Consider the following 56514-nt stretch of genomic DNA (forward strand, 5'->3'; position numbering starts at 1 on the left):
GCTTATCTAGCACCCTGTTGAGTTCTCAAAGAACAACCACACACCACCAAACTTACCGCCTCACTCGGCGGCCCGTCCGCGGGGCACTCGTTCAACTTTACCCGCTTCGTTTCCCTGTTGCAAATCCGGTCTCAACCAGATCCACACCAACAATTCGAAGCAAGTTCCCCACGACTCAGTACCGGATCCGGAAACCGCACGCGGTCGAACCCGATGCTTTAAATCTTGGGGTTTGGCAGGCCGTCCGCTTCCGCGTCCGTTTCCCTGCCGGCTCGGAGAACACTACCCGGTTGGCCTCGCAGCTCCAAATCCGCCCCGTAGAGCGAAGAAGCGCACCACCCGATCCGGCGATCCAGCTGATTGATCAACTGGCTGCCGGGCTCTCCTGCCCTCGGTGCGGATCTTGCGATCCGCGCTCCAGGCAGGGAGAAAGTTACGGCGAAGCGGCCCGGCACGTCAAATCCGTGTGACAGGACGTGGGTCACATCCGGGGAAATCGGGTCTGAACTGGGAGTGAATGTCAGGTTCGGCAGATGGGCTGAGGTAGGGGCCGGCCCGCCCGAAGGGGGCACCAAAGAGACAGCGGAGATGGGGCGGGGCCGGTATCCCGGGGGTGGGTCAGAGGCGTTCGATGCCGGCGAAGGTTCGCTTGCCCTTGCGGAGGACCAGGAAGCGGCCCTGGAGCAGCGCCGTGTCCGGGATCGGGGACTCGGGATCGGTGATGCGTTCGTTGTTGAGGTAGGCGCCGCCCTCGTTGATGGTGCGGCGGGCGTCTCCCCCACTCTTCACGAGACCTGATTGCAGCAGGAGAGCTGCCGCGGACGGGAGCTCACCTCGTACCTGCGTCATTCCTGCCTCGGCCAGGGCGGCGCGCAACGTTTCCGCGGAGAGGTCTTCCAGGGAGCCTCGGCCGAACAGTGCCTGGCTTGCTGTCACGGCCTGGGTCGCCTCGTGTTCGCCGTGCACGAGCGCCGTGATCTCGAAGGCGAGTTCTTTCTGGGCGAGGCGGGCCTGGGGGCGTTCCTCGGTGGCTTTTTCGAGTTCTTCGATCTGCTCGCGGGTCTTGAAGCTGAAGTAGCGCAGGTACTTGGCCACGTCGCGGTCATCGGCGTTGACCCAGAACTGGTAGAACGCGTACGGGCTGGTCATGGCCGGGTCGAGCCAGACCGCGCCGCCCTCGCTCTTGCCGAATTTGGTGCCGTCGGCCTTGAGGACGAGCGGGGTGGTGAAGGCCTGGACCGGGCCGGCTCCGCGACGGCGGACGAAGTCGACGCCGGCGGTGATGTTGCCCCATTGGTCGGAGCCGCCGAACTGCAGGCTGCAGCCGTGCCGGGCGTGCAGTTCGTAGAAGTCGTTGGCCTGCAGGAGCTGGTAGCTGAATTCGGTGAAGCTGATGCCGGTCTCGAGGCGATTCTTGACCACGTCGCGGGCGAGCATCTTGTTGACCGGGAAATGCTTGCCGACGTCGCGGAGGAAGTCGATGACCGTGGCCGCGCCGGTCCAGTCGAGGTTGTTGACCAGGGTGGCCGCGTTCTCGCCCTCGTAGGTGACGAAGGGGGACAGCTGGTGACGGATCCGGTCGACGTAGCCGGCGGTGATGTCGGCGGTATTGAGGACGCGTTCGCTGGAGCGGCCGCTGGGGTCGCCGATCTGGCCGGTGGCTCCGCCGACGAGCAGCAGGGGCCGGTGGCCGGCGAGTTGCAGGCGGCGGGCGGTCAGCACCTGCATGAGGTGGCCGACGTGCAGGGAGGCGGCGGTGGGGTCGAAGCCCACGTAGTAGGTGATCGAGCCGCCGTCGAGGTGCTTGCGCAGTTCGTCGGGGTCGGTCGAGTCCTGGATCAGGCCGCGCCATTGCATGTCGTCAACGAGAGTCACATACCGATTGTCCTGCACACCGGCGTCGCCGACCAAGCGGGATACTGCTGGGATGAGTCGTCTGGGTTCCGCCGCTCCCCCTGTCGAGCTGTCGAAGAAGAAGGCCGTGGCCCGGCTGGAGGAGGCGCAGCAGCGGTTGCTCCGGCTGCGGTTGACGCTGGGTGGCCAGATCGGTGAGCAGAAGATCGGGCCGCCGTTGTGTGTGGTTTTCGAGGGGTGGGACGCCTCCGGCAAGGGTGGTGCAATCAAGCGGCTGGTGGCACCGCTGGATCCGCGCCATGTGCGGGTGTCGCAGTTCGCCGCGCCGACCTATGACGAGAAGCGGCACCATTTCCTGTGGCGTTTCTGGCCGAAGCTGCCGGGGTGGGGCGGGATGGCGGTGTTCGACCGGTCCTGGTACGGCCGGGTGCTGGTCGAGCGGGTCGAGGGTTTCGCCTCGCCGGAGCAGTGGGGCCGGGCTTACGAGGAGATCGTGGAGTTCGAGCGGACGCTGACCGACGAGGGCACGATCATGGTCAAGTTCTGGATGCACGTGTCGCCGGAGGAACAGCTGCGCCGGTTCGAGGACCGGGCCGGTGACCCCTTGCGGACGTGGAAGCTGACCGACGAGGACTGGCGCAACCGGGAGAAGCGCCCGGCCTACGAGGACGCGATCAAGGAGATGCTGAAGCGTACGGACCACGAGAAGGCACCGTGGCATGTCATCCCGGGTGACGACAAGCACTACTCCCGGCTGGCGGTCGTGGAGAAGGTCTGCGAGGCGATCGAGGCGAGGAGCTGAACGTCAGGGCTGCCCTCCGGCGCGGTCCACGCCACGATCATCGGCCCGGGGGTGACGCCGGGCAGCCGGTAGGCGTCCCAGTCGAGGTTGAGTTCGCCGGCGACCGGGTGCAGCAGCCGCATCCGCCCCCGGGTGGTCTCCTCGATGTCGTGCCGGCCCCACAACGTCCGGAATTCGACGCTGTGCACGGCGAGCGCGCCGACGAGTTCGACCGCGCGGGGATGTCCGGGGTCGGCCGCGACGGCGGTGCGCAGCATCGCGGTCATCTCACCGACGGTGGCGGCCCGGTCGGGGCAGGTCAGGTCCGCGCCGGGGGCCAGCAGCATCGCGAGCATGTTGCGCTGCGGGCGGGGCAGGGCGGTGAGGTCGCCGAACAGCGCGGCGCAGGGTTCGTTCCAGGCGATCAGGTCCAGGTACGCGCTGATCACCGCGGCCGGGCCGCTGATCGAGTGGAGCAGGCGCATGGTGGTGGGTGGCACCGTCCCGGGGCCGCGCTGCGGGGCGCGGCGGGTGGGTTTGCGGGCCGCGGCGGCGAGCGTGTGCAGGTGGCGGGTCTCCTCGGCGGAGAAGCGCAGGGCCCGGGCGAGCGCGTCGAGGACCTGCTCGGAGGGCCGGACGTCGCGGCCCTGTTCCATCCGCTGGTAGTAGTCGGAGCTCACGCCGGCGAGCAGGGCGAGTTCTTCGCGGCGCAGGCCGGCCACCCGGCGGCGGGGCCCGGGTTCGAGGCCGACGTCGGCCGGGCTCAGGCGGGTGCGCCGGGCTTTGAGGAATTCCGCGAGGTCGCGCCGGGGGTCGTCGGCCATGGCGGCCATTATGCGCCGGGGCCGCGGCCCGAGGGTGGGTCCGGTTGTCCCAGGAAAACCGGGCCGACCATGATCTCCACCGGGAGCGCCAGGATCAGCCGCCATGAAGGCCACACAGATTTTTTCGTACGGTGCCCCGGACGTTCTGCGGATCAGCGAGGTCGACGTCTCGGTACCCGGTCCGGGTGAGGTCCTGGTGCGGGTCGGGGCGTCGAGTGTGAACGGGCATGACGCGCTGGTCCGGGCCGGAGCCGTGAAGATCGTCTCGGGGCGGAAGTTCCCAATCGGTGTCGGTCTGGACTTCGCGGGCGTGGTGGCCGGCACGGACGAGCCGGTCTGGGGTCTGGTCCACCCGCGGGAGAAGCACGTGCTGGCCGGCTGCGCGGAGTACGTGGTCGTGCCCGCGGACCGGATCGGTGCCATGCCGCCGGGGGTCTCCGCGGCGCAGGCGGCGGCGCTCGTCGTGCCCGGCGTCACCGCGGTGCAGGCTCTGCGCGACGCCACCGGCCTGGCCGCCGGGGAGAGTGTCCTGGTCCGGGGCGCGGCCGGTGGGGTGGGGGCCGCGGTGGTCCAGCTGGCGCACGCGTTCGGGGCCCGGGTGACCGCGCTTGCCCGCACCGGGCAGCAGGAGGCGCTGACGGAGCTGGGCGCTGAGCGGGTCCTCGACTACCGCACGACCACCGCCGGGCAGCTCGGGCACTTCGATGTCGTGGTCGACACCGTCGGCACCGACCTGGCCCGGTACCGGCGCCTGCTGGGCTCGGGCGGCCGGATGGTCACCGTGGGGCTGTCCGGTGGGGCCATCGCCGCGATCGCCGCGTCCACCGTGCACGGGTCACGCCGGATCCGTACGTTCAGCGCGAACCCGGGCACGCAGCGCCTGGACGAGGTCGCCGCACTGGTGGGTGCGGGCTCGCTGCGCCCGGTGATCGCCGAGGTCCATCCGCTGGACGACGTCGCCCAGGCGCACCGCGCGTTCGAGAAGGGCGGCGTGCTGGGCCGTCAGGTCGTCACGATGTAGGCAGGTGCAGGGCCTTGCGGATCTCCTTCTGGACCTCGTCGGCGGAGGCACGCGCGTCGATGTCGTACACGACTTCCTTACGGCGGAACAGCTCGAGGACCGGCCGGGTCTTCTCGTGGTAGTCGCGCAGCCGGGCGGCGAGGGCCTCGGGGGTGTCGTCCTCGCGGACGACGAGCTGGGTGCCGCAGATGTCGCAGCGGCCCTCCTGCTCGGGCCGGTCGGCGATGAGGTTGTAGTCCATGCCGCAGCCGGGGCAGAGCCGGCGGCTGAGCACGCGGCGGCGGACCTCGGCGTCGGGGAGCTCGAGGTGCACGACACCGTCGATGTCGTAGCTCTCCATGAAGAACTCCGCCTGGCGGCCGTTGCGGGGGAAGCCGTCGATGATGAAGCCGAAATTCCAGTCGTGCTGGTCGAGGCGCTGCCGCACGACGGATTCGACGAGGTCGTCGCCGACGAGTTCACCGGCCTTCATGGTGCGGCGCACCTGGGCACCGAGTTTGGTGTGGTTCTGCACGTGCCAGCGGAAGATGTCACCGACGCTGATGTGCACGAGGCCGAGGTCGGCGCAGAGCAGTTCGCTCTGGGTGCCCTTGCCGCTGCCCTGCACACCCATGATCACGTATTTGCGCACGGCGCCGGCCTAACCCGCGGCACCGATGCGCAGCGGGCCCGGCGCCGGGTGCCCGTCGAGCCGGGTCGGGTCGAGGCTCCACGCGTCGGCGACCTGGAGCACGTCGTGCTCCGAGACCAGCACGCTCACCTCGTCGTCGTCCTCGGACTCGGAGGCGAGCAGTTCGGCCAGCTCGGCGTCGAACGCGTCGATGGACTCGGCCGGCTCCTGCTCCTCGGGGCGGGTGATGCCGGCCGGGAGGCCGACCGCGCGTTCGGCCACGTCCGGGTCACCGAACCAGGACGTGACGTCACCGGTCTGACCCACGTACCCGAATGCTCTGATCAGGGTGCCGTCCGCGGCGCGCTGCCAGCGGTGCAGCTCGGTGACCCGGTGGGTCTCGAAGAGCTGGACCTCGGTGCGCAGCTGCTTGGACAGCGCGGTGACGTCGACGACGACGTCGGGGCGTTGCAGGAACCGGCCGGCCGCGAGCACCCAGGTCTCACCGCGGGCGCCGGCCAGCGGCGGGGTGATGGCGACCCGGTCGTCGCTGAGGTGGGCCATGTCGATGCCCTCGCGCCAGGGTGTCTCCCCGAGGTCGCGCAGGCCCAGGGCCTCGAGCACCTCGGCGGGGTTCCCGTCGCGGATCGCCAGCCAGGCCTGCTTGCCGCCGAAACCGACCATTCTGTCCATATCCATGCCTGCCACGGTAGTGGTCAACCGTTCCCCGGCCGCGCTTATGCCCGGCCGGGGACGGCGGACGGGAGCTCAGTTCCAGCCGTAGTCGCGCCGCAGGACGCCGGCGACCTCGGTGAAACGGTTCTGGTCGAGGATCGCGCCCTCGCGGCGGATGCCGTCCTCGTCGATCTCGAGGACCCGGTCGAGGCGCACCCAGCTGGGGCGCTTCTCGCGGTCCCAGGCGCCGGGGCCGAGGCCGAACCAGTTGTGCTGGCCGTCGCGGTCGCTCTGGCTGGAGAGCATCAGGCCGAGCAGGGTACGGCCGTCGCGGCCGACCACCAGCACGGGACGGTCCTTGCCCTGGTTCGGGTCGTCCTCGTACTGCACGTAGGTCCACACGATCTCGCCCGGGTCGGCGTCGCCGTCGAGGTTCGGCGAGTACTCGACGTGCCGGCCGCGGCTCTGGGTGGGGACGTGGCCCGGGGCCTTGCGGGCCGGGGGCGCGGGGTTCGAGACGCCCAGCGGGCCCGGGGCAGGGCGGCGGCCGGTGACGGCCCGCGCGATGCTCTGGAGGAGTTTTCTCACGCCGCGCACTGTACTGCCGATGGATCACGCCGTGATGATCCGTCTTGGGCTGGTGCTGCTCGTGCTGCTGGGCTACGCCACACCCGCGCAGGCGGCGGCGGGCTGGTGGCGGCCGAAGGCGTCGGCGGCGACCCGCTGGCAGATCCAGTTCACCGGCCCGATCGACCTGACGGTCCCGGTCACGGTCTTCGACCTGGACGGCGACGGTACGACCGCGGCCCAGGTGGCTCGGCTGCACCAGCGCGGCGTCAAGGCGATCTGTTACGTCAGCGCCGGATCGTACGAGGACTGGAGGGCCGACGCGAAGAGGTTCCCGGCGGCGGTCCTCGGTGCCGATCTGGACGGCTGGCCCGGCGAGAAGTGGCTCGACGTGCGCCGCTGGGACGTGCTCGGCCCGATCATGCGGGCCCGGTTCCAGAGCTGCCGGGCGAAGGGCTTCGACGCGGTCGACCCGGACAACATGGACGGGTACGCAAACAAGAACGGGGTCGGGCTCACCGCCGCCGACCAGCTCACGTACAACCGGCGGATCGCCGCTCTCGCCCACGGCCTCGGTCTCGCCGTGGGGCTCAAGAACGACCTGGACCAGATCCCGGCGCTCGTCGGCGCGTTCGATTTCGCGGTCAACGAGCAGTGCGCGTACTTCCACGAGTGCGACCTGCTCAAGCCGTTCGTGACCCGGGGCAAGCCGGTGTTCCAGATCGAGTACGAGGTCGCGCCGGCCACGTTCTGCCCCGCGTCGAGGAAGCTCGGCTTCGCCGCCGTCCTCAAGAAGCAGGACCTGGGCGCGTACCGGCGCGCCTGCTAGTCGGCGGGCCGGTAGGCGACCTCGGGGCTCAGCAACGCGGTCCAGTCCGGCCGCCACTGGGGGCCGCGGGCGTCGATCTCGGCCCGGAGGTTGCCGCGCCACGGGCCCATCCCGCCGGTCGCCGCCCACCACGGGGGCCAGGAGTCGTAGCGACGCTCGATCGTGAACCCGCCGGAGGTCGTCTCCACGTGCAGGAACAGCCATCGCCCGTACGTGTCGTCGGCCTCCGCCGCGCGCAGGCGCCGGACCAGGTCGCTGAGCTCGCGGAAGATGCCGAAGCTGCCCTCGCCCGGCTTCTCCCGGGGCGGGTGGTCGCCGTGGTGCGCGGCGAGGCTGTTCTCGTCCGCGTAGACCAGCAGGGAGCAGCGCCCGTCGGCGCCCGGGGCCCGCGAGCGCAGCCAGGTCACCAGCGCGCCGAGCTCCCCGGTGGTGACCGGGGCCGGGCGGGCGCGCTCGTCGGCCCGCCGCATCGCCGCCCAGACGAGCTGGTCGTGCTCGGTGTCGCTGAGTTTGCGGACCGTGCGCCGGCCCGGGCGGGTGCCGGCGTTCAGCACCGGGACCGGGTCACCGGTCAGGCCGCCCCGGGCCGCGACGGCCAGGCCCCGGCGCGGGTCCACGACGGGTCCGGTGAGCCGCCCGAACAGGTCGCGGAGCTCGTCCGGACCGGTCCCGGCCAGCAACCGGGCCGCCGCCGAGGCCACCTGCTCACGCTCGTGCGGGGTGTCGACGTCGTGCTCACCCCACTCGAAGACGAAACTCGCGAGCTCGGCGAGCGTGGCCCGCGCGTCGAGGACCGGTCCGGCGGTCGGCTGCAGACCGTCGTCCAGGCCGTCCGGGTACGCGACCCGGTGCCAGCGCCCGTCCTCGTGCCACAGCACGTAGCCGAGCTGGTCGTCGCCGGCGTGGTCCAGCAGCACGGTCCAGGGCAGCCACGGGGGCGCCCCGGCGAGCAGGTCCAGCGGCGGGGTGGCGTGGGCGGTCGCGCTGTACTCGTGGTCGTAGCCGTAGAGCACGGCGCGCCCGCCCTCGACGAGGTCGAGATGGGCCCAGTTGCCGCCACCGTCGTCGTGGTGCGCACCACCGCCGTCCGGCAGCGACCAGGTGTCGTCGAACCCGATCGTGGTGAGCGCGGCGGCAATGGTCACCCACCGGTGCCACAGCTCGGCGGGATCGGGCAGCTCGACGGTGACGGTCACCCCGTGACTATTGCTCCTTCAGCGTCTCGATGAAGGAGCGCCACGCCTCACGGGGGAAGACGAGCGCGGGTCCCTCCGGGTTCTTGCTGTCGCGCATGGCGACCACTCCCGGGAGATTCGCCGCGACCTCGACACAGTCGCCGCCGTTGCTGCCACTGCGGGTGCTCTTGTGCCACCGGGCACCGGTCAGGTCAGCCATCGCTCTCCTTGATGATCGCGCCGATCAGGTCTTCCGACGCACGCTGGTCGAGTGCCACGTTACCCAGCTCGCGCCAAACCTCACTGTAAGTCTCCACTTCGTGGCGCTTGTCCAGGTAGAGGGCTCCTGTCAGATTTTCGGAGTAGATCGTGGTCGGTTCCGGTGCGGCGGCCCCCACGGTGGGGAAGTCGAGGATGGTGAACGAACCGGCGCTCGACGCGGTGTGCGGGCCGGCCGCGAACGGGATGACCCGGACCCCGACGCCGGGGCGCTGCGAGATGTTGACCAGGTGGGCGAGTTGTTTCTGCATGCCGAGCGTGTCGGCGATGGTGCGGCGCAGCACGCCCTCGTCGACGATCACCTCGAGGACCGGCGGGAGCGGGCTGTGCCGGCGCAGCAGTTCCTGGCGCTCCAGGCGCACGGCGACCGCGTTCTGCACCCCGGCCTCGTCGAGGCCGGCGCGTTTACGGAAGACCCACTCGGCGTACTCGCGGTTCTGCAGCAGGCCCGGAATGACGCTCGGCGCGTACAGTCTGAGCCGCTCAGCGGCGGTTTCCATGCCGACGTACAACTCGAACCAGCCGGGCACGGCGTCGCCGTAGGCGTGCCACCAGCCCTTGGCCTTGGACTCGCGGGCCAGGCCGACGAGCACCTCGGTGATCTGATCGTTGGCGCCGTAGAAAGCGCACATCGCGAGGACGTCGTGCTTGCGCAGCGACACCTCCCCGTTCTCGATCCGGTACATCCGGGCCCGGGAGAATTCCAGCTCCTCGGCGGCGGCCATGAGGGAGATGCCGGCGCGTTCCCGGAGCTGTTTCATCAGCCGGCCGGCCTGTCGCCTCGGCACCGTGGAGCCGGTTTCGGTGCTCACGAGGACCTCCAATGTCGGAAAGTTTGCAGTTGTTACGAACGAGACGACCGGATCGTCTCGAGCGAGACAGCGAGAATCTGATCTCGGGAATCTCGCTGTCATCCATTGAAGCCTGAGACTAGGTCAAGCACCCTCCTCTGTGTAGTCCCCACATTGCCGAACGTGATCATGGGGGACGGGGAAGGGATGGCGATGACTCAGGGACATGTGCCGGTCCGGCGGGCGCTACGGCGTACCCGCTGCTTCTGCGGTCTGAGCTGGCCCTGCCCGGACCGCGACCGGCACGGGCAACCCCTGCCCGACGGTGACGCCGTGCCGCACGCCGGGAGCCGCTGATGCTGCTGCCGCGGACCGAGCACCTCGCGGCCCGCCCGTCCTGGGACTGCCTGGTCTGCGAATGCCCCTGGCCCTGCGTGAACGCCAAGGAGGAGCTGATGAAGCAGTACGACCGCTACCCGGCGAACCTGGCGATCTACATGGCCTCGACGATGTACGACGCGGTGGAGGACCTCACCGCGACCGGCGCCCCCACCCCCGCCGACCTGTACGAACGCTTCCTGTCCTGGGTGCCCTGAAGCGTGAGCGCCAGGCCGGCTGCCCTCCTTAGCCCCGGATCCTGCTGATCGCGGTGCCGGAGGGCAACCGGTCTTATGTCTTCGTGAGTCGATCCTTAAGGGCTCCTGAGGTGGGCCCCGGGCGGCGCGACCAGCCCGCATAGTCGGTGGGCGCCGTGCCGAGCGACGCCGTGCCCTCGTCCGGGTGCGTCCCGCGTCACATCCGAGGTGAACCGCTCCGTGTCCATGACCGCCGCCCGCCAATTCCGGTACACGCTCGCGGCCGGCGCCACCGCCGTCGTGATCGGGGTGGGATTCACGGTCGTGGGATTCAACCGCAGCGGATCCGACGCGGCCGACCGGGCCTCGGCCAACGCGCCGCTGGAGGCGCAGCCGACCATCGACCTCGACACCGGGACCGGCCCCGACCTGCTGCTGGACGACACCGCGGCGTCAGCGGCGCCGTCCGCACCGGCCTCGTCGCCGGCGTCGGTCTCCCCGTCGACGCCGGCGACGACGAAACCCACACCGAAGGCCACGAAGTCGCCCAGTAAGAAGGCGACCCCCAAGCCGACACCCTCGAAGACGTCGAGGACACCGACGGCCGCCGCCGCCGAGGTCCCCGACACCAGCGGCTCGGTCCTCGACCGGGTACTCGCGCACATCAACGCGGCCCGCGCCGACGAGGGGCTCGCCGCGTACACGCTCGACGAGGACCTCTCCAAGGCCGCCGCGCTGCACAACCAGCTGATGATCGACGGCTGCGGGCTCTCCCACCAGTGCTCCGGCGAGGGCGGCATCGGCGACCGGTTCAGCGCCCAGGGCGTCACCTGGAGCTCGGCCGGCGAGAACATCGGCTTCGGCTCGGCAGGCTCCAGCGACGCGGAACACGTCAAGGCCGCCGACGGGCTCACCGACAGCATGCTGGCCGAGGTCCCGCCGGAGGACGGCCACCGCAAGAACCTGCTCAGCAAAGCCTTCAAGCGCATCGGCCTCAGCGTCGTCCGCGACGACAAGGGCATCGTCTGGATGACCCAGGACTTCGTCGGATGATGCGCCCGGGTGGTTCCCGCCGGCACCGGCCCCGCCTGCTGGAGTTCGGGCCGACCCGCCCGTCCGGTCCCACCCGGCCCGGCGGCTGCTGCGGCCCGGTCAAACGACGCCTGCCCCGCGGACCCCGCCGCCCCGCGAACTGACGCCGGATTGAGCCGCCGGTCGAGGGGTACTCGATCGGCGTGCCGCCATCGGAGCTCGACAACCTGCCCCTTCCCGGCCACGGCGCCACCGCCGAACGGTTCCGCCGGCTCGCCGCGATCGCCCGCCGCGACCTCGTCGACGCCCGGCTCGCCGAGGGCCACGCCGACGCCGTCGCCATCCGCGCCGAACTCGGCGACCGGACCCAGGACCAGCCGGGCGCACGCTGGGGCGTCTGGGCGGCGGCGCCCTCCTCGGTACGCGCCGGGCACAGCGCTCACGGCTGGACGCTGACCGGCGACCGCCCCTGGAGCTCCGGTGCCGCCTGGTGCACCGACGCCCTGGTCACCGCCGACACCGGGGACGGCATCCGGCTCTTCGCCGTCCGCAACGAGGCACCGCACGCCACCGCACTCGACGGGACCTGGCCGGCGATCGGGATGGCCGGCAGCGACAGCCGCACCGTACGCTTCGCCGCCGCCCCCGCCCGGCCCGTCGGCGGACCCGGCGCCTACGTCGACCGGCCCGGGTTCTGGCACGGCGGCATCGGCGTCGCCGCCTGCTGGTACGGCGGCGCCCTCGGCGTCGCCGACACCCTGCGCACCGCCGGCCCGACGCTCGGCCCGCACGGCCTCGCCCACCTCGGCGCCGTCGACGTGGCCCTCGGCGCCGCCGGCGCCGTCCTCGCGGAGGCCGCCGCACGGATCGACGCCGACCCGCGCGCCGACGCCGAGCACCTGGCCGTGCGGGTCCGCGCCACCGTCGAACGCACCGCCACCGAGGTCGTCGACCGGGTCGGCCGGGCGCTCGGCGCCGGCCCGCTGTGCCGCGACGGCGAGCATGCCCGGCGCGTCGCCGACCTCACCGTGTACCTGCGCCAGAGCCACGCCGAGTCCGACCTGGAACACCTCGGGCGCCTGCTCGTGAAGGAGGAGACCCCATGGTGATGGCGATCGACGGCCGGGGCACCACGGAAGCCGACTGGACCGGCTGGGGTGCGATGGCGCACTGGCCCGGCCTGCCGCTCGACCCGCCCGGCCCGCCGCTGGTGGTGGCCCCGCACCCGGACGACGAGATCCTCGGCGTCGCCGGGCTCATGGCCACCCTCGGCGCCGCCGACCTGGTCGCGGTCACCGATGGCGAGGCCTCGCACCCCGGCTCGACCGTGCACACCCGCGCCGAGCTGGCCCGGATCCGCCGGGCCGAGACCACCGACGCGCTGTCCCGCCTCGGCCTCGGCTCGTCGGCGGTGCACCGGCTCGCCCAGCCCGACGGCGGCATCGACGAGGACGCGGTCACCGAGGCGCTCACCGGCCTGCTGACCCCCGGCCGCTGGTGCCTGGCGACCTGGCGCGAGGACGGGCACCCCGACCACGAGACGGTCGGCCGGGCCGCCGCGCGGGCCTGCGCGGCCACCGGGGCACGGCTGCTCGAATACCCGATCTGGACCTGGCACTGGGCCGCCCCGGCCGACCCGCTCGTGCCCTGGCACCGCGCCCACCGCATCGACCTGTCACCGGCGGCCCGGGCGGCCAAGGCGGCCGCCATCGCCGCGTTCCCCAGCCAGATCGCCGCCCTCGGCCCGGCCGAGGCGGACGCCGCCATCCTCCCGCCGCACGTCCTCGCCCGTTTCGCCCGACCCTTCGAGGTGGTTTTCGCATGACGACACCGATCACCTACTTCGAGCGCATGTACGCCGACAGCGCCGACCCGTGGAACTTCGAGTCCCGTTGGTACGACGCCCGCAAACACGCCCTGACCGTGGCGGCGCTGCCGCGGCGCCGGTACGCGTCGGCGTTCGAGCCGGGCTGCTCCACCGGCATGCTCACCGCCCGCCTGGCCGAGCGCTGCGACCACCTGCTGGCCGTGGACGCCGTCGAGGCCGCGGTCGCCACCGCCACGGAGCGCACCGCGCGGCTACCCGGCGTCGAGGTGCGCCGGGCGAGCATGCCGCAGGACTGGCCCGACGGCACGTTCGACCTCGTGGTGCTCTCCGAACTCGGCTACTACTTCGACGACGCCGACCTCGGTGTGCTGCTCGGCCGCCTGCCCCGCGCGCTGACACCCGACGGCGACCTGATCGCCGTGCACTGGCGGTGGCCGGTCGGCGAACACGCCCGCAGCGGCGACCGGGTCCACGAGGCGCTGGCCGCCACCCCCGGGCTCACCCGCACCGCCCGCCACGAGGAGGACGACTTCCTGCTGGAGGTCTTCTCGAAATCCCCGCCCCCGGCGCTGTCCGTCGCCCAGCGCGAGGGCCTGGTCTGAGTAAAGCCCGGGGTGGGCATCGCGGGACCCGACGCCCACCCCGGTGTCTCCCGGTGGTTCCCCACCGAGAGATACGAACATAGCGGGCATCGAAGTTCAGCTCTGCGTGGGTGGTGTTTCGCACTCAGGCCGGACGGCGCTGCACCGTGCGCCGCGTGACGGCCGCACCCCGGCCCGCCGGACGGCGCTCACGCAGCAGACTCGACGCCGCCAGCGCGGTGCCACCGGTCCCGACACCACCGAGCACACCGAGGGTGATGCGCTGCTCATGGCGTACCTGCCGGTCCTGCGCGACGGCGTCACCGGGCGGCACGTTCTCACTCAAGCCGGCGAACGCGCTGATCCCCGCCACCCAGAACGCGAGCAGGACGGCACCGGCCAGCACGAGACCCCATCGGGGCAGATCGACGGGCGGCGACCAGACCGTACGGATGAACCAGCTCTGTGGCCGGCGCCCCCGCAACGCACGCCGGTTGGTCAGGATGCCCGCGGTGAAGCCGGGCAGCACCAGCGCGGCGGCGACGGTGACCGCCGGCCCCGTCGCGATCACCGTGTCGCCCCGCAGCAGCGTGGCGATGAGCACGCCGCACCATCCGACGCCGGCCAGGCACAGCACGTCCAGCAGCAGCAACAACCGTCGAGACATCACGGCCGGACGCTATCGCGCGCCCGGCCCGCCGGACCCCGCTTTCGGTGAATCGAGCTCGACCACGACCTCGGTGCGCGGCTGCGCGACACAGGCCAGGATGAACCCCCGGTCGCGGTCGGCCCGGCTCAGGCAGTTCGGCTCGGCCATCGTCACCTCGCCGGCGCGCAGGCGGATCCGGCACTCGCCGCAACTGCCGACCGTGCAGGAGTACGGCAGGGGCAGCGCCGCCTCGAGACCCGCGTCCAGCAGCGTCTGCCCCGCGGCGACGGTGACCGTGCCGAGGTCACCGACGGTCATCTTCTGCTCCACGCCGGCACCGGCTCGGGCCGGCAGGCTGCCGAACGTCTCCTCGTGGCGGCGCTCGGCGGGCACCCCGATCTCGTCGAGGACCGCGTTCACCCCGGCCAGCATGCCCGCCGGGCCACAGCTGTAGAAGTGCGCGCCGGCGCCGGGCGCCAGCTCGGCCAGCACCCCGCCGACGGTCTCCGGATCGAGGCGCCCACGCCGGCCACCCCACTGCGGGCCCGGCCGGGAGAGCACGTGATGGACGCTCAGCCGGGTGGGATGCGCCCGGGCCAGGTCGGCGAGCGCGGCGGAGAAGATGATGCCCGCCTCGGTCCGGTTGCCGTAGAGCAGCGTGATCCGGGTGTCCTGGGCACCGGCGAGCACCGACCGGATGATGCTCATCATCGGGGTGATGCCGCTGCCGGCCGCCAGCAGCACCAGTTCCCGGTACGGCCGGTCGACGTGGAACGAGCCGGAGGGGCCGAGGATCCGCAGGTCGTCGCCCGGCCGGACGACGTCGCGCACGTGGGCGGAGGCGTATCCGTCAGTCGTACGCTTGATCGTGAGGGTGACGCGCGTCGATCCCGGCGCGGACGACGCCGAGTACGCCCGCCGGACGGTTCGGCCGCCGATGTCCAGCACGAGGGTGAAGAACTGGCCCGGCAGGAAGTCGAACACCGATCCCTCGACGTCCTCGAGCACGAGCGTGGTCGCCTCGGCGGTCTCACGGACGACCTCGGCCACCCGGACCGCCCGCCCCGGCGCGGGCGGCACCGGCGGGCTCTCCCCGTACCCCTCGCTCAGCAGCTGCTTGCTGAACATCGAGCCCATCAGCGGGCGGGTCAGCCGCGGATACCGGCTGAGGCCACGGGCGATCAGCCGCACCAGCCGGCCCTTCCACCCCCGCGACATGTTCGAGGCGAGATGGACCGCGGCCAGGGCGTTCAGATCGGGCACGGCGTCCAGGTCGACGTGCCGGGTCCGGTCCCACACCTGCGCCGACTCGACGGCCACGCTCGGCGCGACGGTCGCCTCCACGACGGTGAGGACCATGGCCGCGTGCGGGACCTGCGCCCCGACCGCCATCGTGGCCAGCAGCTCCGGATCGTCGGTGAGTCGCGCCGTCCCGCTGAGCCGCAGCACCTCCAGGCGCCCGGGCACCAGCGCGACGAGCGACAGGCGGTCGTCGGTGAGCAGATTGTGGAACGTGTCGGCCCGCTTGTTGCCGCGCCGGTCGGGCACCACCAGGGTCCGGCCGTCGAGAACCTTCAGGAAGCCGGGGTTGTCACCGCGCGGGCTGCTGTCGCTGTCGCCGCCCGCGTCCTGGGAGGAGACGACCAGGAACGGCGTGGCCGCCAGGAAAGCCGCGACCCGGGGATCGGCGAGCGGCCCGTCCCCGGCACGGGCGCCACCGGCCGGCGCCGGGCGGGGCGCCGCCCAGAGTCCGGAACGGCCCACCGCCCGGGCGCAGTGCACGTAGGCCTGCTCCACAGCGACGACGAGCCGGCCGGCCGCGACCGTCCCGGTCCCGTTGATCCGCAGCACCTCACGGACGCCGGGCAGCAGGAACACGAACGACACCCCGCCGCCGGCGACGGGTTCCGGCTCGCCCGCCGGCAGCGGCAGCGAGATCCGCCGCGGCGACTCGACCTCGGCGAACCCGGCCCGGCCGCCGGCCACCGTGGTGCGCTGGCGGCCCTCGGCGTCGCGATAGCCCAGGCCGGCCAGCGGGGCGGCGGCCAGCACCCGCCGGCACCCGTCGTCGAGCGCGTCGATCTGCTTGCGCATCACCGCGTCGACCGGCCGGCCGATGATCGCCTCGATGTCGGCGACCGTGGAGAGTTGTTGCATGGGTCCGCTCCCTTCAGCCCGGCGAGGAAAGGCCGAGGCGCCAGTAACCGATGAACGAGATGTCCCGCTTGGGCACCCCGCGCTCGCCCGTCAGATGCCGCCGGACCGAGGTGGCCAGCCGGGACTCGCCCGCGACCCACGTGTAGAAGCGGCCGGACGGCAGCGTCGCGCCGCGTACGGCGTCCAGCGCCAGGGTGCCGGGCCGCACGTCCCGGTCGTCACGGCTGAACCAGTGGACGCGGACACCGTCGGGCGCCCCGGTCTCACGGACATCGGCGGCGGCCGCCACCTCCACATAGACGTCGGTGCTGAGCCCGGCCGGCCGGCCGTCAAGGATCGACGCGATGGCGGGCAGCGCGGTCTCGTCCCCGATCAGCACCTGGTGGCGTACGTCCGGCGGCAACCGGTACACGCTGCCGGTGTCGAAGATCCCGGCCGGGCTGCCCGGCACGGCCCGGTGCACCCAGGACGACATGGGCGAGTCCCCGTGCACCGCGAACTCGATGTCGATCTCGCCGGCCGCGGGGCGCACCCGCCGGATCGTCAGGTTGCGGACCCACGGGCGCACCGACCGCGGCATCACCAGCAGCTGGGCCATCCACGCCTCGTTCGCGATCGTGGGCATCCGCAGCGTGGCCTGTTCCTCGCGCGGGAAGAACAGCCGCACCGCCTGGTCCCCGCCGGTGACGGTCAGGTCCCGCACGCCCGGGCCGCCGAGCGTGACACTGGCGAAACCCGGTGAGAGGACTTCCCGGCGACGCACCTCCAGCGTGATCATCGTGCGCGGCCCGGACCGGTACACCTTGGGGATCATGATTCGACCCCAGCTTTGTTTTCGCAGCTCACCGCACTATTGTGAATAAAAGCTCAGCTATTTGGCTACTCGCTTTCCCGGACCCGTAGGAGACCGCCGATGCCGCCGGCCGACCGCCGCCTCGACCCACGTCGCACGCCCCGTCAGGTGCGCGCCGAGCTCACCCGCGAGCGCATCCTCGCCGCGGCTGCTCACATTTTCGCCGAGCACGGCTACGCCGCCGGCACCACCAACCGCATCGCCGAACGCGCGCGCATCTCGATCGGCTCGCTGTACCAGTACTACCCGAACAAGGACGCCATCCTCGCCGCGCTGCTCGTGCGACACATCGACCGCGGCACGTGGACCCAGGCCGACCAGCTCGAGCTCTCCCCCGGCAGCCTCGAGGCGACGGTCCGCGCCCTGGTCCGCAACGCGATCGACAACCACGACGACGACCCGCAGCTGCTCCGGATCATGATCGAGGAGGCACCGTTCTCCCAGGAACTGATCGCCACGATCGACCGGCACGAGAAGGCCCGGGTCGCCCAGTTGCGCGACCTGCTCGCCCGGCACCCGGACGTGGGCGTGCGTGACCTCGACACCGCCGCCGGGCTGATCACGTTCACCGTGGAGACCAACGCGCACCGGCTCATGGCCGGCCCCCGGGCCGTGGCGATCGAGACGTTCGAGAACGAACTCGTCGACATGGTCACCCGCTACCTGCGGGGCGTATGACGCCGGTACGTACTCACGGTCGGGTCGTCCTTGATCCAGAAGCGCCAGGGCACGTCGAGGGCGGAGGTGACGCCCACCCGCGGACCGGCCTCGATCGGGGCCACCGGGCCGTCGGGCGGGGTCAGCGTCGCCGGTCCGGAGCCGTCGAGCACGCTGGTGTCGTTGGCCGCGCGGTTCAGGGCGAGGACCTGCATCAGTTTCGCCGGGCCGGCGGCCAGGTCGGTGTCCTTGCGGGCGCCGCGCCGCTCCCGGGCGACCGCGATGCCGTCGACGACCGCACCGGCACGCAACAGCACGGCCGCCGCGATGCCCTCCTCGCCGCAGACCACGTTCGCGCAGAAATGCATGCCGTAGATCTGGTAGACGTACAGCATCCCGGCCGGGCCGAACATGACCTCGTTACGGTTGGTCATCCCCCGGTGCGCGTGGCTGGCCGGATCCATGCCGAGCCCGCTGTACGCCTCGACCTCGGTCAGCCGGACCGTGACCCCGTTCGCGGTGAGCCGCCACCCGAGCAACAGCCGGGCCGCCTCGTCGACACGATCAGCCGGCAACTCCTGCCACTCATACCTCACCCGGCAAGCCAAGCACATCGGCCGGTTCCGCCGACGCCCACGTCTCCCGGGTCATCTCGTACTCGACCTCGCCCTGGTCGGTTCCCGGCAGCGGGTCGTCGAAGGTGGGGAAGAACGTGCGGATGTGACGCAGGCCGAGTTTCGCCATGACGGCGCGGGAACCGGTGTTGACGGTCATGGTCCGGGCGATCACCCGGTCGAGGCCGACCGTATCGAAGGCGTGGCGGAGCAGCATGAGCGAGGCCTCGGTGGCGTAACCCTGGCGCCAGTGCCGGCGCGGGATGCGGTAGCCCAGCTCCGCGACCCCGGGCTCGTCGGTGGGCGGCAGCATCATCAGCGCCACGAAGTCGTCGCCGTCGAAGCCGGCCCAGTAGCCGAGGCCGTCCACCCGGCCCGCGGACGCCAGCCGGCGCCCGTGCGAGACCACCACCTCGTCGCGGGAGCGGGCCCGCCCGAACAGAAACCGCAGCACCTCGGGATCGGCGTCGAGCTCCACCTGCGCCTCGAGATGGTGCTCCGCGAGCGCCACCAACGTCAGGCGGCCGGTACGCAGAATCGGCTTAGGCATCCCGGAACAGTCACACAGCGCAACCGTCCACGCCAGGGATTTACTCAGGTCCGTACCGCTCGCACCGATCTTCGGGCCATGCCGGTACGCCAGCGTCTGCCCCTGATCGCGGGTGCCGTGCTGCTCGCGTACAGCTGTGTCCGGTTCGTGACGGGGTTCTTCGTGGTCTTCACCGCCCCGGTCCTGGGGTGGGTGCCGTTGCCGATCATGGCGCTGCTGGCCGCGTACGGATGCTGGGTCACCAGTCGCCGCGCCGGGCTGGACGGCCCCACCCGGCAGTTCTGGGGCCGGCTCGCGATCTGTTGCGTCCTGCTGACCGCGGCTGTCGCCACGCACGCGTTCGACGTCCTGCGGGCGCCGGTAGCCTCGCAGCGGATCGGGCCGGTCACCGCCGGGCTGTACCTGACGATCCTGGGGTACGCGGTGTGGGCGCTGTTCCGGTTGCCGGCCTGGCGGCGCACCCGGTCCGAGTGGGTCCGGTTCTCCCTCGACACCAGCGTCATCGTGATCACGACCGGGATCCTGATCTGGCACTTCTCGCTGAGCCGGGCCGCGCAGTGGACCGAGCAGACCGGGTCCGTGCTGCCGGTGCTGGCCATCGCGATGATCGCGTCGGTGTCGGTGATCGCGTTCACGAAGGTGGCATTCGCCGGGGCGGGACGCCTCGACCGGCGCTCGATGCACCTGCTGTCGTTCGGGACCGCGATGGCGACCGCCGGTAGCGCGCTGATGCCGTTCCTGGCGTCACGGCCGCAGCTCAACACCGCGTTCCTGGCCGTGCCGATCGCCACGTTCTGCGCGCAGCTGTCCGCGCACCGGCAGGCGAAACGGGCCGAGCCGGACGAGGCGCGACCGGTGCCGCGGCGGTTCAGTGTCGTGCCGTACCTGGCGGTCGCCGGGATGGACGCCATGCTGCTCGGCACCGATCTGACCGGATCGGCGGAGGGACGGCTGATCGCGGCCGGCACGGTGGCGATCACGACGCTGGTGGTGCTGCGGCAGATCGCGACGCTGCGGGAGAACAACCGGCTGCTGGGCACCGTCGACGCGAACCTGCGCCAGCTGCGCGACTACCAGGCCCAGCTCGCCCATCAGGTACGCCACGACACGCTCACCGAGATCGCCAACCGGGCCAACTTCGAGGAGCAGGTGACCGCCCGGCTCGCCGGCGAGGAGGAGTTCCTCGTGGTGCTGCTCGACCTCGACGACTTCAAGGTGGTCAACGACCGGCTCGGACACGGCACCGGCGACGCGCTGCTCAAGGCGGTCAGCCGGCGGCTGCACGACCGGCTGCGCGCCGAGGACACCGTCGCGCGGCTCGGCGGTGACGAGTTCACCCTGCTGCTGCCGGACCTCACCGGTGACGAGGCCGCGACGATCCTGCGCCGGCTGGTCCGCGACGTGCAGCAGCCGGTGCTGGTCGACGGCCACGAGATGGCACCGCGGATCAGCATCGGCGTGACCGCGAGCATGCCCGGTGACACCCCGGGTGAGCTGCTGCGCCGCGCGGACGTGGCGATGTACGCGGCCAAGAACGCCGGTGGCGGCCGGTGGGCGTGGTTCGACCCGGCGATGGACCAGCTCGCCGACCACGACAACCGGCTCTCCACCGACCTGCGCCAGGCGGTGGCCCGGGGCGAGCTGCGGGTGCTGTACCAGCCCATCGTGGAACTGCCGGACGGCAACATCGCCGGGGTGGAGGCGCTGCTGCGGTGGCGGCATCCCGTACACGGCGAGGTCTCCCCCGCGGTGTTCATCCCGCTCGCCGAACGCAACGGCTCGATCATCGAGATCGGCCGGTGGGTGTTCCAGCAGGTGGTGGACCAGACCGCGGCGTGGCAGCTCGAGTACGGCGACGCCGCCCCGGGCCGGGTCAGCGTCAACGTCTCGGCCCGTCAGCTGCAGGAGCCCAGCTTCGTCGCCGAGGTCGCCGCCGCGGTCGCCCTGGCCGGGGTGGACCCGGCCGGACTGCTCGCCGAGGTCACCGAGACCGCCGTGCTCGGCACCGGCGCCGCGCTCGACGCCGTCCGCGGCCTCAACGCGCTCGGCATGCGGGTCGCCCTCGACGATTTCGGCACCGGTCAGTCGTCGCTGAGCCTGCTCGTGGACTGCCCGGTCGACGTGCTCAAGGTCGACAAGTCGTTCGTGGACGGGGTGACCAGCGCCAGCCCGCAGGCGGTCATCGTGGAGAGCCTCATCGGGATCACCACCGGGCTGCGGATCCAGGCCGTCGCGGAGGGCGTCGAGACCGCCGACCAGGCCCACCGGCTGCACCAGGCCGGCTACCGGTACGCGCAGGGATTCCACTTCGCCCGGCCGATGAGCGGCGCCGACGTCGGCAAACTCCTGCGCCCGGGACCGGTGCCGGCTTGATCGTTCTCCGATGGCGTCCGGCCCTTCTCGTCTGACGAAGAACCAGCTCTGGACCCGCGTACCCATCGATAGCAGGGTCGACCCATGGCCCTCACCCGACGCGCACTGCTGGGCGGCACCGCCGCAGCGGCGGCACTCGGGCTGGCCGGGTGCAGTGGTCTGACACCCGGCCTCGACCCGGGTGGCACGCTCAATTTCTGGAACCTCTTCGGCGGCGGCGACGGCCTCCGCCTCACTCAGATGCTCGACGCCTACCGCGCCGCGAACCCCGCCGTCGAACTGGACGCGGTCACGCTCGCGTGGGGCAATCCGTACTACACGAAGCTGTCGCTGGCGACGCTCGGCGACAAACCACCGAACGTGGCGGTCTCCCACCTCACCCGGGCCAAGACGCTGGTCAGCGCCGGGCTGGTCGAGGAGCTCAGACCGGAGGACCTGGCCCGGCACGGCATGGACGCGGCGAACTTCACCGCCCGGCCGTGGGAGGCCGGACTCGTCGGCGGGAAGGCCTATGCCATCCCGATCGACACCCACCCGTTCGTCATGTTCTACAACACCGACATCTGCGCCGAGGCCGGACTGCTCGACGCCGCCGGGGCCCTGATCCCGCTGGACTCCCCGGAGAAGTTCACCGAGGCCATGCAGAAGGCCAAGGACGTCACGAAGGCGTACGGCGGGGTCGTCGCGATCGACAACGACGTCGCGTCCCCCTGGCGGATCTACCAGTCGCTGTACTCGCAACTGGGCGGCGAGACGCTCGCCGACGAGGGCACCAGGGTGACGATCGACGACGCCAAGGCGACCCAGGTGCTGACGTTCCTGCAAGGCCTCACCAGCGCCGGGCTGATGCCGGGCAGCATCGACTACCAGGGTGCGATCGCACTGTTCGCCAACGGCCAGTCCGGGTTCTACTTCCAGGGCGAGTGGGAGATCTCCACGTTCCAGACCGCGAAGATGCCGTTCTCGATGACGTCGTTCCCGAACGTCTTCGGCGGCGGCACGTACGCGGTCCAGGCCGACTCGCACACCCTGGTCATCCCCAAGCAGCCGGACCGCGACCAGGCGAGCCTCGACCGGTCGCTGGCGTTCATCCGCTTCCTGCTCGACCAGAGCAAGACGTGGGCCGAGGGCGGGCACGTCCCGGCGTGGAAGCCGTTCCTCGACAGCGCCGAGTACCGGGCGATGACCCCGCAGTCCAACTACGCGGCCGCCGCCGAGGGCGCCGTGTACGACCCGGACGGCTGGTACTCCGGCTCCGGATCCAACTTCGAGATCGTCACCAGCGCGGCGATCGGCAGCGTGCTCGCCGGCCGGCAGGCGCCCGCCGCCGCGGTCGCGCAGATGCGTTCCGACCTCACCAGCCTGGCCAAGACCGCTTCGCCGGTATAGAAGGTGGTGCCCCGATGACCGTTTCACAGACCGCCCCGCCGGCCCGGCTGGCCGGCGAGGACGACGCACCACCACCGCGTACCCGGGGCCAGGGCTGGCCCGCCGCCGGCTTCCTCGCCCCGTTCCTGCTGCTCTATCTGCTCTTCATCGCCGGGCCCGCGTTGTACGGGCTGATCATGAGCTTCTTCGACACCAGCATGGTCAAGCCCGGCCTGTCGGGCTTCGCCGGGTTCGGCAACTACACCGAGGCGCTGCAGAGCCCCGACTTCTGGTCGTCGCTGTGGCACACCATCTGGTTCACCGTCCTCACCACACCCCCGCTCATCGTGCTGGCGCTGGTCTTCGCGCTGCTCGCCGACCGGGTCAAGCACGGCCGCTGGTTCTTCCGGCTGGCGTTCTTCGTGCCGTACATCCTGCCCTCGGCGGTCGTCGCCCTGATCTGGATGTGGCTGTACACCCCCGGGCTCGGGCTCATCGAGACCGGCCTGACGAAGATCGGCCTGACGTCGCCGAACTGGCTCGGCGATCCCGGCTGGGCGATGCCGTCGCTGGCGCTCACCACGCTGTGGTGGACGCTCGGCTTCAACTTCGTGCTCTTCCTCGCCGGCCTGCAGGAGGTGCCCAAGGAGTTGTACGAGGCGTCCTCGATGGACGGTGCCGGCCCGTGGCAGCAGATCCGCTCGATCACCCTGCCGATGCTCGGCCGGACCATGACCCTCGTCGCGGTCCTGCAGGTCATCGCGTCGCTGAAGGTCTTCGACCAGATGTACATCATGACCTCCGGCGGGCCGAACTTCGCCACCCGCTCGGTGCTGCAGTACGTGTACGACAGCGGCTTCACCAACTTCCGCATCGGTTACGCCTCCGCGGTGTCGATGCTGTTCTTCCTGGTCGTCCTCGCGGTCTCGGCCGTCTGGTTCGCCCTGGTCCGCCGCGGGGAAAAGGGGGTCTGAGCGATGACGATCGAAACCCGGATGAAGCTGTTCAACCGCATCTGCGCGGGGGTCCTCATCGCGTTCGCGCTGCTGTGGCTGACCCCGCTGCTGTGGGCGTTCGACACCGCGATCAAACCCAACGCGGAGACCACCAGGACGACGTGGCTGACCAGCAACCCGACGTTCGACGCGTTCGGCCGCATCATCAACGAGACCGACATCGTCCGCTGGTTCGGCTCGAGCCTGTTCATCGCGACGCTGACCGCGTGCGGGGCGGTGCTCACCGGCAGCCTCGCCGCGTTCGCGCTGTCGCGGATGCGCTTCAAATACCGCAACGTGGTCTTCTGGGTCGTGCTGGCCGGCATCATGATCCCCAGCCAGGTCCTGATCGTGCCGCAGTTCCGCGAGATGGACTCGTTCGGCCTGCTCAACACGTTCTGGGCGGTCAGCCTCCCGCAGATCCCGACCGCCATCGCGGTGTTCATCTTCAAGCAGTTCTTCGACGGCCTGCCCCGCGAGCTCGAGGAGGTCGCCCGCCTCGACGGCGCGAGCTTCCTGCGCATCTACGGGCGGATCATCATGCCGCTCGCCCGCCCCGCGGTCGCCGCGGTCGCCATCTTCACGTTCGTCTCCTCGTGGAACGACCTGCTGTGGCCGCTGCTGGTGCTGAGCAACCCCGACATCATGACGATGCCGGTCGGCCTCGCCACGGTGCAGGGTTCGTTCGGCATCCGGTACGCGGACACGATGGCCTCGGCCCTGCTCGGCGCCGTCCCCCTCGTGGCCGTGTTCCTGCTGTTCCAGCGCAACATCGTCGAAGGCATCGCCGGCTCCGGCCTGAAAGGGTAAAAATGCACCAGGCTTCCCTCACCGTCGACCCCGCGTTCCGTGCCGGGGAGGTGGACCCGCGCCTCTACGGCTCGTTCGTCGAGCACATGGGACGCTGCGTCTACACCGGCATCTACGAACCCGGGCACCCGACGGCCGACGAGAACGGGTTCCGGCGCGATGTCGCCGGGCTCGTCCGCGAGCTGGGCGTGCCGCTGGTGCGCTATCCCGGCGGGAACTTCGTCTCCGGCTACCGCTGGGAGGACGGCATCGGCCCGGTCGCGGACCGGCCCACCCGCCTCGACCTGGCCTGGCGGTCGCTGGAGACCAACCACGTCGGCGTCAACGAGTTCATGACCTGGGCGAAATCGGCCGGCGTCGACCCGATGATGGCCGTCAACCTCGGCACCCGCGGCATCGACGCGGCCCGCTCGCTCGTCGAGTACTGCAACATCCCCGGCGGCACCTACTGGTCGGATCTGCGCGGCGGGGACCCGTACAAGATCAAGACCTGGTGTCTGGGCAACGAGATGGACGGACCCTGGCAGACCGGGCACAAGACCGCCCAGGAGTACGCCCGCCTGGCGCTGGAGACGGCCAAGGCCATGCGGCAGGTCGACCCGTCGATCGAACTGGTGGCGTGCGGCAGCTCCAACCGCCAGATGCCCACGTTCGGCTCGTGGGAGGCCACGGTGCTGGGCGAGGCCTATGACGCGGTCGACTACATCTCCATGCACGCGTATTACCAGCAGCACGGCGACGACCGAGCCAGCTTCCTCGCGGTCGCCACCGACATGGACGGCTTCATCGACGACGTGATCGCCACCGCCGACCACGTCCGCGCGGTCGGCCGGCACCAGAAGCGGATCAACATCTCGTTCGACGAGTGGAACGTCTGGTATCAGAGCCGGTTCGTCGGCGAGACCAACCTGGAGATCGAGCAGACGCCCCGGCTCATCGAGGACGTCTACTCGGTGACCGACGCGGTCGTGGTCGGCAACCTGCTGATCAGCCTGCTGCGCCATGCCGACCGGGTCAAGATCGGCTGCCTGGCCCAGCTCGTCAACGTGATCGCCCCGATCATGACCGAACCCGACGGTACGGTCTGGCGGCAGGCGTCGTTCCATCCGTTCGCGCTCACCGCCCGGTACGGTCAGGGCACGGTGCTGCAGCTCGCCCCGTCGTCGCCGCTGCTCGACACCGCGCTGTACGGCGAGGTCCCGGCGCTCGACGCGGTCGCGGTGCAGCAACCGGACGGCGGGATCGTGCTCTTCGCGGTCAACCGGTCGCAGGACACCCCGCTGAGCCTCGACATCGACCTGCGGGCCCTGCCGGCGCTGTCCACGGCCTCGCACACCGCGGTGTTCGACCCGGACCCGGACGCGGTCAACACCGCGGCCGACCCGGAGCGCGTGGTGCCGACATCCCTGGACGACCCGAAGCTCGACGGCGGCCGCCTGCAGGCCGTACTCCCGCCGCTGTCCTGGAACATGCTCCGTCTGAGCTGAGCTAGCTGGCGATCTCCGTCTCGCCGCCGCGCCACCCGTGCTCGGCGGCGAGCCGGCGGGCCGTCGCCACCAGGTCCAGCGCCTGCGGGGACGGGTCCGCGGTGCGCCACATGATCGACCACGGGTACCGCGGAGCGGCCGGGCCGAGCGGGCGCCACGTCACGTCGGACGGCCAGCCGGCGGTCGAGGCCGGGGTGCACAGCACGCACCGGCCCTGCGAGACCAGGTCCACGGCGGCGCGCAGGGTCTGCACACTGCCCGGGAACAGCGCCGGGAAGAACCCGGCCGAGCGGCACACCTCGGCCACGAACGCGTTCAGCTCGGGCGCCTGCTCCTCGTCGGCCAGCAGCAACGTCTCGCCCCGCAGGGCGGTCACCGGGATGTGCGGCAGGTCCGCGTACGGATGGTCGGAGGGCACCAGCACGCCCAGCGGGTCCATCCGGAAGACCTCGGCGGCGATCCCGGCCACCCCGCCCGGCAGCCGCCCCACCCCGACGTCGAGCCGGCCGTCGGCCAGCAACCGGCACTGCTCGGGGACCCCCGCCTGGACCTGGTGGATCTCCACCTCGGGATGCACCGCCTGCACGGCCCGCAGCACCGGCCGGATCGCGTCGTACCCCTCGTCGAGCACGCCGAGCCGCAGCGTGGGCGCGGCGACCGCCATGCCCTGCGCGAGGACCGCGGCTCGTTCGACGTGCTCCAGGATCTGCCGGGCCTCGATCAGGAACCGGGCGCCGGCCACGGTGAGCGCGACGTGCCGCGACGTGCGGTCGACGAGCTGCACCCCGACGGCCCGTTCGAGGCGCTGGACCTGCGCGGTGAGCGCCGACGGCACGATGTGCTCCCGCGCGGCGGCCCGCCCGAAATGAAGCTCCTCGGCGAGCGTCACGAAGTAGCGCAACTGCCGCAGCTCGATCCGGCCACGATGGGAGACCTCCGCCAAGGACCGAACCACCACGACAGCCTCCCGATGATCTTCGTCGATCGGTACGTCTCCCGCAGTGTTATCGCTAACATTCCCGTAGTCAACCCGTAACTTGCTCGCAAACAGCTGAGGGTGCCCATTTCACCCATGCTCGGCGCCCCTGCCGAATAAGCTCAGCGACGTGCACATGATCGCCGAGGTGGGGGCCCGGCTCGATCCGGCCGCCTGCCCTCCGGAAGGCGCCCACCTGACCATGGTCGCCGGCTTGCCGGTCGAGCTGACGATCGTGCTCAGCCGCCCGCACGAGCTGGAGGTGCAGGCCGTCGCGGCCGAACCCACCCAGTTCGCCTGGGTCGACTGCGACCACGCCGGCGTGCTGGTCTACCGTTTCGGCCCGGTCATGCCCTGGTCCCAGGCGGCCTACAACCCGCACCTGACCCCCGTCGACGACGGTCAGCCCGGCGTCGACCGCGGCCAGAACGTCCAGATCACCCTGATCGACCACGAGACCAAGATCGTCCGGGCCCGGCACCGCGTCCACTGGCCGGACGCGTTCGCGGCCAAGGTCCGCGCCTCGGTGGCGAGAATGCGCACGCTGCCGTACGACAAGCTCATGTACGACCACGCGCTCGCCGCCCTGCACCGCCGTTACCCGACCCCCGAGGACCTGGTCCTCGACCGCGCCGACGCCCAGTGCACGGCCAAGTAGGAGCCTCCCTGCGCTCGCCGACTTCATCGATGCCATCGCCAGGTCCACCCTGCCGGACCGTGCCGCGTTCGCGGACTCGGCGCCGGGCAACTGGAGCACAGCGTTACGCCTGCTCGCTGACGTGCTACCGGACGATCGACCGAGCATTGTCGTCATCAACGAGGTGCCGTATCTGACTGAACAGCTATGACCACCCCTTCCATCAACGTGGCACGGAGATGGTCCTAGGGCCGCTCAACCCCGCAGAAGTCGGCGAGATGCTTCACCTGGAGCCGGCGGAAGCCTTCGACGCCGCGGTCATCACCGGGGGCCTGCCCCGTTGTTCCTCGGGTCGATCAAGTGGCTGGAGCGGGCTCCGTTCGACGGCCATGATCTGCTCGCGCTGCAGCGGCACCGGGGATGCTGACCGATGTGCCGGTGCCGCTGATCGCGATCAGCCGCAGCGGCGTCGATGTCGCCGGTCTCGACGCCGTTTACGGGCCGGACGAGTTGATCGGGGCCTGGCGGGTCTGAGGGTCACCAGGAGCCGAGGCCGGCGTATTTGCGGCGGGCTCCGACGGCGTGATCGGTCAGTTTGCGGATCATGTCCGGGTTGCGGGTGGCCGGGGCGAGGGTGAGGCCCATCTCGGCGGCGATCGCGATGAGGTCCTGCTTGGTGGGTTTCTTGCCGCGGACGCGGAGCGATTCCAGGTACGCGACGCCGTCGTTCACGGACTCCTGATCGCGCAGGGCGGCCGCGATACCGGCGTAATCGGTGGTCGCGGGCGGACGGGCCTGCGCCGGGACCACGGTGGGCCGCTCGGGAGCGGCCGGGGCGGCTGTCAGCGTGGCGCGGCCGGCGGCCAGGTCGGCGAGCTGGTCGTCGGACTGCTCCGCCAGGAAGGCGAAGACGCGGTGCAGGAGGCGCACCGTGCCGATCAGGTCGACGGTCACGATGCGCTTCCCTCTCCGACGATCGCCTCGACAAATTCACCGGTCAATGCCCGTAACTCGATGCTGACCGGATCGTTGACATTGCCCAGCAGGATCGCCGGGATGCCCTCCGGGCCGGCATCGGCGAAATAGCGGGGGCTGTTGCGGACCGTCGCGTCGAAGATGGGCATGATGCCGACCTCGCGCAGGTTCTCCATCGGGGTCCGCTGGGCCAGGATCGGCTGACCCGACTGGACCTGGGTCATGGTGAAGACGACGCCGGCGAAGCGGGGGCGGATACGGGGGCCGGTGGGTTCGCCGCGCGGGTTGTGGTCGATGTAGTCGTTGTACTCGCCGACCAGTTTGTCCACGCTGCCCTTGAGATAGCCGATGCCGAGCGTGGACAGGTAATCCGGCTTGGCCGGCACGAGCACGAAGTCGCTGGCGACGATCGCGGTCTTGGTGACCAGACCGAAATTGGGGGCGCAGTCGATCAGGACCACGTCGTAGTCGCGGAACGCCGGCGCCTGCAGGGCCTCGGCGAGACAGCCGTGCAGCTGCAGGAAACGACGTTTCGACTCGGCCAGCGTGGTGCCACCCAGACCGGCCGCGAGTTCCAGGTCGATGTCGATGAGACCCAGGTGCGAGCTGATCAGGTCGAGCTGCCCGGCGTTGGTCTTGACCACCTCATTGACCCGGGGCGGGGTCAGGACCAGCTCGCCGAGGCTGCCCACCTCGCCGTCGAACCAGCGTTTGATGGTCCGGGTCTCGCGGATGTCGGTGGTCCACTCGTCGACCGTGTAGAAGGAGAACGTGAGGTTCGCCTGCGGGTCGAGGTCGATCATGAGGACCCGGTAACCGCCGTTGGCGATCTCCGCGGCCAGGTTGGCGGCCAGGGTCGTCTTACCGACGCCGCCCTTGTAGTTCATCACGGACACGATGCGCACGCCGGGACAACGGCGCGCCGGGTGATTCAGTGATGGCGGCGACGGCTTGACGACAGGTCAGTCAGGCATCGACGGCCGGCTTGAGGACCTCGACGCACCAGTCGCGGAAGGTGGTGGGGGTGCTCGCTGCGGCCGTACGGATGATGCCGTGGTCCAGGCCGTTGTTCTTGGCCGTCGCCATGTCGACGCGGGCGTGCGCCATCGCCTCGGAGGCGCCCTGGTCGAGAGCCATCTTCAGGTTCGCCTCGGGGGTGGTCTGCTGGTAGCGGACCGGCTTGCCGAGCACGTCGGCGATGATCGCGGCCATCTCGTCGTGGGTGAGGTCCCCGGGGCCGAGCAGCGGCACCTCCTCGAAGCCGGTCCAGGTGCCGTCGAGCAGCAGCCGGGCCGCGGCGGCGGCGATGTCGCGGGTGGCGACCAGCGGCACGGGCAGGTCGGGACGGGTCGGGCCGTACAGCACGCCCTGGTTCCTGATCGCGCCCACCTGCCGCAGCGTGTTGTCCATGAAGGACGGGTTGGCCAGGGCCCGATACGGTACGCCGGTGGCCGCGATCAGGGCGTCCATGGCCAGCGTGGCGGTGACGTAGCCGGCCTGCCCGGCCACCGGGGTGCCGCGGCCCAGCGCCGAGACGCCGACCACCCGGCCGACGCCCTGCGCCGTGAACGCCTCGATGCCCGCCTTCGCGAAGCCGGAGTAGGCCGTGTCCACGCTGGGCGCGTGCGGATCGGCGGGCACGAGCCAGAAGACCGCGCCGGCGCCGGCGAACGCCTCGGCCACCACGGCCGGGTCGGCGTGCGAGCCCTGGACGACCTCGACACGCTCGGCGACGGCCGGTGCGAGTGTGGCCGGGTCCCGGACCACGACGCGCACCGGGGCGTCCGCGGCGAGGAGGTTCTGGACGACCTGACGGCCGATGTTGCTGGTCGGAGCGGTGATTACCATCATGCGTCCAGTCAACGCCGGTCCGGCTCGGGACGGAAAGACCGATCAGAGCCGGATTGATACTCTCGGAGTATGAGTGACCTGGAGACACGGCAGCTGCGCTACTTCGTGGCCGTCGCCGAGGAGCTGCACTTCGGGCGCGCCGCCGAGCAGCTGGCCATGGCGCAGCCACCGCTGTCCCGGGCGATCCGCGACCTGGAACGGCAGCTCGGCGTGGCCCTGTTCGCCCGGACCACCCGCCAGGTCGCGCTCACCCCGGCCGGCGAGACACTGCTGACCGACGCCCGGATCGCCCTGGACGCCGTGGCCGCCGCGAGCCGGCGGGCCCGGCACGCGGGGCAACCGGAGCCGGCCCTGCGGCTCACCCTCAAGGCCGACTTCGACGGCGGGCTGCTGCCGCTGATGCTCGGCGCCTACGACCTGACCCCGGTCGAGCTGGTGCTGGGCGGCCCGTGGGACCTGGTCCCGGCCCTGCACGACGGGCGGGCCGACGTGGCGCTGGTGGCCATGGCGTTCGACGACCGCGGCCTGGACAGCGAAGACCTGATCACCGAGCCGCGGATGGTCGCGCTGCCGGCCGCGGACCCGCTGGCCGCCCGCACCACGATCGCCCTGGCCGACCTGACCGGGCGGCGACTGCCGAACGGCTCCGGGGCCGAGACCGGCAACCTGGCACCGCCGCCGCCCGGCAGCCCGGCCCTGCGGGACCTGTCCCAGCTGTTCAACCTGGTCGAGGTCGGCAGCCTCGTCTGGTTCCTGCCGGCCTGGGTGGCCCGGCAGCACCCGCGGCCCAACATCGCGTACCGCCCGGTGCCGGACCTGCCGCCGGCCACCCTGTCGGTGGTGTGGCCGGCCGCGTCCCGCTCCCCGGCGGTGGCCGCGTTCGTCCGCGTCGCCAAGGCCGTGGCCGGCCCGGCCGCCGAGGACGCCACGCTGCTCAGCCGCCTCGCCGAGCGATGACGGTCAGCGGGGGACGACGTGTTCGATGGCCCAGTCGCGCCAGCCGTCGAGCTTGTCGGAGGCGATCCGGAGCTGGTCGGCGACCGGGCCCGGGCCGGTGGAGCCCGGGGTGGTGCGCGCGGCCAGCGCGCTGCGGACCGAGAGGACCTCGCGGACCGACGGGTCGAGGTGGTCGCTGACCGTCTTCAGGTCGTCGTCCGTGACGTCCTCGAGCTCGCACTCGCGGGCCGCGCACAACGCCACCAGGCTGCCGGTGATCTCGTGGGCGTCGCGGAACGGGATGCCCTTGCGGACCAGCCAGTCGGCGACCTCGGTGGCCAGCGAGAAACCGACCGGGGCCGCGGCGGCGAGGCGGTCCACGCGTACCGTCATGGTGGAGATCATCCCGGCCAGCGCCGGCAGCAGGAGTTGCAGCGTGTCCACCGCGTCGAAGACCGGCTCCTTGTCCTCCTGCATGTCGCGGTCGTAGGTCAGCGGCAGGCCCTTGAGCATGGTGAGCACCGCGACCAGGCCGCCGATCAGGCGCCCGGACTTGCCCCGGGCGAGTTCGGCGATGTCCGCGTTCTTCTTCTGCGGCATGATCGACGAGCCGGTGGCGAACGCGTCGTCGAGGATGACCCAGCCGAACTCGGTCGAGGTCCAGAGCACGACCTCCTCGCCGAGGCGGGACAGGTGCACGCCGAGCAGGCTCGTGATGAACAGGAACTCGGCGACGAAGTCACGGTCGGCGACGCCGTCCATGGAATTCTGCACCGGGGCCTTGAAACCGAGCTCCTTGGCCACCGCGGCCGGGTCCAGCGGCAGCGACGAGCCGGCCAGCGCACCCGAACCGAGCGGGGAGATCGCGGCCCGCTCGTCCCAGTCGCGCAGGCGTTCCAGGTCGCGCAGCAGCGGCTGGACGTGGGCGAGCAGCCAGTGCCCGAAGCTGACCGGCTGGGCGTGCTGGACGTGGGTCATGCCCGGGGCCGGGGTGTCGATGTGCCGGCCGGCCTGTTCCATCAGGGCGTCGGCCAGCTCGACCACCGCGGACGCCACGAACCGGGCGTGCTCACGCATGTACAGGCGCAGGTCGGTGGCGACCTGGTCGTTGCGGGAACGGCCCGCGCGCAGCTTGCCGCCGAGCCCGCCGAGACGCTCCAGCAGACCGCGTTCGAGCGCGGTGTGCACGTCCTCGTCCTCGATCGTCGGGCGGAACTCGCCCGCCGCGCACGCCGACTCGAGATCGTCGAGCGCGGCCAGCATCTTGCCCAGCTCGTCGGCGTCCAGCAGCCCGGCACCGGCGAGGACCCGGGCGTGGGCCCGGGACGCCGCGATGTCGTAGGGCGCCAGCCGCCAGTCGAAGTGCACGCTGACGCTCAGTTTCGCGAGCGCGTCGGCGGGTCCGCCGGCGAACCTACCGCCCCACAGCCTGGTCGGACCTTCGGTCTCCGGCACTGCTCACTCCTTAGTTCGTTTCGATTTCGGCAAGGATAGGGTCACCCCTATGACGCTCGACCTGCATGATGATGTTGTCTCATTGACCCGCGCGCTCTGCGACATCCCCTCGGTCTCCGGTGCCGAGGCCGCTCTCGCGGACGCCGTCGAGGCCTCGCTGCGCAAGCTGGGCCACCTCGAGGTGCTGCGCGACGGCGACGCCGTGGTGGCCCGCACCAGCCTCGGCCGGGACAAGCGGATCGTGCTCGCCGGGCACCTCGACACGGTGCCGATCAAGGACAACCTGCCCACCTGGTTCAGCGGGGAGGGCGACGCCCAGCTGCTGCACGGCCGGGGCACCTGCGACATGAAGGCCGGTCTGGCCACCCAGCTGCGGATCGCCGCGACCGTCCCCGAGCCCCGGCACGATCTCACGTTCGTCTTCTACGACAACGAGGAGGTCGCATCGGTCAGGAACGGTCTCGGCCGGCTCGTGCGCAACCACCCCGACTGGCTGGCCGGCGACTTCGCCATCCTCGGCGAGCCGTCGAACTCCGGCATCGAGGGCGGCTGCCAGGGCACCATGCGGGTGCGGATCACCCTCGCCGGCAAGGCCGCGCACACCGCCCGGTCGTGGCGCGGGGTCAACGCGATCCACGCCGCCGCCGAGATCCTCGCGATCCTCAACGCGTACGAGCCCCGCAAGCCGATCGTCGACGGGCTGCAGTATCACGAGGGTCTCAACGCCGTGAACATCCAGGGCGGGATCGCCGGCAACGTGGTGCCGGACGAGTGCGTGATCGACATCAACCACCGCTTCGCGCCGGACCGCAGCATCGACGAGGCGTACGCGTACCTGCAGAGCTTGTTCCCGGGTCACGACCTGGAGATCCGGGACAAGGCGTCCGGTGCGCGCCCCGGCCTGGACCAGCCCGCCGCGGCGGAGTTCCTGGCCGTGGTCGGCAAGGAGCCGGGGCCGAAGTTCGGCTGGACCGACGTGGCCCGCTTCGCCGAACTCGGCATCCCGGCCGTCAACTACGCCCCGGGCGACCCGCTGCTGGCCCACACCGACGAGGAGTACGTCCCCGTCGCCGAGATCCGCGAATGCGAGCGGGTGCTGGCCGCCTGGCTGAGCTGAGGTCACTGCACTCCGGCGTCCTTGGCGATGGCGCCGGGGATGGCGTACATGTGGGCGAAGGCTCGGGCCTGCTCGCCGGACCACAGGGACGAGCCGTAGCCGTAGACGACGCCCTGACGGGTGGCCGCGTCCAGCAGGCTGTACGGGCTGCGGCTGCCCAGCGGGATCACGTTGCCCTTGACGAGTTTGACCCGGACGTGGCCGGTGACCCGGGACTGGCTGCTGTCCAGGAACGCCCGGAAGTCGTCGAGGATCGGGTCGTAGTAGACGGCCTCGTGCAGCAGGTCGCCGTACGTGGTGCCGAGGGTGGCCTTGGTGGCCTGCTGCCGGTTGCTGAGCGTGAGGCGCTCCAGCTCGCGGTGCGCGGCGATCAGGGTGAGCATGCCGGGCGCCTCGAAGCCGACCCGGGCGAGGTTGCCGACCATGGTCGAGCCCATGTGGATGCCCCGGCCGACACCGTGCGCGGCGGCCAGGGTGTTGAGCGAGCGCAGGATCGCGTAGTTGGGCGCGTCGCCGCCGGTGCCCTCGATCGGCGTGCCGTCCGGGGTGGTCGCGGAGACGACCTCGCCCTTGACGAACTCCAGGATCAGTTCGATCCCGTCAGCGGGGGCGTCGTCGATCGACTTCGTGTACGTCCACGCGTCCTCGGGCAGGTAGTCCCAGGACCCGTACGTCTCCTTGCCACCGATCGACGTGCCGATCAGGCCCTCGTTGATCGAGTACGTGGTGACCTTGTCCGGCGTGTGGAAGCCGTGCTGCAGCAGGAAGTCACGCTCGAACTCGCGGGTCAGCCGCTCGTCGCGGATCGGCGTGACGATCTCCATCTGCGGGGCGAGCGCGCGGATCACCGAGTCGTAGCGCACGTGGTCGGCGCCGGCCCCGGTCGAGCCGTGCGCCACCGCGTCGGCGTCGTGGTCGAGGGCGGCCTGCACGACCTTCTCGGCCTGCACGAGCCGTTCCGCGCCGACACACGACGGGTAGCCACCGTTGCGCAGGTAGTTGGCCTTGACCGCGTACGTGATGACGCGGGAGTAGAGCTCCTCGCGGGCGTCGATGACGAAGTGTCCCGCCGAGCCGAGCTCCTCCGCGCGCTTGCGGACCACGTCGGCCTCACCGCTGTGCAGGCCACCGGTGTCGATGTTGGCGGTCAGCACCTCCCAGCCCTGCTCCTTGAGCGAGACCAGGGCGTAGGACGTGTCGAGCCCACCGGAGAACGCGAGGACGATCTTGCGCTTGGACATCAGTTTCCTTCTGCGGAGTACGGGACTTCAAGGATCGGCACGTACGACGATCCGTCCTGGACAAGGTGGCCGGGCGCGAGCACGAAGAAGCGGCTCTCGCGGGCCTCGATGGACTTCTGCATGGCCCGCTGACGTTCGTAGTCGAACGGGTCCAGCAGGAACGTCGGCTCCGGCTCGCCGGTGGAGACCGGCAGCGTGAAGTCGTTCTCGTAGACGAACGAGCCCGGCGACGTGTGGAACGGCACGGTGGCGACCATGATCTGCAGCCGGCCGAAACGGGTGTGCACCCGCAGCGCGGTGTTGTCGTACTGGGTGACGCCGTCGAGCTTCCTGGCCTGGTACACGCTCAGCGCCAGGGCCTTGAGCGCGCGGCCGAGCCCGACGTTGGTCATGACCGACCACAGCGACCAGCCGACCCACGTCCCGGGGGCCGCGCTGGGGGCCGCGCAGTAGCCACCGATCGGGATGGGGCCGTTGTAGCCGCTGGCTTGGGCCTTCTCGAACACGGCACGCAGGTGCTTCTTCATCTCGTCGTCGAACGCGCTGGTCTCCAGCGTCTGGGTGAACAACGACTGGGGCAGCGCGGCGATGACGGCCGCCGACGGCATGAGGATCAGGTCGATCATCACCCACTGCGGCATCGGGATGCCGCGGTCACCGAACGCGATGCCGTTGATCACGTTGAACAGGTTGAGGAACTCGTTGGTGTCCCAGCCCTTGGTGCCGGTGGTCTCGGTGAAGTCGAGCCAGTTCAGCTTGTGACCGTACGGTGCCTCGTTCAGGTGCGGGCGCAGCGTGTCGTTCGACGCGAGGTAGAACTCCAGCCCGTGCGCCTGGAGCTTCTGCATGTTGTCCGTGAAGCCGGGGAAGAACGCTTCGACGGCGGGCTGCTGCGCGATCACGGCAGGCTCCCTTCATTGTCGGTACGGCTCCACGCCGTCAGTTTCTCGGCGAGGCGGGCGCCGGACCCGGTGTCGTCGGCGGGCTCGCGGGCCACCACCAGGATCGTGTCGTCGCCGGCGATGGTGCCGACCACGTCCGGCAGCCCGGAGCGGTCGAGCGCGCTGGCCAGGAACTGCGCGGCCCCCGGCGGCACCCGCAGCACCACCAGGTTGCCACTGACGTCGACGGAGTTGAGCAGTTCGCGCAGCAGCCGGATGAGCCGGGCGGGCGCCTGCTCGGCCGGGCGCAGCGGGGGCCGGCCGTCCTCGGGGATGACGTACACGCCGCCGGCCTTGACGGCCTTGAGCTCCTCGAGGTCGCGCGACAGCGTCGCCTGGGTGACCTGGACGCCGTCGAGTCCGAGCAGCTCGGCGAGCTCGGTCTGCGAACGGACGGCCTTGTCGCGTACCAGGTCGACGATGCGCGCGTGCCGTGCCGCCCGCGTACCCGGTCCGGTCACTTCTGGTCCGCGTCCGCGCTTGCCGCCAGCAGCCAGGTCAGCAGCGCCTTCTGGGCGTGCAGCCGGTTCTCGGCCTGGTCGAAGACCGCGCTCTGCGGGCCGTCGAGCACCTCGTCGGTGATCTCCTCGCCGCGGTGCGCGGGCAGGCAGTGCAGCACGATCGCACCGGGCGCGGCGGTGGCGAGCAGTTCCTGGTTGACCTGGTACGCCCAGAACGGGGTGCGCCGGTCGACGCCGTCGTCCTCGTGGCCCATGGAGGTCCACGCGTCGGTGGCGAGCACGTCCGCGCCCTTCGCCGCCTCGTGCGGGTCGCGCAGCACGGTCACCGATCCGCCGGTGGTCGCGGCGATCTCGGTGGCCCGCGCGACGACGGCGGGGTCGGGGTCGAAGCCCTCGGGGCCGGCGACGCGTACGTGCATGCCCGCGGTCGCCCCGGCCAGCAGGTAGGAGTGCGACATGTTGTTGGCCGCGTCCCCGACGTAGGCCAGGACCCGCCCGGCGGTGCCGCCGAGCCGCTCGCGGACGGTCTGCAGGTCGGCGAGCAGCTGGCAGGGGTGGAAGCCGTCGGTGAGCGCGTTGACCACCGGCACGTGCACGTCGGAGGCGAGCTCGGCCAGCCGCTCGTCGCCGGAGGTGCGGAACACGATCGCGGTGACGTAGCGCCCGACGACCCGGCCGGCGTCGATCAGCGACTCGCCGCGACCGAAGTGGGTGGCCTGGGTGTCCACGATGATCGCGTTGCCGCCCAGCTCGGGGATGCCGGTCTCGAACGACAGCCGGGTGCGCAGGCTGACCTTGTCGAAGAACACCGCCACCGACCTCGGGCCCTCCAGCGGGCGGTACCTGAACCGGTCGGCCTTCATCTCGGCGGCGAGCTCCAGGACCGCGGCCTGCTCGGCCGGGCTCAGGTCGTCATCGCGAAGGAAGTGACGCGTCGTCACGGTAGTGCCTCCCGGAAAGCAGCGACGAACGACTCGGCCTGCTCGGTGCTGAGGATGAGGGGCGGGGCCAGCCGGATCACATCGGGCTGGACCGGGTTGACGAGGAAACCGGCGGCCTTGAGTCTCGCGGCCAGCTCCTTGGAGATCTCCTGGTCCAGCTGGATCCCGAGCAGCAGGCCCGCGCCGCGCACCCCGGTGACCCCGGGGAGACCTTCGAGGCCGCGCCGGATCAGCTCGCCGATCCGCTTCACGTGGTCGAGCAGGCCCTCCCCCGCGATGGTACGGATAACCGCGAGGCCGGCCGCGCAGCTGATCGGGTTGCCGGCGAACGTGCTGCCGTGCGAGCCCGGGGTGAACAGGTCGGCCGCCGCGCCGAACGCCAGGGTGGCACCGAGCGGCAGGCCACCGCCGAGGCCCTTGGCGAGGGTGACCACATCCGGTTCGACGCCTTCGCTCTGGTGGTGGAACCAGTGCCCGGTGCGCCCGATGCCGGTCTGGATCTCGTCGAGGACCAGCAGCGCCCCGGTGGCGGTGCAGATCTCCCGGGCCGCGGCCAGGTAACCGGGCGGGGGCACCACGACGCCCATCTCGCCCTGGATCGGTTCGAGGATCACCATCGCGGTCTGCGGGGTCACCGCGGCACGCAGCGCCTCGCTGTCGCCGTACGGGACATGGGTGACGTCTCCCGGCAGCGGCAGGAACGGATCGCGCTTGCCCGCCTGCCCGGTCAGGGCCAGCGCGCCCATGGTCCGGCCGTGGAAACCACCCACGGTCGACACCACCTGGGTACGGCCGGTGAGGCGCGACAACTTGAACGCGGCCTCGTTCGCCTCGGCGCCGGAGTTGCTGAAGATGACCTTGCCGGGTCGCCCCGCGAGGGCCAGCAGCAGCTCGGCCAGGGCCACGGTGGGCTCGGCGACGTAGAAGTTGGAGATGTGGCCCAGCGTCGCGACCTGCTGGGACACGGCCTGCACCACGGCGGGGTGGGCGTGGCCGAGCGCGTTGACGGCGATGCCACCGAGCATGTCGACGTACGTCTTGCCGTCCTCGTCGGTCAGCACCGCGCCGGAGCCGGACACCAGACCGATCGACGGGCCGCCGTAGTTGTTCATCATGCTCTGCGACCAGCGCTCGGTGAGCGAGCTCATGCTGTGCCTTCCTTTCGCATGCCCTCCCGGCCCTCACCGGCAAGGCCGTTGTTCATGTGCGCTGAGCGAGGTTCGGTGCAGTCGGTCATGCCGCGACCACCATCGTTCCGATTCCTTCCGAGGTGAAAACTTCGAGCAACGTCGAGTGGGGGACGCGGCCGTCGACGACATGGGCGGCGGGGACGCCGCCCTGCACCGCGCGCAGGCAGGCCTCCATCTTGGGCACCATGCCGGCCTCGAGGCTGGGCAGCAGTTTCTCCAGGGCGTCCGCGTCGATCCGCGAGGTCAGCGACGACGTGTCCGGCCAGTTGGTGTACAACCCGGGCACGTCGGTGAGCACGACCAGTTTGCGGGCACCGAGGGCGGCGGCGAGCGCACCGGCGGCGGTGTCCGCGTTGACGTTGTGCACCACGCCGTTCGCGTCGGGGGCCACCGACGCGATCACCGGGATCCGGCCGGCCGCGATGAGGTCGTCGACCGCGGAGGTGTCCACCGCTGCGACGTCGCCGACCTGGCCGATGTCGACCGGTTCCCCGTCGACGACCGCGGGCCGGCGAACGGCGGTGAACAGCCGGGCGTCCTCACCGGACAGACCGACGGCGAACGGGCCGTGCTGGTTGATCAGGCCGACCAGTTCCCGGCCGACCTGCCCGACCAGCACCATCCGGACCACGTCCATGGCCTCGGGGGTGGTGACCCGCAGGCCGCCGCGGAATTCGCTCTCGATGCCCATCGTCGTGAGCATCCGGGAGATCTGCGGGCCGCCGCCGTGCACGACCACGGGACGCAGGCCCGCGTACCGCAGGAAGACCATGTCGGCGGCGAACGCGGCCTGCAGCTCCGGGTTGACCATGGCGTTGCCGCCGTACTTGATCACCACGGTCGCGCCGTGGAAACGCTCCAGCCAGGGCAGCGTCTCGATCAGGACGGCCGCTTTCTCATGCGGGGTCACGTGGAGTACGCCGAGTTCTCGTGGACGTAGGCGTGGCTCAGGTCGGTGGTCCAGATGGTCGCGTCCATCTCACCCTCGTGCAGGTGCACCTGGATGGTGACGTCGCGGCCCTTGAGGTCCACCTTGGAGCGGTCCTCGGCCGCCGCGCCGCCCCGGCACACCCACACGCCGTTGACGCCGACGTCGATACGGTCGGGTGCGAACGCCGCCCTGGTGGTGCCGACCGCGGCGAGGATGCGGCCCCAGTTGGGGTCGTTGCCGAACAGCGCGGTCTTGACCAGGTTGTTGCCGGCCACGGCCCGCCCGACCTCGACCGCGTCGGCTTCGCTCGCGGCGCCCTGCACGGTGATGGCGACGTGCTTGGTGGCGCCCTCGGCGTCACCGATGAGCTGCTGGGCCAGGTCGTGGCAGGCGGCGGTGACCGCGGCGGTCAGCTCCTCCTGGCTGGGCTGCACGTCGGAGGCGCCGCTGGCGAGCAGCAGCACGGTGTCGTTGGTGGACATGCACCCGTCGGCGTCGATGCGGTCGAACGTCAGCCGGGTCGCCTCGCGCAGCGCGGTGTCCAGCGCCTCGGAGCCGGCGACCGCATCGGTGGTGAGCACGACCAGCATCGTCGCGAGGGCCGGCGCGAGCATGCCGGCGCCCTTGGCGATGCCGCCGACCGACCAGCCGTCGCCCTCGATGTGCACGTTCTTGGCGACCGTGTCGGTCGTCATGATCGCCTCGGCGGCCCGAGCGCCGCCGTCGGTCTTCAGCTCCTTGACCGCGGCGGTGACGCCGGGCAGCAGCTTCTTCATCGGCAGCAGCTCGCCGATCAGCCCGGTCGAGCAGACCGCGACGTCACCGGCACCGATCAGGATCGGTTTCGCCGCACCCCGCAGCGCGGCGGCGACGTGCTCGGCGGTGGCGTGGGTGTCGCGGAACCCCTGGGTGCCGGTGCAGGCGTTCGCCCCGCCGGAGTTGAGCACGACCGCGCGCACGACGCCGCCCTTGAGCACCTGCTGGCTCCAGAGCACCGGCGCGGCCTTGACCCGGTTGCCGGTGAAGACCCCGGCGACGGTGGCGTCCGGGCCGTCGTTGACGACCAGCGCCACGTCGGCGGCGCCGCTGCTCTTGAGGCCGGCGGCGACGCCGGAGGCCCGGAAGCCCTTGGGTGAGGTGATGGTCACGGTGCCACTCCGAACGCCGACAGGCCGGTGGTCTCGGGGAGCCCGAGCATGAGATTGGCGCACTGCACGGCCTGGGCGGCGGCGCCCTTGCCGAGGTTGTCCAGGGCGCTGACCACGACGATGCGACCGGAGTCGACGTCGAGCGTGGCCTGCAGGTGGCAGGAGTTGGAGCCCAGCGTCGCCGCGGTGTGCGGCCAGCGGCCCTCGGGCAGGACATGCACAAAAGGCTCGTCCGCGTACGCGGCCTGGAGCACCTCGCGCGGGTGGGTGCGGCCGATCGGGCGGGCCGTGACGGTGGCGAGGATGCCGCGCGGCATCGGCGCGAGCACCGGCGTCATCGACAGCGAGTCGGCGCCGGTGGCCTGCTTGATCTCGGGCACGTGCTGGTGCGCGCCGACCTTGTACGGGCTGAGGTCGCCCATGACCTCGCTGCCGAGCAGGTTCACCGTGGCCGAGCGCCCGGCCCCCGACGTGCCGGAGGAGGCGACGACCACCACGTCGGCGGGGTCGGCGACCCCGGCGGCGATCAGCGGCGCGAGCGCGAGGGTGATGGTGGCCGCGTAGCAGCCGGTGTTGGCGACCCGGTCGCTCGCGGCGATCGCGGCGCGCTGGCCGGGCAGCTCGGGCAGGCCGTACGTCCAGGTCCCGGCGTGGGTGCCGCCGTAGTACCGCTCCCAGGACGCGGCGTCGCGCAGCCGGAAGTCGGCACCGAGGTCGACGATCTTGACGCTGCCGGGCAGCTGGGCGGCCAGCGCCGCCGACTGCCCGTGCGGCAGGGCGAGGAACACGAGGTCCGCGTCGCCGAGTGTGGCAGCATCGGTGGTGCCGAGCGTCAGATCGAGACCGGCGAGCTGAGGGTGTACGGCGGACACGGGTGTCCCCGCCTGGGTGTGCGCTGTGGCGGCCACGAGGTCGAGCTCGGGATGCCCGGCGAGGAGCCGCAAGAGCTCCCCACCCGCATACCCGCTCGCCCCGGCGACGCCGACCCGGATTCCCATACCTACCTCCGCATGACTATGCAGAGTACCGTATAACGTTGGATGGGTTCCGGGCAAGCACGTACCACCCGATGAGCTCAGGTCACCCGATGAGCTCGAGCTTCACCACCGCGTCGCGCACCAGCAGGAAGCCCGCGATGGCCAGCACCCAGCCGAGCACCCCCTCGGCGTGCCGGGACAGCCACGCGCTGAGCACCTGCAGCGGCTCCTCGACCCGGGTGCCCAGCGCGGTCCGGACGCCCAGCAGCACCAGCGCCGGCAGCACCATCACCAGGACATAACCGGCCAGCACCGGCAACCAGGACACCACGCTCAGGCCCGCCGCCGTGATCAGCCCGACGGCGGCCAGGTAGGGCAGCATCGACATCACCTCGATGCCCGCCGCGGTCAGCCCCAGCCCCACCATCGCCGAGCGCGACCCCTCGGCGGTCGACAGCCGGGCCTGCCAGCGCGACGCCAGGGTCACGTCACCGCGCCGGCGGCGCACCCGCTTCGGCTCGAACACGAAGCTCAAGGCGAACAGCACGCCACCGAGCACCAGCTCGGCCCAGCTGAGCGCGTCGAGGTCGCCGACCGCCTCGCGCAGCGTGCCCGCGAACAGCGTGAGGACCACACCGACCACGAAGTAGAACGCGGTCACCGTGCCCAGGTAGAGCAGGAAACGACCGACCCGCAACCGGGGCTCGATCAGCATCCACAGCGGGATCAGCAGCGTCCCCACGCTTGTGCTGTCGATCAGGGCCAGCACGACGAGACCGGCGAACAGGGTCATGGCGTCCCTTCGTGGACGGTCAGGTCCCCGTACCCGTCGAGAAGCGCGGGCAGGTCGACCGGCATCGACCGTAACGTGGTGTCCAGGAACGCGGCGGTCGCCGCGGCCGTCGTGCGGACCGGCGCGACCCGGCCCCAGGCACCGGTGAGCGGCTTCAACGGCGGCATGAACAGCGGCGCGTCGGTGAAACTCACGTGGTTATAACCGGGGATCGTCAGGCGGTACGTGGTCGCTTCGCTGAGTTCGAGCGTGCGGGTCAGGTCACGCAGGTAGGCATCGGCCGGGTGGTCCTGGGTCAGGGCCAGCACCGGCTGCGGGTACGGGCCCTGCTCCGGGTCGTGCGGGGCGCCGTCGAGGTCGACGACCGCGGTGATCCGGTGGTCCTGGCGGGCGGCGCGCAACGCGGAGGCACCGCCCATCGAATGCCCGGTCGCGGCGACCCGGGTCAGGTCCAGCGATCCGTTCAGCACCGCGCCCGCCGCCAGCTGGTCGAGGACGAAGCTCAGATCGGCCGCGCGCACGGCTGTCCACTGCGCCGCGCTCCCGGTGATGTCCGAGTACACGGTACGGCCGTCCGGGTACACGACCACCGCGGCGTCACCGGGGTGGTCGACGCTCGCCACCACGTAACCGCGGCCGGCCAGTTCCTCGGCGTAGGCGGTGTTCTGGGTGCGCACCCCGCCGAGGCCGTGCGAGAACAGCACGACCGGGAACCGGCCGGCGGCCACCGGGGCGTCCGGCACGGCATGGGTGCGGGCCCGGGTCATGCTGTCGAGGGCGAAACCGGGCACGCCGAAGTAGCCGGCCACCGCGTACGAGACGAGGTGTCGTTCCTCGCCGGTGCGCCCCAGGTACGGCGCACCCCTCCCCCCGCCGCGGGCGGGGAACCAGAGTTGCACCATGAGTGACCGTTCCCCGGTCCAGTGCACCGTGGTGGTGCCCACCGGATACGGCCCGGACGGCTGCGGGAACGTGGCCACCGGCGCCGCCCACGCCGCCCCGGCACCGGCCGCGACCAGTACCAGCGCGACGATCCCGGCGAGCCGGAACCGCAACGCCAGGCATCCGGCGACGACCGCGGCCACGATCGGGACCATCTGCCAGCGCAGATCGGTGAGCAGCACCACCGTCGCCCCGGCCAGCGCCACCGCGGCCGCCCACCGGGCCGGGGCCGGCCACCACCTCGTGGCGACCAGCAGCACGACGCCCAGCGCGACAAGCAGTTCCGGCGTCGTCATCACCGTTCGATATTGACCGGTGTCCGCCAGCCCTATATCGGTGCGCCACGGATTCTGGCAAGGTCAACACCGTGCGAGACACATCGGACACCGGCGTGCCCCGTCTCGGGGACCTGGCCGTCCGGATCGCGGTGACCGCCGCCGACGTCGGTCTCGTCGCGGTCGAGGCGGCGATCCGGGCCGATCCCGCCGCCCCGGGCGTGCTCACCGTCATCGACGAGCGGGTCTTCCTGGTCGACCGGGCCCATCTGGAATCGGTGCTGGCCGGGCCGCTCGGGTACGGCCGGGCGCTGCTGCACCGCCATCCGCTGCGCGACATCGTGCAGGAGCCGGCCCTGGTGCTGGCCGCGGGCACCACCTGGGACGACGCCGCCCGCGCGGCGCTGGGCCGCCCGGCCGGCGACAAGGCCGCGCCGGTGGTGGTGGCGTTCGACGACGGTGGCCTGGGTGTCGCCCCGATCGGGCCGCTCGTCGAATACCTCAGCAGCCGGTACGCGGCCCTGGCCCTGCGCGACGACCTGACCGGCCTGGGCAACCGCCGGATGCTCATCGAGCACCTGCGGGTCGCCGCCATCGGGCCGGCCACCGTGGTGGTCATCGACCTCGACCGGTTCAAGGAGATCAACGACACGCTCGGTCACGCCCGCGGCGACGAGCTGCTGCGGCACGTCGCCGGCGCGCTGACCGCGAACTGCGGCCCCGGCGAGGCGTTCCGGGTCGGCGGCGACGAGTTCGTGGTGTTCACCGCCGGTGACCAGGCCGTCCTGACGTCCACCGCGGAGCAGCTCGAACACGCGGCCCGGCACCTGCTGGCCGCGATCCAGGGCCCGTTCGTCGTCGCCGGGGTGCCGGTCACCGTGGAGGCCGCCGCCGGCATCGCGCACACCGGCAGCGGCGGGCTCGACGAACTGCTGGCCGCGGCGGACACCGCCATGTACCTCGCGAAACGGGACCGGACCCAGGTCGAGGTCTGGCACCCGGCACTGTCCTCCGTGCACGTCGCCGACCTCGGCATGCAGACCGAGCTGCGCACCGCGGTGGGGCAGGGCGAACTGGTCATGCACTACCAGCCGCTCATCTGCACCCGTACCCGCAAGGTCGCCGCTCTCGAGGCCCTGGTGCGATGGGCCCATCCGCGTCGCGGACTGCTGTCGCCCGCGGCCTTCCTGCACCAGGCCGAACGCTCCGACGTGATCCACGTGCTCACCGAGCGCACCCTCGCCGACACGGTCGACCAGGCCGCCCGGTGGTGCCGCAGCGGGCGGTCCGTGCCGGTCGCGGTGAACCTCGCGGCCCCGGTGCTGGCCTCCGACCGGATCGTCGACACGTTACGGCGGGTGCTCGGCGAGTCCGGCCTGCCACCGTCCGCACTGATCGTCGAGGTCACCGAGAGTGCCGTCATGACCCGGCCCGACGAGAGCGCCGACCGGCTGCGGGCCATGCGCGAGCTCGGCGTCCGGATCGCCATGGACGACTTCGGCGCCGGTTCCACCTCGCTGGCGCTGCTGAGCCGGCTCCCCCTCGACGAGCTCAAACTCGACCGGGCGTTCGTCATGCGCATCCACCACCGCCAGGAGCGGGTCATCGTGGAAGCGGTGGCCCGGATGGCCACCGGGCTCGGGCTCACGCTGGTCGCCGAGGGCATCGAGGACGAGCTCACCGCCGAGACCCTGACCGGCATGGGCGTCGACCTGCTGCAGGGATTCCACCTCGGACGGCCGGTCCCCGCGGCCGAGATCGAACCCCGGCTGGAGATCTTCACGACGCAGGGCGGATGGTAATCACGGGTCCCGCCGGGGTATGACTGCCGGTATGGCTGACAAGGACCTCATTGCGATCCGCGAGACCGCCCTGGCTTACGCCGAGGCCGTCCGCACCACCCAGCGCTTCTTCGACCACGTGTCGGACCTCGAGGACACCGCCGTGCTCACCGAGTACGCGAACCTCGTCGAGCGGGAGAAGGAGGCCCTGGAGGCCCGCCGCGACGCGATCGACGCCGGCGGCCTCGAGGTCCCGAGCATCGACGGTTCCGGTACCAATTGACCGAAAATCCGATCCCCGCGCCTCCCGGTACCGGTTCCGGGCTGTGCGACACTTCCGAACGTTTACCGATGTGTTGCCGTTCGGAGACCGTGTGTCGCGCGGTCGGACAGCCAGGAGTGCCCCGTGGCCGCAGACGACCCGTACCGTGACCCCCAGCTGAGTGTCGAGCAGCGGGTCGACGACCTTCTCGGCCGGATGACGCTGGCCGAGAAGGTCGGGCAGATGCTGCAGCTCGACGCGCGCAACGATCTCAAGGACGCGGTCACCGCGCGGCTGGCCGGCTCGATCCTGCACGCCTCGCCGCAGCGACTGCTCGAGGCCGTCGACATGGCCGCGAACACCCGGCTCGGCATCCCGCTGATCATCGCCGAGGACTGCATCCACGGCCACGGCTTCCGGTCCGGCGCGACCGTGTTCCCGACCCAGCTCGCCATGGCCGCCACCTGGGACGCCGCCCTGGTCGAACGGGTCGCCCGGGTCACCGCGATCGAGGCCTCCGCGACCGGCATCCACTGGACGTTCTCCCCCGTGCTGTGCATCACCCGTGACCTGCGGTGGGGCCGGGTCGACGAGACGTTCGGCGAGGACCCGTACCTGATCGGCGAACTCGGCGTCGCCATGATCCGCGGCTACCAGGGTGACGGGCTCACCGACCCGACCGCGGTGCTCGCGTCGGCCAAGCACTTCGCCGGGTACTCCGAGACCCAGGGCGGCCGGGACGCCAGCGAGGCCGACCTGAGCCCCCGCAAACTGCGCTCCTGGTTCCTGCCGCCGTTCGAGCGGGCCGCCAAGGAGGGCTGCCGCTCGTTCATGATCGGCTACCAGTCCCTGGACGGCGTCCCCATCACCGCCAGCAAGTGGCTGCTCAACGACGTGCTCAAGGACGAGTGGGGCTTCACCGGCACGCTGGTCACCGACTGGGACAACGTCGGGCGCATGGTCTGGGAACAGCGGGTCTGCGCCGACCTCGTGGAGGCCGCCACCGTCGCCGTACAGGCCGGCAACGACCTGGTCATGACGACCCCCGGCTTCTTCGAGGGGGCCCAGACCGCGGTCGAGCGGGGCCTGCTCGCGGAGGACGAGATCGACGCCGCGGTACGCCGGATCCTTCGTCTGAAGTTCGAGCTGGGCCTGTTCGAGAACCCGCGCGCCCCCGACCCCGAGCGCCAGGCCGCCGTCATCGGGCACGCCGACCACGCCGCGCTCAACCTCGAGGTCGCCCGTCGCTCCCTGGTGCTGCTGCGCAACGACGGCACGCTGCCGCTGCCGGCGGACGGACCGGGACGGACCGTCGCGATCATCGGCCCGAACGCCGACGCCCCGCAGTCCCAGCTCGGCGACTGGGCCGGCGCGTCCGGCCAGATCGACTGGATGCCCGACGGCCAGCCGCGCGAGCTGATCGAGACCGTGCTCGACGGCTTCCGCGCGGTCGCCCCGGACGGCTGGACGATCACCACGGCCCGGGGAGCCGACATCGAGGAGCTGGTCCCGGACCCGGCCGGCGAGTTCTACCCCGACGGCCAGCCCCGGCCGCCGATCTCACGCCCGGCCGGCACCGACCCCGCGCTGATCGCCACCGCGGTCGAGACCGCCCGGGCCGCCGACTACGCGGTGGTCGTGGTCGGTGACACCGTCGCGCTCACCGGCGAGAGCAAATCCACCGCGACCCTGGAACTGCAGGGCGGTCAGCTCGCGCTGCTCGACGCCCTGGCCGCGACGGGTACGCCGACCGTGGTCGTGCTCCTGAACGCGAAACCGGCCGTGCTGCCGCCCTCGGTGCTGAACGCCGCCGCGATCGTGCAGGCGTTCAACCCGGGCATGCGGGGCGGGCGGGCCGTCGCCGAACTGCTGCTGGGCCTGATCGAGCCGGCCGGCCGGATGCCGCTGTCCGCCGCCCGGCACGTGGGCCAGCAGCCGATCTACTACAACCAGGTCCGTGGCCAGCACGGCGACCGTTACGCCGACCTCACCCAGGACCCGCTGTTCGCGTTCGGCGAGGGCCTCAGCTACACCACGGTCACCTACAGCGACCTGGTCGTCGCGACCCCCGAGGTCACCGCGGACGGCACGGTCCGGGCGACGCTCACCCTGACCAACACCGGCACCCGGCCCGCGCTCGAGACCGTCCAGGCGTACATCAGCGACCTGGTCACGAGCGTCACCTGGGCGAACAAGGAGCTCAAGGCGTACCGCCAGGTCCGGGTCGAACCCGGCACCAGCGTGACCGTGGAGATCACCGTCCCGGCGGCGGACTGCACCCTGGTCACCGCCGACGGCCGCCGCGTCGTCGAACCCGGCGACTTCGACCTGCTCGTGGGCCGCGACTCCCGTACCGGGAACCTGCTTCGAGCCGGTTTCCGGATCTTCTAGATCAAAGGTCGCTGGACCGCGCGCGCGGATCTCGGCTACGGTGACGACTCGGCTGCGCTGAGGCAGCTCACCGACCCGTGCGTGGATCCGCACCGCTTCCGCCGGCCGCACACCGGCACCGCCGACGACGTCGAGTCCTGGAAGCTGCTGCACAGCCCTATGGTGGCGGTTAAAAGTGGTTGATCCGGCACAGCTGCACGTGAGGGTTCTCGGCGAGAGCCGCATCGATTCACCGTTGGGGGCACTGCTGCCCGCGCACGGCACCACCGAGCACTACGTCGACGAGACCGACCGGGTCCTGCTCGACGACACCCTGGCGATGATCGCCGCCCGCGCCGGCGCCGAGGTGCCGTCGTTCGAGCCCGGCGGCGCCCGGCGCCGGATCTTCTTCGACCCGTCGAAGATCAAGGTCGGGATCGTCACCTGCGGCGGGATCTGCCCCGGCCTCAACGACGTCATCCGCGGGCTGGTGCTGACCCTCAACAACCAGTACGGCGTCTCGCGCATCATCGGCTTCCGCAACGGATACCAGGGCATGGTGGCCCGGCACGGGCGCGGCATCGTCGAGCTGACCCCGACGTCGGTGGAGTACATCAACGAGCACGGCGGCACGATCCTGGGCACCTCGCGCGGCAACCAGGACCCCGACGAGATCGTCGACTGCCTGGAACAACTGGGCGTCAACGTCCTGTTCGTGATCGGCGGCGACGGGTCGATGCGCGGCGCCCAGAAAATCGCCGCCGCGGTCGCCGGGCGGGAACGCCGGATCGCGGTGGTCGGGGTGCCCAAGACCATCGACAACGACATCCCGTTCATCGGCCAGAGCTTCGGTTTCCAGACCGCGTACGCGAAGGCGGCCGAGTCGATCCGGGCGGCCCACGTCGAGGCGGCGGCCCAGCCCAACGGGATCGGGCTGGTGCAGCTGATGGGCCGGCACAGCGGGTTCATCGCGTCGTACGCGTCGCTGGCCAACAACGACGCCGACTACGTGCTGATCCCCGAGGTGCCGTTCTCGCTCGAGGGTTTCCTGCCCTACCTGCGGCACCGGGTGCTGACCCGCGGGCACGCCCTGGTCGTGGTCGCCGAGGGCGCCGGGCAGGACTACCTCGAGGACGCCCCGGTACGCCTCGACGCGTCCGGCAACCGCAAACTCGGCGACTTCGGGGTGTACCTGCGCGACCGGATCCTCGGCGACTTCGCATCCGCCGGGCAGGAGGTCAACCTCAAGTACATCGACCCCAGCTATGCGATCCGCAGTGTGCCGGCCAACCCGTACGACAGCGTCTACTGTCTTCGCCTGGCCCAGGCGGCCGTGCACGCCGCGATGGCCGGGCGCACCGAGATGGTGGTCGGGCAGTGGCGGGGCCGGTTCGTGCACGTCCCGATCCCGCTCGCGGTGTCGAGCCGCAACCAGGTCGACCCGGACGGCGACCTGTGGATGTCGGTGCTGGAGGCGACCGGTCAGCCCGGGAACTTCGCCGCCGCCACCCGCCTCATCGCGTAACCGAGCCGTTCGTACGTGCGGACCGCGGCGATGTTGTCGTGGTCGACGAGCAGCGCCACCCGGTCGCGTCCGTCGAGCAGCTCGTCGGTGAGCGCGGCGCACAACCGGGTGGCCAGGCCCCGGCCGCGGGCGTCGAGCCGGGTCGCGACGCCGGAGATGAACCCGATCCGGGTGGTCGACCCGGCGTCGGTGGCCACGGCGAGCAACCGGCCGGCGTCGTCGCGCAGGCACGCCCAGCGGGTGGCGCCGCCCTTGCCGGGGCGGGCGAACGAGTGCGGGTGGTTCACGTCGAGGAACGCGTCGACCTCCGCGTCGGCGTCCGTCAGCCAGGTGAGCTCCTCCCCCGTCCCCGCCGCCGATGCCGGTGCCGGTGCCGTGGTCTGCATCCAGCCGAACCCGGCCACCAGCTCGATCCCGGCGACGGCCGTGATCAGGCTCTCGTCACCGACCGGATAGTGGTCGGCGACCTCGGGGCGGATCCGGCGCAGCAGCTCGGCGACGTCGGCGACGCTGCCGCGCACCGCGACCCGGTCCCGGTTCCCCACGTCCCGGCGGGCCACCGCGGCGGCGTCACCCAGCGCCCAGGCGCGTACCCCCGGCTTCATGTCCTGAGCCACCCACACGAGCAACGGGTCGTCGTCGGGCTCGACCCGGTCCATCATGATCATCACTGTTCCATGATGACCGCTTGCCACCGGCTGGCAAGCTGCTGCCCGTGAAGCTGATCTCCTCGACCATGTTCCGGCGCCTGGTCGTCGCCGGTTGTCTCGCGACCGCCGGCGCGGTGCTGGCGATGGCGGCCGGTGACCTGTTCGTGCGGCACGGCGCCGAGGGACACGTGTACGCGGTGGCCGACGTCCCCGCCGCCCCGGTCGCCCTCGTGCTCGGCAGCGAGGTGTACGCCGACGGCAGCCCCTCGCCGTTCCTCGCCGCCCGCCTTGAGATCGCCCGGCAGCTGTACGCCGACGGCAAGGTCAGGGCGATCCTGGTCTCCGGCGACCACCGGGAGTGGGACTACAACGAACCCGGCATGATGTTCCGCTGGCTGCTCGCCCACGGCGTGCCGACCGAGCGGATCGTGCTCGACCACGCCGGTTTCGACACCTACGACTCGTGCGCCCGCGCGAAGGAGATCTTCGGGGCCGACACCCTCACCGTGGTGACCCAGAGCTACCACATCGACCGGGCGGTCACCATCTGCCGCGAGCTCGGCATCGACGCGAACGGCGTCGGCGACGACACCGTCCGCACGTACCACAACGCCTGGTACAACAGCGAGGCCCGGGAGCGTGGCGCGGTGGTCAAAGCCCTCTTCGACGTGGTCTCCCGACGCGACCCGGTGTTCCTCGGCCCGTACGAGACCGGGGTCGACCAGGCAGTTGCTTCGTGACACACGTTTCGTTGCATCTGACCTAGTGTTTTTTCGCATTTCTACCCCTGCGGGCATGGTGTACCGTCCCTCCCGGTTCGTTCGTTGATCGAGGGAGAACGATGTCCGCAAACCTGTCCCGCCGCTCCGCACTCGGGCTCGGCGCCGCTGCCGCTACCGTCGTCGGCATGGGAACACCCGCCGCCGCCGCCCCCGCCGCCGCCGCTTCTGCCGCCGGCCGCGCGACCATCAAGCAGGTGTACGACGCCCAGAAGGCCAAGGTCGGCGGCCTCTGGCACACCCACATCGCCACCGCCGACGCCGCCGGGGTGCGCACCACGGTCGTCGAGGACGACGCCGACCACGTCACCCAGGGTTACAGCGTGCAGAAGCTCGCCGTCGCCACCGCGGTCATGGACAAGATCGACCGCGGCCAGCTGACGCTGGGCACCCGGATCACCATGACGCAGGCCGACATCCTCAGCGGCAGCGGCATCTACCACCTGCACACCGTCTGGGGCGACGACATCACCGTCGCCAACTTCCTCACCGCGCTGCTGCTGGTCTCGGACAACTCCGCCGTACGCCTGTGCGGCCGGGTCTGCCCCGCCTCCGAGATCAACCAGATCCTCGCGAACAAGGGCTTCGTGAACACCAGGGTCGAGCCGGTGGCCAACCCCAACCGCTTCTACCTCGGCACCACGACCCCCCGCGAGATGCACGACCTGCTGTGGCGCCTCGGCAACAGGACGCTGCTGTCCACCTCGTCCTGCAACTTCCTGCTCGGCATCACCCGCTGGATCAACGGCTACCACGACGGCGTCCGCCGCGTCATGTCGTCCAACGAGCGCAAGATGATCGCCACCAAGTACGGCGCCGACTTCAACACCCTCGGCGAGTCCCGCCACGAGGTCGGCATCATCTTCGGTGCGGACGAGAAGCCCAAACTGACCTACGCGATGTTCGCCGAGGGCCTGGGCAACGGCGACAACTACGGCGCCACCCACCCGGCCGTCGAGGCCCACGCGGTCATCGGCCGCGCCCTGTACGACAACCTCCCGGCCACCCCGGCCGCCCTGCGCAAGTCGACACCGGACTTCGTGCCGAACCACGGCGGCTGAGCACTCCAGGGGTGTAACGGCAGTACCTTCCACGCTGCCGCGGGGTGGGGCGTAATTGATCCACAACGCCCCACCCCACCAGGAGGAAATCCGATGTCGCCCTACGACGTGGTCCACGGTCTCTACCGGTCCCTCAGCACCGGTGACGTCCCCGGTGTCATCGCCCGGCTGCACCCCGACGTGATCGTCGACGAACCGCTCGCCCTGCCCTACGGCGGCGTGCACCACGGCCGCGACACGTTCGTCAACGCGGCCCTCGGCCCCATGATGACCTATGCCGTCGTCGAGATCACCGACGTCGCCGTGTACGAGAGCGCGGCCGGCATCGCCGGCCGGCTGACCGGCACACTGACCGCCCACACCACCGGCGAGACGTTCCCGCTCACCATGATCGAGCTGCACGAGGTCGACGGCGACGCCATCCGCCGCATCGACGTCTACACCAAGAATCCCGAGCAGCTCGCGGCGTTCTACTCCCGGTCCGCGGCACCGGTCGCCGTAGCGGTGAAATAGCCTCCTCGGCATGACCGTGCAGCAGGACGTCCGGGACTTCCTGACGAGCCGGCGCGCCAGGATCACCCCGCAACGCGCCGGCCTGTCCGCGTACGACGGCCGGCGCCGGGTGCCCGGACTGCGCCGCGAAGAGGTCGCCCTGCTCGCCGGCGTGAGCGTCGACTACTACAACCGGCTCGAACGCGGCAACCTGCGCGGTGTGTCCGAGCCGGTCCTCGACGCGATCGCCCGCGTCCTGCTCCTCGACGAGGCCGAGCACGCCCACCTGCACGACCTCGCCCGGACCGCGAACACCACGCCCGCCAAGCGCCGCAGCCCCGCCACCCGGCAGGTCCGGCCGGCGCTGCAACGCCTGCTCGACGCGATGACCGAGGCCCCCAGCCTGATCGTCAACGGCCGGATGGACATCCTGGCCGCCAACCACCTGGGCCGGGCACTGTACGCCGAGGTCCTCGACCACCGCGAGCAGCCGGGCAACCTCGCCCACTTCGGCTTCCTCAGCCCGCACGGCCGCGGATTCTTCCCCGACTGGGACCGGACCGCCGACGACGCGGTGGCCACCCTGCGCTCCACGGCCGGCAGCAACCCCTACGACCGGGACCTGTCCACCCTGGTCGACGAGCTGTCCACCCGCAGCGAACCGTTCCGGACCCGCTGGGCATCGCACAACGTCCGCTTCCACCGCACCGGCACGAAAAGGTTCGGCCATGCCCTCGCCGGCGACCTCACCCTGGCCTACGAAACCATGGACCTCACCGCGGACCCCGGCCTGGTCCTGCTCGCCTACACCGCTTCCACCTCCGCCGCCGAGGATGCCCTGCGTGTGCTGACCCTCAGCCCAGCATCCCCGGCCTCGCGCTCGGGCTGTGGTCCGCCGGGGACGCCGCATGAGGGGGCGGCGGACGGCAAAAGTCTGACATCGAAGTCCGTGGACTTCGGTGTCCGTAGTGGACAAGAGTGTTGGGGTATGACGGTACGGCGTGAACGGTCACACCCCACCCGGCGCACCCTGCTCTCGGCCTCCGCCGCGGTGGCCGCCGTGCCGGTGCTGGCCGCCGCGTCGCCTGCTCGGGCCGGGGCCGCCGGGCTGCGAAAACAGGAACCCGACCGGGAGCTCAAAGCGCTGCTGCAGGAGATCGACCCGTACCGGATCGAGGTGATCGTGAAGCGGCTCGCCGGGTTCGGCACCCGGCACACACTGTCCCGTCAGGACGATCCGGTGCGCGGGATCGGGGCGGCTCGGGACTGGATCCACGAGCAGTTCCAGGCCATCGCGGCCAACTCCGGCGGGCGGATGACCGTCGAGCTGCAGTCGTATGTCCAGCCGCCCGCGTCACGGATCCCGGTGCCGACCCGCATCACCAACATCGTGGCCACGCTGCGGGGCACCGACGAGCCCGGCCGCGTCTATGTCGTCACCGGGCACTACGACTCCCGGGCCACCGACGTCATGGACGCCACCAGTGACGCCCCCGGGGCCGACGACGACGCCTCCGGGGTCGCCGCGGTGCTGGAGGTGGCACGGGTCATGGCCGCCCGGGGCACCCAGGCCACCGTCGTGTTCGCCGCCGTCGCCGGTGAGGAGCAGGGGCTCTACGGATCCGATCACCTGGCGCAGCAGCTCAAGGACGCGGGCACGGATGTACAGGCGATGTTCAGCAACGACATCGTGGGCACCGGCGACGCTCATGACGGAACGGCTGCTGATCCCCGTACGGTGCGCTTGTTCGTAGAAGGCGTGCCCACGGCCGAGACGCCCGCGCAGGCCTCGACCCGGTTGTCGGTCGGGGGTGAGAACGACGGCGCGTCGCGGCAGCTGGGCCGGTTCGTGCGCGACGTCGCGGAGAATCCGCAGACCGGGATGAAGGTCCGCGTCATCTGGCGCCGCGACCGCTATCTGCGCGGCAGTGACCACATCTCGTTCCTGCTGCGCGGATACCCGGCGGCGCGGTTCACCGAGCCCCGCGAGAATTTCGCCCATGAGCACCAGGACGTCCGGACCGAGGACGGGGTACGGTACGGCGACCTCGTGGAATTCTGCGACTTCCGGTACATCGCCCGGGTCGCCCGGGTGAACGCGGCGGCACTGTGGTCGCTGGCCCAGGCGCCGGGCACCCCCAAGGGTGTGGTCATCGACACGACCCGGCTGACGAACGAGACGACACTGCGCTGGCAGGCCTCACTGTCGGTGGACCTCGCCGGATACGAGATCGTGTGGCGCGAGACGACCGCCCCGGACTGGCAGCATGTGCTGCCCGTCGGCAACGTCACCACCGCGACGGTCGACCTGTCCAAGGACAACGTCTTCTTCGGGGTGCGCGCGATCGACCACGACGGACACCGCAGCCCGGTCGCCGCTCCCCTACCCGGCTGACGCCGCGATCTCCAGGGCCGCCCGGCGGGGATCGTGGTGCCAGATCTCGGGGAACGCGTCGATCAGCCGCCAACCGGAACGGCGCAGCGCGCGGTGCCGGGCGATGTGGGCGTCCGGCAGGACCGAGCAGAACACCCCGGCCGCGGTCGCCGCCGGGCCCACGCACAGGTCGACGGTCCACGGGCCGACCCGGTAGCCGGGCCGCACGGGCACGCCGAGTTTGCGCAGCTCGGCCGTCAGGGATCCGGCCCAGCCGACCGGGTCCGGGCCGGGTTCGGGCACCGGGGGCTTCTCCGCGTAGGCGAGGAAATCACCGAGCAGGCCGTCCGGGTCCGGCAGCGCGGTCACCACGACCAGCCGCTGCCGGGCCCGGGTGATCATGACGTTGAACAGGTGCGGGTCCGCGACGAACCGGCGCCGGCCGGCCGGGTCGGACGGGGCCAGGCCCAGCGCCGCCACCACGGTCCGGGCCTCGCTGCCCTGGAACGCGTGGACCGTGCCGACGCGCAGGCCCAGCTCCTCGATCCGCTCCGCGGGAAACGCCGCCAGCAGGCTTTTCTCCAACGCGTCGGCATGCGCGCGGAACGGCGAGACCACCCCGATCCCCGTACGGCCGGAGTCCGCGAGTGACCGCACCACCTCGACCACCGCGGCCGTCTCGTCCGTGACGCGGCGCACCTCGATCGGGGTCTCCGCCTCGGTCCGGGGATGCCGGGTCGCGACGGTGATCCGGTCGTCGTAGAAACGGTGCGCCGAGAACCCGATCAGCTGCGGGGTGCCCCGGTGGTGCTCGTCCAGCCAGATCGCCGGCGCGGCCGACGCGGCCAGGTCGTAGGCGCTGACCCGGCGCACGTCCAGCCGGTCGTCGGCGTGGTGGCGGTGCAGCACCCCGGCCACGTCGACGTCGCTGACGAACGACACGAACCGCAGCTGCCGCGGATCGCCGACGACCAGGGCCCGGCGGGCGCGGGCCAGCACCGGGGCCGCGCGGATCTGGTCGACGTGCGACGCCTCGTCCAGCACGACCAGGTCGAACATCCCCGCGACGGCGGGCAGCAGGTCCTCCACGTCGGCGACCGTGCCGATCCACAACGGCAACGCCCGCACCAGCGGCGCGGCGTCCATCCGGGACAGCAGTTCCCGGCGCCTGTTCCGGCCGGCCCGCAGCGCGGTGGCCAGCGCGGCGGCGCCACGACGACCCTCGGCGTCCCACCGCTGCCGGCTCCGGGCCGCCCGGCGCATGCCCGCACCGACCGCCGCGGCCAGCTCCTGCTCTGCCTCGTGCAGGGCGGCCCACCGCGGCGCGAGCTCCGTGCCACCGGCCGCGGCCAGCTCGGCTGCCGCACGCTGCGCGGTCGCTGCCCGCAGGGCGTCCTGGATCCGTTCCTCCGGTACGCCGTGAGCGGCCCGCAGCAATCGCGCTCGCCGCCGCCGGGCCCACCAGCCCCGCCCCCGCGGTTCCCGGACCGCTGCGAGA

Annotated in this window: 55 protein-coding genes (1 of these 55 only partly in view); 25 read left to right on the plus strand and 30 right to left on the minus strand. The window is 71.3% G+C overall.

Annotated elements, in window-relative coordinates:
• Window positions 1-618: 618 nt before the first annotated feature.
• Window positions 619-1857 (minus strand): tyrosine--tRNA ligase, encoded by a 1239-nt coding sequence (gene tyrS / locus ACIA6A_RS32885; protein ID WP_396102129.1) that lies wholly within the window; start codon window positions 1855-1857, stop codon window positions 619-621.
• Window positions 1858-1927: 70 nt separating this feature from the next.
• Here tyrS and ACIA6A_RS32890 point away from each other — a divergent pair, with 70 nt between their 5' ends.
• Entirely contained in the window at window positions 1928-2656 is a 729-nt protein-coding gene (locus ACIA6A_RS32890; RefSeq protein WP_396101868.1) for a polyphosphate kinase 2 family protein, read from the plus strand.
• On the opposite strand, the gene ACIA6A_RS32895 is transcribed toward ACIA6A_RS32890, so the two are convergent.
• The gene (locus ACIA6A_RS32895) at window positions 2599-3459 is read right to left on the minus strand and encodes a helix-turn-helix transcriptional regulator (protein WP_396101869.1); all 861 of its coding nucleotides are present in this window, start codon (window positions 3457-3459) and stop codon (window positions 2599-2601) included. The genes ACIA6A_RS32890 and ACIA6A_RS32895 overlap by 58 nt on opposite strands.
• A gap of 103 nt (window positions 3460-3562) precedes the next feature.
• On the opposite strand from ACIA6A_RS32895, the gene ACIA6A_RS32900 reads away from it, so the two are divergent.
• Window positions 3563-4480 (plus strand): NAD(P)-dependent alcohol dehydrogenase, encoded by a 918-nt coding sequence (locus tag ACIA6A_RS32900; protein ID WP_396101870.1) that lies wholly within the window; start codon window positions 3563-3565, stop codon window positions 4478-4480.
• On the opposite strand, the gene ACIA6A_RS32905 is transcribed toward ACIA6A_RS32900, so the two are convergent.
• From ACIA6A_RS32905 to ACIA6A_RS32915, 3 genes are all read right to left on the minus strand, one after another.
• Window positions 4470-5111: an adenylate kinase family protein gene (locus ACIA6A_RS32905; RefSeq protein WP_396101871.1), complete on the minus strand. Its 642-nt coding sequence runs from the start codon at window positions 5109-5111 to the stop codon at window positions 4470-4472. The two genes, ACIA6A_RS32900 and ACIA6A_RS32905, sit on opposite strands and share 11 nt — an antisense overlap.
• A 9-nt stretch (window positions 5112-5120) precedes the next feature.
• Entirely contained in the window at window positions 5121-5789 is a 669-nt protein-coding gene (locus ACIA6A_RS32910) for a hypothetical protein (protein WP_396101872.1), read from the minus strand.
• Window positions 5790-5858: 69 nt separating this feature from the next.
• Window positions 5859-6353 (minus strand): type II toxin-antitoxin system PemK/MazF family toxin, encoded by a 495-nt coding sequence (locus tag ACIA6A_RS32915; protein ID WP_396101873.1) that lies wholly within the window; start codon window positions 6351-6353, stop codon window positions 5859-5861.
• Between the two features lie 34 nt (window positions 6354-6387).
• Between ACIA6A_RS32915 and ACIA6A_RS32920 the strand changes: the two genes are divergently transcribed.
• Complete coding sequence (locus tag ACIA6A_RS32920; RefSeq protein ID WP_396102130.1) at window positions 6388-7161, plus strand: endo alpha-1,4 polygalactosaminidase; 774 nt, start codon at window positions 6388-6390, stop codon at window positions 7159-7161.
• On the opposite strand, the gene ACIA6A_RS32925 is transcribed toward ACIA6A_RS32920, so the two are convergent.
• From ACIA6A_RS32925 to ACIA6A_RS32935, 3 genes are read right to left on the minus strand one after another with little or no spacing between them, the layout of a single operon-like run.
• A complete protein-coding gene (locus ACIA6A_RS32925; RefSeq protein WP_396101874.1) occupies window positions 7158-8357 on the minus strand; it encodes a hypothetical protein in 1200 nt (399 codons plus the stop codon). The two genes, ACIA6A_RS32920 and ACIA6A_RS32925, sit on opposite strands and share 4 nt — an antisense overlap.
• A gap of 7 nt (window positions 8358-8364) precedes the next feature.
• Window positions 8365-8556 (minus strand): DUF397 domain-containing protein, encoded by a 192-nt coding sequence (locus ACIA6A_RS32930; RefSeq protein ID WP_396101875.1) that lies wholly within the window; start codon window positions 8554-8556, stop codon window positions 8365-8367.
• Window positions 8549-9427, minus strand: a complete 879-nt coding sequence (locus ACIA6A_RS32935) for a helix-turn-helix domain-containing protein (protein WP_396101876.1) — start codon at window positions 9425-9427, stop codon at window positions 8549-8551. The genes ACIA6A_RS32930 and ACIA6A_RS32935 overlap by 8 nt, the downstream gene beginning before the upstream one ends.
• A gap of 335 nt (window positions 9428-9762) precedes the next feature.
• Between ACIA6A_RS32935 and ACIA6A_RS32940 the strand changes: the two genes are divergently transcribed.
• The 5 genes from ACIA6A_RS32940 (at window position 9763) to ACIA6A_RS32960 (ending at window position 13443) form a co-directional block, all read left to right on the plus strand.
• Window positions 9763-10002 carry a hypothetical protein gene (locus ACIA6A_RS32940; RefSeq protein WP_396101877.1) on the plus strand — a complete coding sequence of 80 codons (240 nt, stop codon included), beginning with the start codon at window positions 9763-9765 and terminating at the stop codon, window positions 10000-10002.
• A gap of 225 nt (window positions 10003-10227) precedes the next feature.
• On the plus strand, window positions 10228-11034 hold the full coding sequence (locus ACIA6A_RS32945; RefSeq protein ID WP_396102131.1) for a CAP domain-containing protein: 807 nt from the start codon (window positions 10228-10230) through the stop codon (window positions 11032-11034).
• Between the two features lie 182 nt (window positions 11035-11216).
• The gene (locus tag ACIA6A_RS32950; protein ID WP_396101878.1) at window positions 11217-12122 is read left to right on the plus strand and encodes an acyl-CoA dehydrogenase; all 906 of its coding nucleotides are present in this window, start codon (window positions 11217-11219) and stop codon (window positions 12120-12122) included.
• On the plus strand, window positions 12116-12838 hold the full coding sequence (locus tag ACIA6A_RS32955) for a PIG-L deacetylase family protein (RefSeq protein ID WP_396101879.1): 723 nt from the start codon (window positions 12116-12118) through the stop codon (window positions 12836-12838). Before ACIA6A_RS32950 ends, ACIA6A_RS32955 begins: the two co-directional genes overlap by 7 nt.
• The gene (locus ACIA6A_RS32960) at window positions 12835-13443 is read left to right on the plus strand and encodes an SAM-dependent methyltransferase (protein ID WP_396101880.1); all 609 of its coding nucleotides are present in this window, start codon (window positions 12835-12837) and stop codon (window positions 13441-13443) included. The genes ACIA6A_RS32955 and ACIA6A_RS32960 overlap by 4 nt, the downstream gene beginning before the upstream one ends.
• Before the next feature lie 124 nt (window positions 13444-13567).
• Here the strand turns inward: ACIA6A_RS32960 and ACIA6A_RS32965 are convergent, their stop codons facing one another.
• Genes ACIA6A_RS32965 through ACIA6A_RS32975 form a run of 3 tightly spaced genes read right to left on the minus strand, consistent with a single transcriptional unit; the run spans window position 13568 to window position 17042 of the window.
• Window positions 13568-14092 carry a hypothetical protein gene (locus ACIA6A_RS32965; RefSeq protein ID WP_396101881.1) on the minus strand — a complete coding sequence of 175 codons (525 nt, stop codon included), beginning with the start codon at window positions 14090-14092 and terminating at the stop codon, window positions 13568-13570.
• A gap of 9 nt (window positions 14093-14101) precedes the next feature.
• Window positions 14102-16228, minus strand: a complete 2127-nt coding sequence (locus tag ACIA6A_RS32970) for a 2Fe-2S iron-sulfur cluster-binding protein (protein WP_396101882.1) — start codon at window positions 16226-16228, stop codon at window positions 14102-14104.
• 13 nt (window positions 16229-16241) lie between these two features.
• Window positions 16242-17042 (minus strand): siderophore-interacting protein, encoded by an 801-nt coding sequence (locus tag ACIA6A_RS32975; RefSeq protein ID WP_396101883.1) that lies wholly within the window; start codon window positions 17040-17042, stop codon window positions 16242-16244.
• A gap of 99 nt (window positions 17043-17141) precedes the next feature.
• Here ACIA6A_RS32975 and ACIA6A_RS32980 point away from each other — a divergent pair, with 99 nt between their 5' ends.
• Window positions 17142-17759 (plus strand): TetR/AcrR family transcriptional regulator, encoded by a 618-nt coding sequence (locus tag ACIA6A_RS32980; protein ID WP_396101884.1) that lies wholly within the window; start codon window positions 17142-17144, stop codon window positions 17757-17759.
• On the opposite strand, the gene ACIA6A_RS32985 is transcribed toward ACIA6A_RS32980, so the two are convergent.
• The gene (locus ACIA6A_RS32985) at window positions 17741-18352 is read right to left on the minus strand and encodes a DNA-3-methyladenine glycosylase (protein ID WP_396101885.1); all 612 of its coding nucleotides are present in this window, start codon (window positions 18350-18352) and stop codon (window positions 17741-17743) included. The genes ACIA6A_RS32980 and ACIA6A_RS32985 overlap by 19 nt on opposite strands.
• The gene (locus ACIA6A_RS32990; RefSeq protein ID WP_396101886.1) at window positions 18324-18902 is read right to left on the minus strand and encodes a GNAT family N-acetyltransferase; all 579 of its coding nucleotides are present in this window, start codon (window positions 18900-18902) and stop codon (window positions 18324-18326) included. Before ACIA6A_RS32990 ends, ACIA6A_RS32985 begins: the two co-directional genes overlap by 29 nt.
• A gap of 78 nt (window positions 18903-18980) precedes the next feature.
• Between ACIA6A_RS32990 and ACIA6A_RS32995 the strand changes: the two genes are divergently transcribed.
• From ACIA6A_RS32995 to ACIA6A_RS33015, 5 genes are all read left to right on the plus strand, one after another.
• On the plus strand, window positions 18981-21275 hold the full coding sequence (locus ACIA6A_RS32995) for a putative bifunctional diguanylate cyclase/phosphodiesterase (RefSeq protein ID WP_396101887.1): 2295 nt from the start codon (window positions 18981-18983) through the stop codon (window positions 21273-21275).
• 84 nt (window positions 21276-21359) lie between these two features.
• Window positions 21360-22664, plus strand: coding sequence for an extracellular solute-binding protein (locus ACIA6A_RS33000; protein ID WP_396101888.1), 1305 nt, complete (start codon window positions 21360-21362; stop codon window positions 22662-22664).
• A 14-nt stretch (window positions 22665-22678) separates the two neighbouring features.
• Window positions 22679-23617: a carbohydrate ABC transporter permease gene (locus tag ACIA6A_RS33005; RefSeq protein WP_396101889.1), complete on the plus strand. Its 939-nt coding sequence runs from the start codon at window positions 22679-22681 to the stop codon at window positions 23615-23617.
• 3 nt (window positions 23618-23620) lie between these two features.
• On the plus strand, window positions 23621-24448 hold the full coding sequence (locus ACIA6A_RS33010) for a carbohydrate ABC transporter permease (protein ID WP_396101890.1): 828 nt from the start codon (window positions 23621-23623) through the stop codon (window positions 24446-24448).
• A 2-nt stretch (window positions 24449-24450) separates the two neighbouring features.
• Window positions 24451-25935: an alpha-N-arabinofuranosidase gene (locus tag ACIA6A_RS33015; protein WP_396101891.1), complete on the plus strand. Its 1485-nt coding sequence runs from the start codon at window positions 24451-24453 to the stop codon at window positions 25933-25935.
• A 1-nt stretch (window position 25936) separates the two neighbouring features.
• Here the strand turns inward: ACIA6A_RS33015 and ACIA6A_RS33020 are convergent, their stop codons facing one another.
• Window positions 25937-26890, minus strand: coding sequence for a LysR substrate-binding domain-containing protein (locus tag ACIA6A_RS33020; protein ID WP_396101892.1), 954 nt, complete (start codon window positions 26888-26890; stop codon window positions 25937-25939).
• A gap of 157 nt (window positions 26891-27047) precedes the next feature.
• Between ACIA6A_RS33020 and ACIA6A_RS33025 the strand changes: the two genes are divergently transcribed.
• The gene (locus ACIA6A_RS33025) at window positions 27048-27569 is read left to right on the plus strand and encodes a hypothetical protein (RefSeq protein ID WP_396102132.1); all 522 of its coding nucleotides are present in this window, start codon (window positions 27048-27050) and stop codon (window positions 27567-27569) included.
• 516 nt (window positions 27570-28085) lie between these two features.
• Here ACIA6A_RS33025 and ACIA6A_RS33030 read toward each other — a convergent pair.
• From ACIA6A_RS33030 to ACIA6A_RS33040, 3 genes are all read right to left on the minus strand, one after another.
• Window positions 28086-28502 (minus strand): hypothetical protein, encoded by a 417-nt coding sequence (locus ACIA6A_RS33030; protein WP_396101893.1) that lies wholly within the window; start codon window positions 28500-28502, stop codon window positions 28086-28088.
• A complete protein-coding gene (locus ACIA6A_RS33035) occupies window positions 28499-29428 on the minus strand; it encodes a ParA family protein (RefSeq protein WP_396101894.1) in 930 nt (309 codons plus the stop codon). Before ACIA6A_RS33035 ends, ACIA6A_RS33030 begins: the two co-directional genes overlap by 4 nt.
• 61 nt (window positions 29429-29489) lie before the next feature.
• Window positions 29490-30374: an NAD(P)H-binding protein gene (locus tag ACIA6A_RS33040; protein WP_396101895.1), complete on the minus strand. Its 885-nt coding sequence runs from the start codon at window positions 30372-30374 to the stop codon at window positions 29490-29492.
• A 69-nt stretch (window positions 30375-30443) separates the two neighbouring features.
• Between ACIA6A_RS33040 and ACIA6A_RS33045 the strand changes: the two genes are divergently transcribed.
• Window positions 30444-31331 (plus strand): LysR family transcriptional regulator, encoded by an 888-nt coding sequence (locus ACIA6A_RS33045; protein WP_396101896.1) that lies wholly within the window; start codon window positions 30444-30446, stop codon window positions 31329-31331.
• A 3-nt stretch (window positions 31332-31334) separates the two neighbouring features.
• Here the strand turns inward: ACIA6A_RS33045 and argH are convergent, their stop codons facing one another.
• Window positions 31335-32765, minus strand: coding sequence for an argininosuccinate lyase (gene argH / locus ACIA6A_RS33050; RefSeq protein ID WP_396101897.1), 1431 nt, complete (start codon window positions 32763-32765; stop codon window positions 31335-31337).
• 49 nt (window positions 32766-32814) lie between these two features.
• Here argH and dapE point away from each other — a divergent pair, with 49 nt between their 5' ends.
• The gene (gene dapE / locus ACIA6A_RS33055) at window positions 32815-33882 is read left to right on the plus strand and encodes a succinyl-diaminopimelate desuccinylase (protein WP_396101898.1); all 1068 of its coding nucleotides are present in this window, start codon (window positions 32815-32817) and stop codon (window positions 33880-33882) included.
• A gap of 2 nt (window positions 33883-33884) precedes the next feature.
• Here dapE and ACIA6A_RS33060 read toward each other — a convergent pair whose 3' ends face one another.
• From ACIA6A_RS33060 to ACIA6A_RS33105, 10 genes are all read right to left on the minus strand, one after another.
• A complete protein-coding gene (locus ACIA6A_RS33060) occupies window positions 33885-35123 on the minus strand; it encodes an argininosuccinate synthase (protein WP_396101899.1) in 1239 nt (412 codons plus the stop codon).
• A complete protein-coding gene (locus tag ACIA6A_RS33065; protein ID WP_396101900.1) occupies window positions 35123-36025 on the minus strand; it encodes a hypothetical protein in 903 nt (300 codons plus the stop codon). The genes ACIA6A_RS33060 and ACIA6A_RS33065 overlap by 1 nt, the downstream gene beginning before the upstream one ends.
• The gene (locus ACIA6A_RS33070) at window positions 36022-36525 is read right to left on the minus strand and encodes an arginine repressor (RefSeq protein WP_396101901.1); all 504 of its coding nucleotides are present in this window, start codon (window positions 36523-36525) and stop codon (window positions 36022-36024) included. Before ACIA6A_RS33070 ends, ACIA6A_RS33065 begins: the two co-directional genes overlap by 4 nt.
• Window positions 36522-37466 carry an ornithine carbamoyltransferase gene (gene argF / locus ACIA6A_RS33075; RefSeq protein WP_396101902.1) on the minus strand — a complete coding sequence of 315 codons (945 nt, stop codon included), beginning with the start codon at window positions 37464-37466 and terminating at the stop codon, window positions 36522-36524. Before argF ends, ACIA6A_RS33070 begins: the two co-directional genes overlap by 4 nt.
• A complete protein-coding gene (locus tag ACIA6A_RS33080; RefSeq protein WP_396101903.1) occupies window positions 37463-38614 on the minus strand; it encodes an acetylornithine transaminase in 1152 nt (383 codons plus the stop codon). Before ACIA6A_RS33080 ends, argF begins: the two co-directional genes overlap by 4 nt.
• An 85-nt stretch (window positions 38615-38699) precedes the next feature.
• Window positions 38700-39566 (minus strand): acetylglutamate kinase, encoded by an 867-nt coding sequence (gene argB, locus ACIA6A_RS33085; RefSeq protein ID WP_396101904.1) that lies wholly within the window; start codon window positions 39564-39566, stop codon window positions 38700-38702.
• Window positions 39563-40735, minus strand: coding sequence for a bifunctional glutamate N-acetyltransferase/amino-acid acetyltransferase ArgJ (gene argJ / locus ACIA6A_RS33090; protein WP_396101905.1), 1173 nt, complete (start codon window positions 40733-40735; stop codon window positions 39563-39565). Before argJ ends, argB begins: the two co-directional genes overlap by 4 nt.
• Window positions 40732-41733: an N-acetyl-gamma-glutamyl-phosphate reductase gene (argC, locus tag ACIA6A_RS33095; RefSeq protein WP_396101906.1), complete on the minus strand. Its 1002-nt coding sequence runs from the start codon at window positions 41731-41733 to the stop codon at window positions 40732-40734. The genes argJ and argC overlap by 4 nt, the downstream gene beginning before the upstream one ends.
• Before the next feature lie 82 nt (window positions 41734-41815).
• The gene (locus ACIA6A_RS33100) at window positions 41816-42505 is read right to left on the minus strand and encodes a GAP family protein (protein ID WP_396101907.1); all 690 of its coding nucleotides are present in this window, start codon (window positions 42503-42505) and stop codon (window positions 41816-41818) included.
• On the minus strand, window positions 42502-43743 hold the full coding sequence (locus ACIA6A_RS33105) for an alpha/beta hydrolase family protein (protein WP_396101908.1): 1242 nt from the start codon (window positions 43741-43743) through the stop codon (window positions 42502-42504). The genes ACIA6A_RS33100 and ACIA6A_RS33105 overlap by 4 nt, the downstream gene beginning before the upstream one ends.
• 71 nt (window positions 43744-43814) lie before the next feature.
• Between ACIA6A_RS33105 and ACIA6A_RS33110 the strand changes: the two genes are divergently transcribed.
• The 4 genes from ACIA6A_RS33110 (at window position 43815) to ACIA6A_RS33125 (ending at window position 49660) form a co-directional block, all read left to right on the plus strand.
• On the plus strand, window positions 43815-45524 hold the full coding sequence (locus ACIA6A_RS33110) for a putative bifunctional diguanylate cyclase/phosphodiesterase (protein WP_396101909.1): 1710 nt from the start codon (window positions 43815-43817) through the stop codon (window positions 45522-45524).
• Between the two features lie 31 nt (window positions 45525-45555).
• Window positions 45556-45786, plus strand: coding sequence for a hypothetical protein (locus ACIA6A_RS33115; protein WP_396101910.1), 231 nt, complete (start codon window positions 45556-45558; stop codon window positions 45784-45786).
• 123 nt (window positions 45787-45909) lie between these two features.
• Complete coding sequence (locus ACIA6A_RS33120; protein ID WP_396101911.1) at window positions 45910-48156, plus strand: glycoside hydrolase family 3 N-terminal domain-containing protein; 2247 nt, start codon at window positions 45910-45912, stop codon at window positions 48154-48156.
• Between the two features lie 175 nt (window positions 48157-48331).
• The gene (locus ACIA6A_RS33125) at window positions 48332-49660 is read left to right on the plus strand and encodes an ATP-dependent 6-phosphofructokinase (RefSeq protein ID WP_396101912.1); all 1329 of its coding nucleotides are present in this window, start codon (window positions 48332-48334) and stop codon (window positions 49658-49660) included.
• On the opposite strand, the gene ACIA6A_RS33130 is transcribed toward ACIA6A_RS33125, so the two are convergent.
• Window positions 49618-50328, minus strand: coding sequence for a GNAT family N-acetyltransferase (locus ACIA6A_RS33130; protein ID WP_396102133.1), 711 nt, complete (start codon window positions 50326-50328; stop codon window positions 49618-49620). The two genes, ACIA6A_RS33125 and ACIA6A_RS33130, sit on opposite strands and share 43 nt — an antisense overlap.
• Before the next feature lie 47 nt (window positions 50329-50375).
• On the opposite strand from ACIA6A_RS33130, the gene ACIA6A_RS33135 reads away from it, so the two are divergent.
• The 4 genes from ACIA6A_RS33135 to ACIA6A_RS33150 all read left to right on the plus strand — a co-directional run bounded on the left by ACIA6A_RS33135 (window position 50376) and on the right by ACIA6A_RS33150 (window position 55037).
• A complete protein-coding gene (locus ACIA6A_RS33135) occupies window positions 50376-51050 on the plus strand; it encodes a vancomycin high temperature exclusion protein (RefSeq protein WP_396101913.1) in 675 nt (224 codons plus the stop codon).
• 101 nt (window positions 51051-51151) lie between these two features.
• Entirely contained in the window at window positions 51152-52150 is a 999-nt protein-coding gene (locus ACIA6A_RS33140) for a serine hydrolase (protein ID WP_396101914.1), read from the plus strand.
• 93 nt (window positions 52151-52243) lie between these two features.
• On the plus strand, window positions 52244-52663 hold the full coding sequence (locus tag ACIA6A_RS33145) for a nuclear transport factor 2 family protein (RefSeq protein ID WP_396101915.1): 420 nt from the start codon (window positions 52244-52246) through the stop codon (window positions 52661-52663).
• A gap of 10 nt (window positions 52664-52673) precedes the next feature.
• Window positions 52674-55037, plus strand: coding sequence for a M20/M25/M40 family metallo-hydrolase (locus ACIA6A_RS33150; RefSeq protein ID WP_396101916.1), 2364 nt, complete (start codon window positions 52674-52676; stop codon window positions 55035-55037).
• Here ACIA6A_RS33150 and ACIA6A_RS33155 read toward each other — a convergent pair.
• On the minus strand, window positions 55026-56514 hold the 3' portion of the coding sequence (locus ACIA6A_RS33155; protein ID WP_396101917.1) for an AAA domain-containing protein. 1154 nt of this gene lie beyond the right edge of the window; only the last 1489 of its 2643 coding nucleotides appear in the window; its start codon lies beyond the right edge, outside the window; the stop codon is at window positions 55026-55028. The genes ACIA6A_RS33150 and ACIA6A_RS33155 overlap by 12 nt on opposite strands.

The sequence above is a fragment of the Actinoplanes sp. NPDC051494 genome, from assembly GCF_044454705.1.
Taxonomy (GTDB): Bacteria; Actinomycetota; Actinomycetes; order Mycobacteriales; family Micromonosporaceae; genus Actinoplanes.

Coding starts and splice junctions, on each gene's coding strand:
- tyrS (WP_396102129.1), bottom strand. CDS start 1,857: ATGCAATGGCGCGGCCTGATCCAGGACTCGACCGACCCCGACGAACTG.
- ACIA6A_RS32890 (WP_396101868.1), top strand. CDS start 1,928: ATGAGTCGTCTGGGTTCCGCCGCTCCCCCTGTCGAGCTGTCGAAGAAG.
- ACIA6A_RS32895 (WP_396101869.1), bottom strand. CDS start 3,459: ATGGCCGACGACCCCCGGCGCGACCTCGCGGAATTCCTCAAAGCCCGG.
- ACIA6A_RS32900 (WP_396101870.1), top strand. CDS start 3,563: ATGAAGGCCACACAGATTTTTTCGTACGGTGCCCCGGACGTTCTGCGG.
- ACIA6A_RS32910 (WP_396101872.1), bottom strand. CDS start 5,789: ATGGATATGGACAGAATGGTCGGTTTCGGCGGCAAGCAGGCCTGGCTG.
- ACIA6A_RS32920 (WP_396102130.1), top strand. CDS start 6,388: ATGATCCGTCTTGGGCTGGTGCTGCTCGTGCTGCTGGGCTACGCCACA.
- ACIA6A_RS32930 (WP_396101875.1), bottom strand. CDS start 8,556: ATGGCTGACCTGACCGGTGCCCGGTGGCACAAGAGCACCCGCAGTGGC.
- ACIA6A_RS32940 (WP_396101877.1), top strand. CDS start 9,763: ATGCTGCTGCCGCGGACCGAGCACCTCGCGGCCCGCCCGTCCTGGGAC.
- ACIA6A_RS32945 (WP_396102131.1), top strand. CDS start 10,228: ATGACCGCCGCCCGCCAATTCCGGTACACGCTCGCGGCCGGCGCCACC.
- ACIA6A_RS32955 (WP_396101879.1), top strand. CDS start 12,116: ATGGTGATGGCGATCGACGGCCGGGGCACCACGGAAGCCGACTGGACC.
- ACIA6A_RS32960 (WP_396101880.1), top strand. CDS start 12,835: ATGACGACACCGATCACCTACTTCGAGCGCATGTACGCCGACAGCGCC.
- ACIA6A_RS32970 (WP_396101882.1), bottom strand. CDS start 16,228: ATGCAACAACTCTCCACGGTCGCCGACATCGAGGCGATCATCGGCCGG.
- ACIA6A_RS32975 (WP_396101883.1), bottom strand. CDS start 17,042: ATGATCCCCAAGGTGTACCGGTCCGGGCCGCGCACGATGATCACGCTG.
- ACIA6A_RS32980 (WP_396101884.1), top strand. CDS start 17,142: ATGCCGCCGGCCGACCGCCGCCTCGACCCACGTCGCACGCCCCGTCAG.
- ACIA6A_RS32985 (WP_396101885.1), bottom strand. CDS start 18,352: ATGTGCTTGGCTTGCCGGGTGAGGTATGAGTGGCAGGAGTTGCCGGCT.
- ACIA6A_RS32990 (WP_396101886.1), bottom strand. CDS start 18,902: ATGCCTAAGCCGATTCTGCGTACCGGCCGCCTGACGTTGGTGGCGCTC.
- ACIA6A_RS32995 (WP_396101887.1), top strand. CDS start 18,981: ATGCCGGTACGCCAGCGTCTGCCCCTGATCGCGGGTGCCGTGCTGCTC.
- ACIA6A_RS33000 (WP_396101888.1), top strand. CDS start 21,360: ATGGCCCTCACCCGACGCGCACTGCTGGGCGGCACCGCCGCAGCGGCG.
- ACIA6A_RS33005 (WP_396101889.1), top strand. CDS start 22,679: ATGACCGTTTCACAGACCGCCCCGCCGGCCCGGCTGGCCGGCGAGGAC.
- ACIA6A_RS33010 (WP_396101890.1), top strand. CDS start 23,621: ATGACGATCGAAACCCGGATGAAGCTGTTCAACCGCATCTGCGCGGGG.
- ACIA6A_RS33015 (WP_396101891.1), top strand. CDS start 24,451: ATGCACCAGGCTTCCCTCACCGTCGACCCCGCGTTCCGTGCCGGGGAG.
- ACIA6A_RS33025 (WP_396102132.1), top strand. CDS start 27,048: ATGATCGCCGAGGTGGGGGCCCGGCTCGATCCGGCCGCCTGCCCTCCG.
- ACIA6A_RS33040 (WP_396101895.1), bottom strand. CDS start 30,374: ATGATGGTAATCACCGCTCCGACCAGCAACATCGGCCGTCAGGTCGTC.
- ACIA6A_RS33045 (WP_396101896.1), top strand. CDS start 30,444: ATGAGTGACCTGGAGACACGGCAGCTGCGCTACTTCGTGGCCGTCGCC.
- dapE (WP_396101898.1), top strand. CDS start 32,815: ATGACGCTCGACCTGCATGATGATGTTGTCTCATTGACCCGCGCGCTC.
- ACIA6A_RS33060 (WP_396101899.1), bottom strand. CDS start 35,123: ATGTCCAAGCGCAAGATCGTCCTCGCGTTCTCCGGTGGGCTCGACACG.
- ACIA6A_RS33080 (WP_396101903.1), bottom strand. CDS start 38,614: ATGAGCTCGCTCACCGAGCGCTGGTCGCAGAGCATGATGAACAACTAC.
- argC (WP_396101906.1), bottom strand. CDS start 41,733: ATGGGAATCCGGGTCGGCGTCGCCGGGGCGAGCGGGTATGCGGGTGGG.
- ACIA6A_RS33100 (WP_396101907.1), bottom strand. CDS start 42,505: ATGACCCTGTTCGCCGGTCTCGTCGTGCTGGCCCTGATCGACAGCACA.
- ACIA6A_RS33105 (WP_396101908.1), bottom strand. CDS start 43,743: ATGACGACGCCGGAACTGCTTGTCGCGCTGGGCGTCGTGCTGCTGGTC.
- ACIA6A_RS33115 (WP_396101910.1), top strand. CDS start 45,556: ATGGCTGACAAGGACCTCATTGCGATCCGCGAGACCGCCCTGGCTTAC.
- ACIA6A_RS33130 (WP_396102133.1), bottom strand. CDS start 50,328: ATGATCATGATGGACCGGGTCGAGCCCGACGACGACCCGTTGCTCGTG.
- ACIA6A_RS33140 (WP_396101914.1), top strand. CDS start 51,152: ATGTCCGCAAACCTGTCCCGCCGCTCCGCACTCGGGCTCGGCGCCGCT.
- ACIA6A_RS33145 (WP_396101915.1), top strand. CDS start 52,244: ATGTCGCCCTACGACGTGGTCCACGGTCTCTACCGGTCCCTCAGCACC.
- ACIA6A_RS33150 (WP_396101916.1), top strand. CDS start 52,674: ATGACCGTGCAGCAGGACGTCCGGGACTTCCTGACGAGCCGGCGCGCC.